54 protein-coding genes and 5 tRNA genes (2 of these 59 cut by a window edge) are annotated in these 56657 nt (G+C 59.9%); 17 read left to right on the top strand and 42 right to left on the bottom strand.

Going from position 1 to position 56657, the window contains the following annotated elements; translation table 11 throughout:
- Positions 1 to 365 carry the end of a molybdopterin molybdotransferase MoeA gene (locus L7A20_RS04660; protein ID WP_237222571.1) on the top strand. The gene continues 865 nt to the left of window position 1, outside the view, so only the last 365 of its 1230 coding nucleotides appear in the window; its start codon lies beyond the left edge, outside the window; the stop codon is at positions 363 to 365.
- Positions 366 to 503: 138 nt separating this feature from the next.
- On the top strand, positions 504 to 1514 hold the full coding sequence (locus tag L7A20_RS04655) for a LacI family DNA-binding transcriptional regulator (protein WP_237222570.1): 1011 nt from the start codon (positions 504 to 506) through the stop codon (positions 1512 to 1514).
- 89 nt (positions 1515 to 1603) lie between these two features.
- Here L7A20_RS04655 and L7A20_RS04650 read toward each other — a convergent pair whose 3' ends face one another.
- The 16 genes from L7A20_RS04650 to L7A20_RS04575 form a co-directional block, all read right to left on the bottom strand.
- Entirely contained in the window at positions 1604 to 2248 is a 645-nt protein-coding gene (locus L7A20_RS04650; protein WP_237222569.1) for a GNAT family N-acetyltransferase, read from the bottom strand.
- Between the two features lie 246 nt (positions 2249 to 2494).
- The gene (locus L7A20_RS04645) at positions 2495 to 4480 is read right to left on the bottom strand and encodes a sucrose-specific PTS transporter subunit IIBC (RefSeq protein ID WP_237222568.1); all 1986 of its coding nucleotides are present in this window, start codon (positions 4478 to 4480) and stop codon (positions 2495 to 2497) included.
- Positions 4481 to 4676: 196 nt separating this feature from the next.
- On the bottom strand, positions 4677 to 5243 hold the full coding sequence (locus L7A20_RS04640) for a PTS sugar transporter subunit IIA (RefSeq protein WP_185174253.1): 567 nt from the start codon (positions 5241 to 5243) through the stop codon (positions 4677 to 4679).
- Between the two features lie 164 nt (positions 5244 to 5407).
- Positions 5408 to 6889, bottom strand: a complete 1482-nt coding sequence (locus L7A20_RS04635; RefSeq protein ID WP_237211934.1) for a glycoside hydrolase family 32 protein — start codon at positions 6887 to 6889, stop codon at positions 5408 to 5410.
- A 150-nt stretch (positions 6890 to 7039) separates the two neighbouring features.
- Entirely contained in the window at positions 7040 to 8062 is a 1023-nt protein-coding gene (locus L7A20_RS04630; RefSeq protein ID WP_237222567.1) for an endonuclease/exonuclease/phosphatase family protein, read from the bottom strand.
- Between the two features lie 132 nt (positions 8063 to 8194).
- A complete protein-coding gene (rplL, locus tag L7A20_RS04625; RefSeq protein ID WP_185174250.1) occupies positions 8195 to 8572 on the bottom strand; it encodes a 50S ribosomal protein L7/L12 in 378 nt (125 codons plus the stop codon).
- Between the two features lie 119 nt (positions 8573 to 8691).
- Positions 8692 to 9201, bottom strand: a complete 510-nt coding sequence (rplJ, locus tag L7A20_RS04620) for a 50S ribosomal protein L10 (protein WP_237185947.1) — start codon at positions 9199 to 9201, stop codon at positions 8692 to 8694.
- Positions 9202 to 9523: 322 nt separating this feature from the next.
- Positions 9524 to 10591, bottom strand: a complete 1068-nt coding sequence (locus L7A20_RS04615; protein WP_237222566.1) for an ABC transporter ATP-binding protein — start codon at positions 10589 to 10591, stop codon at positions 9524 to 9526.
- Between the two features lie 155 nt (positions 10592 to 10746).
- Positions 10747 to 11658 (bottom strand): hypothetical protein, encoded by a 912-nt coding sequence (locus L7A20_RS04610; RefSeq protein WP_237222565.1) that lies wholly within the window; start codon positions 11656 to 11658, stop codon positions 10747 to 10749.
- Between the two features lie 259 nt (positions 11659 to 11917).
- Positions 11918 to 12394: a hypothetical protein gene (locus tag L7A20_RS04605; RefSeq protein WP_237222564.1), complete on the bottom strand. Its 477-nt coding sequence runs from the start codon at positions 12392 to 12394 to the stop codon at positions 11918 to 11920.
- Positions 12387 to 13130, bottom strand: a complete 744-nt coding sequence (locus L7A20_RS04600; RefSeq protein WP_237222563.1) for a DUF2599 domain-containing protein — start codon at positions 13128 to 13130, stop codon at positions 12387 to 12389. Before L7A20_RS04600 ends, L7A20_RS04605 begins: the two co-directional genes overlap by 8 nt.
- A gap of 182 nt (positions 13131 to 13312) precedes the next feature.
- Positions 13313 to 14005, bottom strand: coding sequence for a 50S ribosomal protein L1 (gene rplA, locus L7A20_RS04595; protein ID WP_185174246.1), 693 nt, complete (start codon positions 14003 to 14005; stop codon positions 13313 to 13315).
- Between the two features lie 140 nt (positions 14006 to 14145).
- A complete protein-coding gene (rplK, locus tag L7A20_RS04590) occupies positions 14146 to 14577 on the bottom strand; it encodes a 50S ribosomal protein L11 (protein ID WP_135012423.1) in 432 nt (143 codons plus the stop codon).
- Between the two features lie 427 nt (positions 14578 to 15004).
- Complete coding sequence (nusG, locus tag L7A20_RS04585; RefSeq protein WP_237204752.1) at positions 15005 to 15751, bottom strand: transcription termination/antitermination protein NusG; 747 nt, start codon at positions 15749 to 15751, stop codon at positions 15005 to 15007.
- A gap of 104 nt (positions 15752 to 15855) precedes the next feature.
- Entirely contained in the window at positions 15856 to 16119 is a 264-nt protein-coding gene (gene secE, locus L7A20_RS04580; protein WP_237194772.1) for a preprotein translocase subunit SecE, read from the bottom strand.
- Positions 16120 to 16194: 75 nt separating this feature from the next.
- Positions 16195 to 16267 (bottom strand) — tRNA-Trp (locus L7A20_RS04575).
- A 248-nt stretch (positions 16268 to 16515) separates the two neighbouring features.
- Here L7A20_RS04575 and L7A20_RS04570 point away from each other — a divergent pair.
- On the top strand, positions 16516 to 17718 hold the full coding sequence (locus L7A20_RS04570) for a pyridoxal phosphate-dependent aminotransferase (RefSeq protein WP_237222562.1): 1203 nt from the start codon (positions 16516 to 16518) through the stop codon (positions 17716 to 17718).
- A 403-nt stretch (positions 17719 to 18121) separates the two neighbouring features.
- Complete coding sequence (locus L7A20_RS04565) at positions 18122 to 19153, top strand: 6-phosphofructokinase (protein WP_237184882.1); 1032 nt, start codon at positions 18122 to 18124, stop codon at positions 19151 to 19153.
- A gap of 81 nt (positions 19154 to 19234) precedes the next feature.
- Here the strand turns inward: L7A20_RS04565 and L7A20_RS04560 are convergent, their stop codons facing one another.
- The 5 genes from L7A20_RS04560 to L7A20_RS04540 form a co-directional block, all read right to left on the bottom strand.
- A complete protein-coding gene (locus L7A20_RS04560; RefSeq protein WP_237194777.1) occupies positions 19235 to 19492 on the bottom strand; it encodes a hypothetical protein in 258 nt (85 codons plus the stop codon).
- 26 nt (positions 19493 to 19518) lie between these two features.
- Positions 19519 to 20073, bottom strand: coding sequence for a hypothetical protein (locus tag L7A20_RS04555; RefSeq protein ID WP_237194778.1), 555 nt, complete (start codon positions 20071 to 20073; stop codon positions 19519 to 19521).
- A gap of 276 nt (positions 20074 to 20349) precedes the next feature.
- The gene (locus L7A20_RS04550; RefSeq protein ID WP_237222561.1) at positions 20350 to 21492 is read right to left on the bottom strand and encodes a YgfZ/GcvT domain-containing protein; all 1143 of its coding nucleotides are present in this window, start codon (positions 21490 to 21492) and stop codon (positions 20350 to 20352) included.
- Entirely contained in the window at positions 21492 to 22157 is a 666-nt protein-coding gene (locus L7A20_RS04545; protein ID WP_237222560.1) for an FABP family protein, read from the bottom strand. Before L7A20_RS04545 ends, L7A20_RS04550 begins: the two co-directional genes overlap by 1 nt.
- Positions 22158 to 22582: 425 nt before the next feature.
- Positions 22583 to 23335, bottom strand: a complete 753-nt coding sequence (locus tag L7A20_RS04540) for a hypothetical protein (RefSeq protein ID WP_237206180.1) — start codon at positions 23333 to 23335, stop codon at positions 22583 to 22585.
- A 149-nt stretch (positions 23336 to 23484) separates the two neighbouring features.
- Between L7A20_RS04540 and L7A20_RS04535 the strand changes: the two genes are divergently transcribed.
- The 6 genes from L7A20_RS04535 to L7A20_RS04510 all read left to right on the top strand — a co-directional run bounded on the left by L7A20_RS04535 (position 23485) and on the right by L7A20_RS04510 (position 30041).
- Complete coding sequence (locus L7A20_RS04535; protein ID WP_237222646.1) at positions 23485 to 24171, top strand: winged helix-turn-helix transcriptional regulator; 687 nt, start codon at positions 23485 to 23487, stop codon at positions 24169 to 24171.
- A 35-nt stretch (positions 24172 to 24206) separates the two neighbouring features.
- A complete protein-coding gene (gene mshD, locus L7A20_RS04530) occupies positions 24207 to 25178 on the top strand; it encodes a mycothiol synthase (protein WP_237222559.1) in 972 nt (323 codons plus the stop codon).
- Positions 25179 to 25213: 35 nt separating this feature from the next.
- A complete protein-coding gene (locus tag L7A20_RS04525) occupies positions 25214 to 27442 on the top strand; it encodes an RNA degradosome polyphosphate kinase (protein WP_237222558.1) in 2229 nt (742 codons plus the stop codon).
- A 95-nt stretch (positions 27443 to 27537) separates the two neighbouring features.
- On the top strand, positions 27538 to 28569 hold the full coding sequence (locus L7A20_RS04520; protein ID WP_237222557.1) for an NUDIX hydrolase: 1032 nt from the start codon (positions 27538 to 27540) through the stop codon (positions 28567 to 28569).
- Between the two features lie 7 nt (positions 28570 to 28576).
- The gene (locus tag L7A20_RS04515; RefSeq protein WP_237184908.1) at positions 28577 to 29398 is read left to right on the top strand and encodes a thymidylate synthase; all 822 of its coding nucleotides are present in this window, start codon (positions 28577 to 28579) and stop codon (positions 29396 to 29398) included.
- A gap of 16 nt (positions 29399 to 29414) precedes the next feature.
- Positions 29415 to 30041 carry a dihydrofolate reductase gene (locus tag L7A20_RS04510; protein ID WP_237222556.1) on the top strand — a complete coding sequence of 209 codons (627 nt, stop codon included), beginning with the start codon at positions 29415 to 29417 and terminating at the stop codon, positions 30039 to 30041.
- Here L7A20_RS04510 and L7A20_RS04505 read toward each other — a convergent pair.
- Together L7A20_RS04505 and L7A20_RS04500 are read right to left on the bottom strand one after the other, a co-directional pair.
- The gene (locus tag L7A20_RS04505) at positions 30029 to 31315 is read right to left on the bottom strand and encodes a HipA domain-containing protein (RefSeq protein ID WP_237222555.1); all 1287 of its coding nucleotides are present in this window, start codon (positions 31313 to 31315) and stop codon (positions 30029 to 30031) included. The two genes, L7A20_RS04510 and L7A20_RS04505, sit on opposite strands and share 13 nt — an antisense overlap.
- The gene (locus L7A20_RS04500; protein WP_237184912.1) at positions 31312 to 31551 is read right to left on the bottom strand and encodes a helix-turn-helix domain-containing protein; all 240 of its coding nucleotides are present in this window, start codon (positions 31549 to 31551) and stop codon (positions 31312 to 31314) included. The genes L7A20_RS04505 and L7A20_RS04500 overlap by 4 nt, the downstream gene beginning before the upstream one ends.
- Positions 31552 to 31691: 140 nt before the next feature.
- Between L7A20_RS04500 and asd the strand changes: the two genes are divergently transcribed.
- Positions 31692 to 32831, top strand: coding sequence for an aspartate-semialdehyde dehydrogenase (gene asd, locus L7A20_RS04495; RefSeq protein ID WP_237222554.1), 1140 nt, complete (start codon positions 31692 to 31694; stop codon positions 32829 to 32831).
- Between the two features lie 9 nt (positions 32832 to 32840).
- A complete protein-coding gene (locus L7A20_RS04490; protein WP_237222553.1) occupies positions 32841 to 33266 on the top strand; it encodes a GntR family transcriptional regulator in 426 nt (141 codons plus the stop codon).
- Here the strand turns inward: L7A20_RS04490 and L7A20_RS04485 are convergent.
- The 12 genes from L7A20_RS04485 to L7A20_RS04430 form a co-directional block, all read right to left on the bottom strand.
- Complete coding sequence (locus L7A20_RS04485; protein ID WP_272879210.1) at positions 33263 to 33820, bottom strand: PIN domain-containing protein; 558 nt, start codon at positions 33818 to 33820, stop codon at positions 33263 to 33265. The two genes, L7A20_RS04490 and L7A20_RS04485, sit on opposite strands and share 4 nt — an antisense overlap.
- Complete coding sequence (locus L7A20_RS04480; RefSeq protein WP_237222552.1) at positions 33820 to 34329, bottom strand: helix-turn-helix domain-containing protein; 510 nt, start codon at positions 34327 to 34329, stop codon at positions 33820 to 33822. Before L7A20_RS04480 ends, L7A20_RS04485 begins: the two co-directional genes overlap by 1 nt.
- A gap of 36 nt (positions 34330 to 34365) precedes the next feature.
- Complete coding sequence (locus tag L7A20_RS04475; RefSeq protein WP_237222551.1) at positions 34366 to 34767, bottom strand: PGPGW domain-containing protein; 402 nt, start codon at positions 34765 to 34767, stop codon at positions 34366 to 34368.
- A 12-nt stretch (positions 34768 to 34779) separates the two neighbouring features.
- Positions 34780 to 35871 carry a UDP-N-acetylmuramate dehydrogenase gene (locus tag L7A20_RS04470; RefSeq protein WP_237222550.1) on the bottom strand — a complete coding sequence of 364 codons (1092 nt, stop codon included), beginning with the start codon at positions 35869 to 35871 and terminating at the stop codon, positions 34780 to 34782.
- Positions 35872 to 35967: 96 nt separating this feature from the next.
- A complete protein-coding gene (locus tag L7A20_RS04465) occupies positions 35968 to 37197 on the bottom strand; it encodes an MFS transporter (RefSeq protein ID WP_237222549.1) in 1230 nt (409 codons plus the stop codon).
- A gap of 146 nt (positions 37198 to 37343) precedes the next feature.
- Positions 37344 to 37805 carry a MaoC family dehydratase gene (locus L7A20_RS04460; RefSeq protein WP_237222548.1) on the bottom strand — a complete coding sequence of 154 codons (462 nt, stop codon included), beginning with the start codon at positions 37803 to 37805 and terminating at the stop codon, positions 37344 to 37346.
- 3 nt (positions 37806 to 37808) lie between these two features.
- Complete coding sequence (locus L7A20_RS04455; protein ID WP_237222547.1) at positions 37809 to 38255, bottom strand: MaoC family dehydratase N-terminal domain-containing protein; 447 nt, start codon at positions 38253 to 38255, stop codon at positions 37809 to 37811.
- Positions 38256 to 38310: 55 nt separating this feature from the next.
- Positions 38311 to 38382 (bottom strand) — tRNA-Thr (locus tag L7A20_RS04450).
- 1 nt (position 38383) lies between these two features.
- Positions 38384 to 38457 (bottom strand) — tRNA-Met (locus L7A20_RS04445).
- 26 nt (positions 38458 to 38483) lie between these two features.
- Positions 38484 to 38555: transfer RNA gene (locus tag L7A20_RS04440), tRNA-Thr, on the bottom strand.
- A gap of 314 nt (positions 38556 to 38869) precedes the next feature.
- Entirely contained in the window at positions 38870 to 40864 is a 1995-nt protein-coding gene (locus L7A20_RS04435; protein WP_237222546.1) for a DEAD/DEAH box helicase, read from the bottom strand.
- Positions 40865 to 41178: 314 nt separating this feature from the next.
- Positions 41179 to 42783: a DUF2079 domain-containing protein gene (locus tag L7A20_RS04430; protein ID WP_237222545.1), complete on the bottom strand. Its 1605-nt coding sequence runs from the start codon at positions 42781 to 42783 to the stop codon at positions 41179 to 41181.
- Between the two features lie 116 nt (positions 42784 to 42899).
- Between L7A20_RS04430 and L7A20_RS04425 the strand changes: the two genes are divergently transcribed.
- On the top strand, positions 42900 to 43898 hold the full coding sequence (locus L7A20_RS04425; protein ID WP_237222544.1) for a DNA-3-methyladenine glycosylase family protein: 999 nt from the start codon (positions 42900 to 42902) through the stop codon (positions 43896 to 43898).
- Positions 43899 to 43967: 69 nt separating this feature from the next.
- On the opposite strand, the gene trxA is transcribed toward L7A20_RS04425, so the two are convergent.
- The 3 genes from trxA to L7A20_RS04410 form a co-directional block, all read right to left on the bottom strand.
- Positions 43968 to 44348 carry a thioredoxin gene (gene trxA / locus L7A20_RS04420; protein ID WP_237222543.1) on the bottom strand — a complete coding sequence of 127 codons (381 nt, stop codon included), beginning with the start codon at positions 44346 to 44348 and terminating at the stop codon, positions 43968 to 43970.
- 123 nt (positions 44349 to 44471) lie between these two features.
- Positions 44472 to 44553 (bottom strand) — tRNA-Tyr (locus L7A20_RS04415).
- 154 nt (positions 44554 to 44707) lie between these two features.
- The gene (locus tag L7A20_RS04410) at positions 44708 to 45118 is read right to left on the bottom strand and encodes a hypothetical protein (protein WP_237222542.1); all 411 of its coding nucleotides are present in this window, start codon (positions 45116 to 45118) and stop codon (positions 44708 to 44710) included.
- Positions 45119 to 45300: 182 nt separating this feature from the next.
- On the opposite strand from L7A20_RS04410, the gene L7A20_RS04405 reads away from it, so the two are divergent.
- Entirely contained in the window at positions 45301 to 45792 is a 492-nt protein-coding gene (locus L7A20_RS04405) for a YajQ family cyclic di-GMP-binding protein (protein ID WP_237184942.1), read from the top strand.
- 125 nt (positions 45793 to 45917) lie between these two features.
- Here L7A20_RS04405 and htpX read toward each other — a convergent pair whose 3' ends face one another.
- Positions 45918 to 46811, bottom strand: coding sequence for a zinc metalloprotease HtpX (htpX, locus tag L7A20_RS04400; protein ID WP_237222541.1), 894 nt, complete (start codon positions 46809 to 46811; stop codon positions 45918 to 45920).
- Positions 46812 to 46942: 131 nt separating this feature from the next.
- The gene (locus L7A20_RS04395) at positions 46943 to 49336 is read right to left on the bottom strand and encodes an RNA polymerase sigma factor (RefSeq protein WP_237222540.1); all 2394 of its coding nucleotides are present in this window, start codon (positions 49334 to 49336) and stop codon (positions 46943 to 46945) included.
- Positions 49337 to 50299: 963 nt separating this feature from the next.
- Here L7A20_RS04395 and L7A20_RS04390 point away from each other — a divergent pair.
- Together L7A20_RS04390 and L7A20_RS04385 are read left to right on the top strand one after the other, a co-directional pair.
- Complete coding sequence (locus tag L7A20_RS04390; protein ID WP_423817427.1) at positions 50300 to 50848, top strand: Fur family transcriptional regulator; 549 nt, start codon at positions 50300 to 50302, stop codon at positions 50846 to 50848.
- A gap of 86 nt (positions 50849 to 50934) precedes the next feature.
- Entirely contained in the window at positions 50935 to 52437 is a 1503-nt protein-coding gene (locus tag L7A20_RS04385) for a catalase (protein ID WP_237222538.1), read from the top strand.
- Between the two features lie 133 nt (positions 52438 to 52570).
- Here the strand turns inward: L7A20_RS04385 and L7A20_RS04380 are convergent, their stop codons facing one another.
- Positions 52571 to 55027 (bottom strand): MMPL family transporter, encoded by a 2457-nt coding sequence (locus L7A20_RS04380; RefSeq protein ID WP_237194845.1) that lies wholly within the window; start codon positions 55025 to 55027, stop codon positions 52571 to 52573.
- 31 nt (positions 55028 to 55058) lie between these two features.
- Positions 55059 to 56366: an SseB family protein gene (locus L7A20_RS04375; protein ID WP_237222537.1), complete on the bottom strand. Its 1308-nt coding sequence runs from the start codon at positions 56364 to 56366 to the stop codon at positions 55059 to 55061.
- Between the two features lie 245 nt (positions 56367 to 56611).
- On the opposite strand from L7A20_RS04375, the gene L7A20_RS04370 reads away from it, so the two are divergent.
- Positions 56612 to 56657, top strand: partial view of a DUF6882 domain-containing protein gene (locus L7A20_RS04370; protein WP_237222536.1) — the 5' end (the start) only. The gene runs 1346 nt beyond the window's last position; only the first 46 of its 1392 coding nucleotides appear in the window; it begins with the start codon at positions 56612 to 56614; its stop codon lies off the right edge, out of view.

The raw sequence follows: 56657 nt of genomic DNA, 5'->3' as shown, positions 1-56657 counted from the left end.
CCCGCCTACCGGCCAGTAGCAACCCGGCGACCCCACTCGTCCTGGGCCTACCCGGCAACCCCCTGGCTGCCTACACCGCCCTCTACTCCTACCTACTCCCCTGGCTCGCAGGCACCACCGGTGAGCCCCTCACCGAACTGCCCACCGGCGTCCTGACCCACCCGGTACCCGGCTACCGCAAAGAGGATCTAAGGCTCATCCCCGCACGCCTTACCCCCACAGCCGAGGGAAAAGCGCTGATCCCCCTGCCCAAGACCCAGTCCCATATGCTCACCTCCTTTGCCACCGCCGACGCCCTTGCGCTCATCCCACCAGACGGAGCTGCTGCCGGTCAGGCTGTCTCCTACCTTCCTCTTCCCAGCTAGCCCCTTACCGGGGCGGCGCCGTCAGTCTCAGGGCACAGCTTAGCTTCCGTCACACAGCTCAACACTTCCCAGGGCCTGTTAGACAGGCCCTATAATTGAGAACAGCCCGAGCCCACCCCCAACAGACCGGAGCACCGCGTGCCCAAACCAAAACTTGGCGATGTCGCTGCGCTGGCAGGCGTCTCCCCCACCACCGTCTCCCGGGTACTCAACAACCGGGGCTACCTTTCCGAAGCCACCCGCGTCAAAGTTTTCGACGCCATGCAACAGCTGGGCTACCGGCCCAACGCCATCGCTCGATCCCTCCAGGGGCAAAAAAGCCAGCTCATCGGCCTGGTCTTCCCCTCCGTCGCCAACCCCTTCTACGGGGAGATGGCCTACCGCCTTGAATCCCATCTAGCCGATATCGGCTACAAGACCATTCTCTGCAACAGCAACGACCACCCCGAATCAGAGCAGCGCTACCTCGATATGCTCATAGCCAACCAGGTCGATGGCGTCATCACCGGTGCCCACTCCCAGGTTGTCGCCAACTTTCCCCACCTGGGTGCGCCCCTGATCACCATCGACCGGCAGCACACCGGCCGGGGCCCCAACATCAGCTGCGACAACTTCGACGGAGCCTACCGGGCCACCCGCCTACTCCTTGACGGCGGGGCCACCAATATCCTGCACATCACCTCAACCATCTCCCTCGATAACGCCCGCCAACGCGGCTACCAGCTAGCGGTCACCGAAGCCGGCTACACCCCGCATATCCTCGAACTGGGCTTCACCACCCCGCAGGCCACCAAACGCGAGCGCATCTTCACCTACCTCGACGAGCACCCGCAGGTTGATGCTGTCTTCGCCTCAAACGATGTCTACGCTGCCATGGTGCTGGGCTATGCCCGCTCTAGCGGCCGGCAGGTGCCCAATGACTTGCAGGTCATCGGCTTTGACGGCACCGAAACCAGCCGGGCTCTCCTGCCCGAGCTAACCACCGTCGTGCAGCCGATCGACGCAATGGCCCAGCGGGCCGTCGCCCAGCTCATGCACGCCATGAACGGCGAAGAAAAAGAGCTCACCGGCAGCGATACACTCCCGGTGAGCCTCCATGAGGGGGCAAGCACCCGCTCCCTGCTCTGGGCAGAGAGCGCGGTGGCGTAAGCTAACGCCCCCTGCCCGACCTCTCAATGATCTCTATTCTTTGACACATAGCGCACTCATGAGCGCCCCTGAACAGAGAAAAAAGAATATTACTTGCTTCTATGGTGGTCGTGAAGCGACACCTGGGTCACCGGCGCCGGGTGCAACATACCCAGGGCGGGCTTGCCGCCCTTGAAACGGAAGAGCTCAACAAACCCGTGGCGGGCATAGAGGGAGGCTGACCGGTAGGTAGAGGCCTCCAGGTAGGCGGGTACCTCGCCCAGGCGCTCGCGGCGGTAATCCAGCAGGTGGGAGCCGATACCGTGCCCGCGGGCGTCCTCGTGCACCCCAATGGTGTAGAGGTACCAGTGGTCGAACTTGGGGCGGGCTGCCAGCAGGCGCAGCTCGGTGACGGTGGCACGGGCCAGACCTTTCCCCAGCACCCGGTAGTAGTCGGGCAGGGCCTTAATGTCGGCTAGCAGGTTACCTTTCTGGGCCTCGGGCGAGAGCCAGAGGGCAGCACCCAGCACCTTGCCGTCGGCAGTGACGGCGATATCGATAGTGCCCTTCGGGGCGTAGGTGGTGCGCAGCTGGAACTCAAAGAGACTGCGGACGGTCTCGGTGCGGCCGTCCCCGCCCATGGCCTTGTTCATGACCGGGTCGTGCTCAAAGGCGTTGGTCAGCGCCTCGATGACGCCGGGGTAGTCAGCTTCGGTCGCTTCGCGCACGGTGAAGTCGTAGGTTTGCTCGGGCATGGAATCCTCCTGGGTACGGTGTTACCTTTCAAGGTTACTCTGTAGCTGAGGTGATCGGAGGAATCTGCGTCTTGGCTCGTGACCCTCTTGCTCCTCGCCCGGGGGCTCGTCGCAATTCACGCCAGCCCCGAGCCAACGAGCTGCGACGCAGATTCCTTCGCCCCCCCCTCGCACAAAGCAACCCGCCCCGTGCCCGTCCTTACTATCAGGACGGGCACGGGACGGGTGTTCTTCCCTGGGAGGGTTTTAGACGGCGGCAGTCTTAGCGGCTACGCTGACCAGCTGGTCGCGACCAGCTGCCACAGTTGAACCTGCGGCGGCAGCCAGAGCGGTTGAGTCAACAGTCTTCTTGGCGTTGGTGATCACCAGCGGGGTGGTCAGGGGGTAGCCTGCGGCCTTGATGGCGGCCATGTCGAACTCGACGAGGACGTCGCCGCGCTTGACCTCCTGGCCCTTTTCGACCTTGGGGGTGAAGTGCTTGCCGTCCAGCTCGACGGTGTCGAAGCCGATGTGCATGAGGACTTCTACGCCCTTGTCGGTGCGCATGCCGATGGCGTGGCCGGTGGGGAAGGCTACGGTGACCTTGCCGTCGGCGGGTGCGTAGAGCTTGCCTTCGGTGGGTTCTACGGCGGCGCCGGGGCCCAGGGCACCAGAGGCGAAGGTGGGATCTGATACCGCGGAGAGTTCAACGGCGGTGCCGTTGAGGTGGGCGGTCAGTTCGTAGCCTTCGGTGGCGGACGCGGGGGCGGACGCGGCGGGAGCAGCTACAGACGCAGCAGCAGTTGCGGGAGCGGCGGCTTCAACTTCTTCTTCGGCAACCTGGCCGGCGAAGACGCGCTTACCGTAGATGAAGGAAGCGCCGGTGGAGAGGACGGCCGATGTGAGGACTGCGATGATGAAGCCCATCCAACCCATGCCTTGGGCAGGGTCGATGGAAGGCAGACCCAGGAAGCCAGCAGCACCCAGGCCCGATGCCTTGACACCGAAGAGAGCAATCAGGGTTGATGCAACAGCTGATGCGCCCATTGCGATGTAGAAGGGCCAGCGCAGGCGGATGTTAACACCGAAGATGGCCGGTTCGGTAATACCGAGGAAGGCTGAAGGAGCGGTAGCACCCGCCAGGGCCTTCATCTTCTTGTCCTTGGTGGTCAGGTAGACGCCGAGGGCGGCACCACCCTGGGCGACGTTAGCCATGGAGGCGATAGCGAAGATGAAGGAACCGCCTGCTGCCAGTAGCTGCAGTTCGATGGGCGGGAAGGACTGGTGCAGGCCGGTGATAACGATCGGTGAGTAGACCAGACCGAAGAGGAAGCCGCCCACGGGGCCAGCTGCGGTGTAGAGCCAGTTGATACCTTCACCGAGCAGGGTGCCCAGCTTGAACATGGGCGGGCCGACCAGCATGAAGGTGGCAAAGCCAGTGATCAAGAGGGTGAGGGTAGGGGTGAACATGAAGTCAATGGTGCCCTTGAGAATCTTGTGGAAGAACTTCTCAACGTTGGCCAGGATGAAGGCGACCAGGATGACGGGCAGAACGGTGCCCTGGTAGCCAGCCTGCTGCACCTGAATACCGAAGACGTCCCAGTAGGTCATGGTGCCGTCTTCGAGGGCGGCAGCCACGTTGTAGCCGTTGACCAGGGAGGGGAAGACCATGGCAGCGCCCATGGTCATACCCAGGTAGGGGTTACCGCCGAAGACCTTGGTAGCGGTGAAGCCGACCAGGACGGGCAGGAAGGCGAAGGCGGCTGCGGAGAGCAGGTTGACAATGCCTGCGAAGCCTTCCCATGCGGGGTAAAGCTCAATCAGTGACTTGGTGGGGTCAAAAATCTTGGGTGCGGTCAGCACGTTGTTGAGTGCCATGAGCAGACCGGTACCAACCAGCACGGGGATGATCGGCAGGAAGATTTCTGAAACGACCTTGATGAAGCGGGTAAAGAGGTTACCCTGGTTCGCAGCGACGTTCTTGAGTTCGTCCTTGGAGACCTGCTTCATACCTGAAGCGGCCATGTGCTTGTAGACCTCGTCAACGTCGCCGGGGCCCACGATAATCTGGAACTGGCCGGAGTTGTTGAAGGTACCCTTGAGGTCCTCGTCGTTGTCCAGGGCGTCCTGGTTGATGACGTTCATGTCTTTGAGCACCAGTCGCAGGCGGGTGGCGCAGTGAGCGCCTGCTGCGATGTTGTCCGTTCCGCCAACGGCGGTGAGGACTCGCTCAGCCACGGATTTATGATCCATGTCTTCTCCTTGGTGTATGGGCCTGGCTCCCCTAAGTGGTTGGTTCAGCCTCGGCGCGAGTGTGTATGTTTTGCGTAAAAACAAACATGCCAATCGTTTGACATACTAGCACCAAAAAAGGGGCCAAAACAGCCCCTTACAGAAGGTCGGTGACCACCTGCGTTAGGTGACCACCGACCCTATCTCAAGCTTTGTTTTAGCCCTTGCGAGCTGCGGTGATGAAGTCAGCACCGGCTGCTACGTCGCTTCCTGCGTTGGCAACTGTCAGGTCGGCAACGGAGCTCTTGGCGTTGGTGATAACCAGCGGAGTAGTCACTGGGTAGCCTGCAGCCTTGACCTGCTCCAGGTCAAACTCCACCAGCACCTGGCCGCGGGTGACGGTATCACCCTTCTTGACCTTGGGTTCAAAGAACTTGCCGTCCAGCTCCACGGTATCGAAGCCTACGTGAATCAGGATTTCCAAGCCGTCTGCGGTACGGATGCCGAAGGCATGGCCGGTGGGGAAGGCGACAGTTACTTCGCCGTCTGCGGGAGCCACAACCACACCTGCGGTCGGCTCAATGGCGGCACCGGGGCCCAGGGCGCCTGAGGCGAACATCTGGTCGCTCACGCCGGCAAGCTCGACAACGGTACCGTTCATGTGGGCGGTCAGAGCGGACGCGCCAGCTGCGGACGGTGCTGCCGCGGGAGTAGCTGCGGGAGCGGGAGTCTGCGCTGCGGTGTCGTCGCTACCGCCGAAGAGCTTTTTGAAGAAGCCTGCCATGATTGTCACCTCATAGTGGTTGGGAGTGGTGGGGCCGCTGTGTGCGGCGTCTCCACCAGCCTACCATCGTCGCTAACCTGTGAGACAGGTCTTACTGTTTCCTGCCGGTGCCAGGTCACGGAAAATTTTTCGCCCCGTGCACTAAGGCACCGGCGCCATTTACCCTAGTCTTCTACAAGTCGGGCAGCTTCGAGGCTCAGCACGGCCGCTTTGTCTGCTACCAGGCGGACGGTGCGCTTAGCTCCGGTGAAGTAGGTTCGGGACGAGAAGACGGAGGCTCCCCCATCGAGGAAGAGTTCAGTTCCGGAGGCATCGACCAGCAGGTCGAAGGTGCGGGTAGCGCTGTGCTCTAGGGTGCGGTGGCGTTCTGCCCCGCCCACGGTGTAGCGGCTGCCGGTGCGGTCCAGGTGGGCGCCGTCCTCGCTCAGGGTCAGCACCAGGGCCTGCCCCGCGGCGTCCTCCACGATAATCTGCACGGGTTCAGCTACCGCTACCTCACCGCGCAGGCGCCAGACGCGGGCGTCCGCCAGTTCTGCAATCTCGCCGTGAGCTGCGGGCACAACAGGGGCGGGCGCCAGGGCGCTATCAAGCTGCTCCACGGGGTTCTGGTAGACGCGGCCAGCACGCAGGGTGAGGCGGCGGGGGTAGGTCTGCATGTGCACCCAGTGGTTGTCCCAGGAGGGCTGGTCGTCCTGGTCGGCATTGCCGAACCAGCCCTGGAGCACCGCGTGGGAGCCGTCCTTCCCCACTCCGTGGAAGCACTGGGGGGCGTAGAACTCGGTACCGGCGTCCAGCTCGGTGAAGGGGGTGGTGACCTCAAAGTGGGTGCCGGTGAGGGTGCCCACGATGTAGCCGGTCTGGAAGATGTTGTTGTATTTCTCCCCGTCGGCCTCCATACCCTGGGGGCTGAAAATCAGCACGTCCTTGAGCTCGCCGGTTTCTTCGTCGCGCAGCTGAATCAGGCCGGGGCACTCGTACATGTAGCCCAGGTTGGCCAGGGCGGGGTCTGAGAAGGTGAGCTCCCCGTCGAATGTCCAGGTGCGGCGGTCAGGTGAGGAGTAGAGAACCACGGCCCCGGTTTCGTCCTCGCGCTGGGCGCCAATGACGGCGTAGAAGGTGCCCTCGCGTTCAATCACATGGGGGTCACGGTAGTGGGCGGTGTAGCCCTCTTCGGGGCCGTTGATAAAGACCTCCTGCTTAGTGAAGGTCTTGCCCTGGTCGGGTGAGGTGAAGAGTACCTGGTAGGCTTCCCGGTTGCCGTCGGCGTCCTTGACGTTGCCGGTATAGAAGAACTCAAAGGTGCCGTCCTCGCCCACGAAACCCGAGCCCGAGTAGCAGCCGTTCTTATCGAACCAGTCGGTGGGGGCGATGGCGGTGCCGCGGTCCTGCCAGTGGGTGAGGTCGTCGCTGGTGGCATAGCGCCAGAAGACGGCGCGGGTGGGGTGCACCGGGGAGTACTGGTAGAAGGCGTGGTAGGTGCCTTCATGATAGATCAGCCCGTTGGGGTCATTGAGGCGACCCACGGGCGGTGCTAGGTGCAGGGCCGGGTAGTCGGGGTCGGTGCGCACCCGCTCGTGGTAGGTGGCATAGGCTTGCTCTGCGGCTGCGAGCAGTTCGGCGGCGTCCGGACGTCCGGGCTTAGTCACGCGGGGCTCCTTGAGTGGGTGCGGTAACGGGTTCTGTCAATCGTTGATCATATCCAGCTTACCCCCTGTCCTCTCCCCAGGTCTTAGGTCAGCAGCGTGCAGGGCAGACCGGCAAATATTCCAGTTTGTGATAGGGGCTAGCCCACGCGCCTAGCTGCAAAGGTCTACGACGGCACTCACTGCCAGGTGGTCAGAATTGCCCACCTGCTGGTAGGTCACTTCTTCACCACCAGCAGGTGGCCCCTGCATCACCATGATGTGGTCAATGGGTGCTTTCATTCCTAGCACTCCACCTACCGGCCAGGTGCCCCCAATCCGGTGGGTGGCCAGGGCAGCATCCGCACCCAGGTGTGAGCCTACCCCCGCGTAACTGGCCAGGCCGCCGTGGAGCAGGGTCGCGTTGAAGTCGCCAGCGATTAGGTCAGGGCGGTTCTCATCGCGGGCCAGGCGGTCGATGGTGGCTAGGTCATCGCGCCACTGCTGCATGTAGGAGGGCACGGGCGGGGCCGTGTGCACCGCAAGCAGTGAGGGGTGACCACTATCGTCATTTTCAGGAGCCAGAATGAGGGCGCCGAAGGTCATGGGCACTTCCTGCGCGGTGTAGGTGCCCAGCCGGTCGCTCACCAGGGTCAGTGTCGGGGCGATGTGGGCCTTTCCGCTGGTGGAGGCGAACAGCTGGTAGCCCGAAACGCCGCCAGCAAGGGCGGGTGTATCGGGTGAGACTTCAGGGAGCACCAGGAAATCCGGCTCATCGGCCAGCAACCGAGCCAGGGACTGGTCGGTCAGGGTATCGAGGGCGTTGTAGGTAGTGACCCGGTAGGTCTGCATATTAACGCACCCAATGGCAGGCACCCCGCGCGCATGGTAGCGCGCAGCCCCGTAGGGGTCGGTGACAGCCAGCAGACTAGAGACGGCACAGGCTACCGCCGTCAGCCCGGCAAGGACGCGGGTAGCTCCGCTGGTGGAACGGCGTAGCGTCACCGGCAGGGCCACTATCAGGACGCCCGCCCCGGCCACCGCAAGCAGGGTGGGGAAGGCGACGGCCTGGGCTATAACCAGGCGGGTAGTCAGCCAGGCGGTGACCGGGTGCCCCGGCCACACCAGGATAGCCAGCCAGGCCAGAGCACCTGCCAGCAACAGACACCAGAATGCACGAATCAGAGTCTTACCCATGACCCCAGCCTAACTAAAACCAGCAGGCAGGGGAAGAGGTGAGGGTGGCGTCCGTCCTTAAACAAAAAGCCGCAGGGGCGGCAACCCGTAACGGGTGCCGCCCCTGCGCCAAAGATAAGAAAAGTAAGAAACTTACTTGAGGGTGACGGTTGCGCCAGCGCCTTCGAGAGCTTCCTTAGCCTTCTCTGCGTCTTCCTTGGAAACGCCTTCGAGAACGGGCTTGGGAGCGCCGTCAACGAGGTCCTTAGCTTCCTTCAGACCCAGTGAGGTGAGGGCGCGAACTTCCTTAATAACGCCGATCTTCTTGTCGCCAGCTGATTCGAGGATAACGTCGAATTCTGACTGCTCTTCAGCAGCACCAGCGTCGCCACCGGCAGCACCAGCAACAGCAACGGGAGCAGCTGCGGTTACGTCGAATTCTTCTTCGAATGCCTTAACGAATTCGGAAACCTCAACGAGTGACAGTTCCTTGAATGCTTCAATGAGTTCTTCGATTGAAAGCTTAGCCATGAGATTGGCTCCTTCTTTGATTCAGTTGCAAGCCTCAGTATTTCAGCCTGCGAGCTTGAAAATTGTGGGGTGGCCCGGGCAAGTGGGCCAAAGTCTGTGCGGTGGGCAGTTCGAGGCGATTACTCGGCCTCGGGTGCTGCGCCTTCCTGCTCTTCGAGCTTGATACGCAGAGCGTCAACGGTGCGAGCAACCTTTGCGATTGCGCCCTTTGCGCCGCCTGCGACCTTTGCAAGAAGTACCTCGCGTGATTCGAGGCTTGCAAACTTGTTGATGCCAGCTTCGTCGAGAGCTTCGCCCTCGAAGTAACCGCTCTTAACGATCAGCTGGGGGTTAGCCTTGGCAAAGTCACGCAGACCCTTCGCAGCATCAATGAAGTCGCCCTTGATGAATGCGATTGCGCTGGGGCCGTGGAGCTGACCATCGAATGCGTCGATGCCAACTTCCTTAGCCGCGATAGCGGTCAGAGTGTTCTTTACCACGGCGTACTCGGTCTCAGCACCCAGTGCACGACGAAGTTCCTTCATCTGTGCAACGGTGAGACCACGGTACTCGGTGAGAATTACGCCGTTTGAGGATTCAAGGAGTTCCTTGATCTCAGAGACGGCAGCAATCTTATCCTGTGTTGCCATGGTGTTCCTTCCAGTTCTTATCCCGCCAGGCCAACAAAAAATGCCCCGACGCGTAGGCATCGAGGCATAATACAAGCCCAGCTAAAACTGGTTTGTATTCTGTTATCGGCACCTACGCAGGTGGGCTGGTTAGCCCTTATCGTACCTGTAAAAGGCACAGACCGGCGGTCTTTGGTTACTTCATCTAACCACGGTTAGCGGGGCCCTGGCAAGTTAAAACCGGGTTTAAGGGTGCTTAATCACTTAAACCGCCGCTTCTATCCACCTTTGTACCGTATACAGACCAGATGAGGCAGGTTTTTTGGTCAGCACATGGTACAAACTAGCTTTGCCCTGAGAAACAGTGCAGAGCATCTTGTCGGAGTTTCAGGTAGAGCCCCTGCTCCGCGCCTACCGGGGTTTCTGGCAGCACAGCGGTGAGCGGGCTACCTTCGGGAATGGTCACGGCACCGTCTGGGTACGGCAGCTCTACCGCCCGAGTGGTTTCAAGGCTAAAACGACTCCCTGCCGTATGGGCGAGCACGCCCAGCACCCGTACGGGCAGGGCCCCCGGGGTGCCTGCGTCCGTCCGCTCAAAACCGTGGGCGGAAATACCGGCCGCTACAGACTGCCCCGCAACCTTCACACACAGCTCGTTGTAGAGCGGGTGCAGCAGGCGAGCAACATGGGCGGACGCCGGTGCGGCCAGCACCTGCCCCGGGGCGGCGACCTGGGCCAGGCGTCCGCCCTCTAGCACCGCAAGCTGCTGGCCCATGGCCAGGGCTTCATCGGGGGTGTGGGTGACGTAGATACCCGTAAACCCCAACTGGCCGTGCAGGGTCAGCAGATCGGTGCGGATAGCCTCGCTCAGATGCTCATCGACGCTGGAGAGCGGCTCATCGAAGAGAACCAGGGTGGGCTTACGCACCAGGGCCCGGGCGATACCGGCCCGCTGGGCCTGGCCGCCCGATAGTTGCGCTGGCCTCTTGCGCAGGTGCTCCCCCAGGCCCAGGGTATCGACGAGGGAAAGGTAGTGGTCACGGTCCAGCTGCTCCTGGGCGCGCAGACGCTGGGCGAAGAGGATGTTCTCTTCCAGGCTCAGGTGGGGGTAGAGCACGGGCTTTTGAAAAACGAACCCCACCGGCACGGCCCCTGCCTGCCGGGTCTTGGCCGAGCCCTTAATGCGGGTGCCTCCCCCAACGCCTACCGGCCGGTGGCCGAACAGCACACGGCCGGCGTCCGCCTGTTCCAGCCCGGCAATAATGCGCAGCAGGGTGGACTTGCCCGACCCCGACTCCCCCACCAGGGAGAGCAGGCTGCCACCGGGCACGGTCAGGTTAATTCCGCTAAGCACGGCGGACGCACCAAACCGCTTGGTCAGGCCGGTGATGGTAAGGGCGGGGCTGGTCATGACCTCTATTATGCCCGACGGTTGCGCGGCAAGCCCTAACCGTAGCCTTCTCACCACAGCGCAACCCTGATTCGACCGAGCGTACGTTATATCGCTGAGCGTGCACCTATCTGCGGCACGCTCGGCGATAAGGCGCACGCTCGTTAGGGAGGCAGTTAGCCTCGTGCCTGCTCAATGCGGTCATCGGGGTAGATAATCTCCCCCTGCTCTACCAAATCTCGAATTGAACCGGGCAGGTTCTCACCGCTCAGCCCGGGAAGTAGCCCTGCATCAGCCTCTCTGCCCCACACCGTGGGCGCCAAGTCTCGGCCCCATTTGAGGACGCCACCCCCTCTATGAATCTTCGCGGTATAGCCGATGCTAGGGGCAGACGCCCCAGGGTGGGCTGGCCTGTCGCTTACTGTATCGGGGTGGACGACCTGTACTAGACGGTTAAGGAGTGGCAGGGGCTCCTCGTCATCAGTGTGCTGTGCGAGCTGCTCTGTGTACCAGGTGCAATCTTCGCTGTGCTCTACTGCGAACCAGTGGGGCAGGTGGCGCTCGAAGTTATGTTCGTTGATGGTCAGCTCGTCGCTCAGAAGCTGCGGGAGGTCCCAGGTGATAACCTGCCCTTCTTCGATGGTCTCAGGGGCTTTGGCCGGAGCCTGGGCCAGGTACTCAATTAGGGTTTTCACATGCGGGTGTAGCCAGTGGCCGGGGTCTTGTTCGTCCCAGCGGATTTCTCCGGTGCGGGTCAGTAGCCCCTGTGAGATAAGCTTTCCAGCGCGGTCTTCGAAACGGGAGTAGGCTTCAAACTGATACATCGGCTCCCCGTCCCCGCGTTCTTCTGCAGGCCCCAGGGCGGAGATATTAATGCGCATTTCGCTCTCAAGGGGTCCACCAGCATAGTTATAGATGGTGTAGTCGGTGGGAAAGTCCCCCTCGTACAGGGTTTCTAGGCGGTAGAGAAAGACGGTTTGACTCACCGGTTCTTGCAGGGCAAGCAGGCCGGGGTAGAGCAACTTTTCATCGCGATAGACGGGCAGATCGGACGGACGCGGGTAAGGGAAGTAGGCGACGCGGTACACGGGGTTGAACCTCCAGACATCATTGAAAGGGGTGTGCTCTTGACCACAAGAATAGCTGGCTGAGCCCGCGAAAGCTAGACCCAATCGTCCCTGTACCCCCCCTCCTTTCCCCGCCTCCCCGCCACAACAAAAAGCAGGCTCCCCGCGACACATGCGGGGAGCCTGCCTTGTTTAACCGTTAGGGTCTAAGAAACTTAGGCTACGGTGGTGGGGCCTATCAGGGAGGAGTGCTCTACACGCTAAATCAGGCGTTCAATGCTTATAGAGGATATCCAGCTTTGCCAGCCGCTATCGAAACCACAAATTTTCCTGCACCGTTGGGAGTTTCCCAGGTTCCATTTGAAACATAGATTTCATGAGTGGTTGCTTTCCCCTCACAGATATAAGGAATTGCAACTGAAATCGTGCCATCTAACTTCCTACTTTTTACGTCTTCTACTTCCTGTGTCGCTAAATCGCATGTATCCGGTAAACCTACTGCTTTCTTAAGGTCATCAATAGTTGCTATTGAAACTGTTGAATCAGCGAAGACATCGTACAGAGAGGTAGAACTATCGAAATCTTCTTTATCTAGCGTGTATGCGAAAGCTAAAGCAACTTCTTCTGGAGTAGATTCGTAGGGGCTTGCAGCAATTTTAGAATAAGTCACTATAGCGCAAAAACTGCTGCAGATAAAAATGAGGAAACCAAGGGTTACTATACTGAGTACACCTACGAGATACTTATACTTATGCATAACGGCTACCTCCCGGGTTATATTGGTCAACCAAGTTCAGTTGCTGCCACCAGGGCCTATAGGGCAACCAGGATTCCATATTATAATCTTCTCTCTCGAAAAGGTTACCAGCGACATGGCAGAGATACTGTTCTCGGATAGTTGGTGTTATCCGCCCCCGTGCGGTCTTCGAGACAAGTTCATCAACATGTGCCTTATGTGTCGCGACTCCACTAAAAGCCCTGCCCCAACTAGTGGCTACAACATTTACCTTGTAGCCTTCACGATGGTTAGTTACCCAGACGCGGCTAATCAAATCCCGTCCTAGCCAAGGGTCAGCTGTCACAGGATACGCTACGCTCTCCTGCCCCCGATGCTCTACAACCTGAACCAAAGTAGATCCCCGAATCTCATAATGAGTCGGTACGTCCACTCCCTCGGCGTCCTTAGCCCAAGGAGCAGCAACACCAGCCATAAAATTCCCCTCAGCATCTTCTACAAGAACAAGACCGCCCTCAAGAATCTCCATGCTGGCGCCTTCCGGCAAATCAAAATCATAAACGTATTCCTTAAAGGCAGAGGAATCAGCAATCATAGTTACCATCTGCACAGAGCTATCTTGGCTCCTTGGAACTGAACTATCAGCTGAAGCAGGTGCAAGACCTACTCCACCAATCAACACAGCGCCAACCGCACAGATACTAAAAGCAGAACGGGGGGGGGTAAAAGGGACATCTTTATCTCTTTTCTCTAACATGCCAGACTCCTTGATGGGGCTGGTTGATAAGTAGCCTATAGCCAGGGTGCAGGAAAAACCAGAGTTATTCTGTCACTAGACCAAAGAGAGTACTTAAGTACTTTTCTTTAATCTGAAAAAGCAAGCTCCCCGCACGTATGCGCGGAGAGCCTGCCTTGTTTAACCGTTAGGGTCTAAGAAACTTAGGCTACGGTTGAGGGGTCAACGGGAACGCCAGGACCGAAGGTGGTGGCGATGGTTGCCTTTGAGATGTAACGGCCCTTAGCTGATGAGGGCTTGAGGCGGTTAACCTCTTCGAGAGCTGCTTCGAAGTTCTCGGTCAGCTGCTCAGCGGTGAAGGAAGCCTTACCGATGATGAAGTGCAGGTTTGAGTTGCGGTCAACGCGGAAGTCAATCTTACCGCCCTTGATGTCTGCAACTGCCTTAGCAACGTCCATGGTGACGGTGCCGGTCTTGGGGTTGGGCATGAGGTTACGGGGACCCAGAACCTTACCCAGACGGCCAACCTTGCCCATCATGTCGGGGGTTGCAACTGCTGCGTCGAAGTCGGTCCAGCCGCCAGCGATCTTTGCGATCAGGTCATCTGAGCCAACGAAGTCAGCGCCAGCTGCTTCTGCTGCTTCAGCCTTTTCACCGGCTGCGATAACTACAACGCGGGCGGTCTTACCGGTGCCGTTGGGCAGGTTGACGGTACCGCGTACCATCTGGTCTGCCTTACGGGGGTCAACACCGAGTCGCAGTGCGACCTCAACGGTTGAGTTGGGCTTGTCTGCCGCGATGTCCTTTGCTACTGCAATAGCCTCGGCGGGTGCGTAGAGCTTGTCCGCTTCGATCTTGGCTACAGCTGCCTGGTACGCCTTGCTGCGCTTTGCCATCTGCTTTTCTCCTTTGCAGGTGTGGTCTTTGGTGAGCCGCGCTCGGCTCTGCCACATGCCTCCCGGGTGGGAGACTCTAACAATTGTCTTTGGGTGAGGTGCGAACCTCGGTTCCCCGCGGTGGGCGGGGTGGAAGGGTTTTAGCCTTCGACGGTGATGCCCATGGAGCGGGCGGTGCCGGCGATAATCTTCGCTGCGGCGTCGATGTCGTTAGCGTTGAGGTCTTCCATCTTGGTCTGGGCGATTTCCTTGACCTGGTCCAGGGTCAGTGAGCCGACCTTCTGGGTGTGGGGTACGCCGGAGCCCTTAGCAACGCCAGCTGCCTTCTTGATGAGCTGTGCTGCGGGAGGAGTCTTGGTGATGAAGGTGAAGGAGCGGTCCTCGTAGACGGTGATTTCTACGGGGATGATGTTGCCGCGCTGGGATTCGGTGGCTGCGTTGTAGGCCTTGCAGAATTCCATGATGTTGACGCCGTGTGCACCGAGTGCGGGGCCAACGGGGGGCGCGGGGTTAGCGGCGCCTGCCTGGATCTGCAGCTTGATGAGGCCTGCGACCTTCTTCTTGGGAGCCATTTGTGTTTGGTCCTTTTCTTAGCTGGTGGACCGGCGCACAGGAGTATGCACCGGGCGGTGGTGCTGCCATGGCGGCGGCGGCACCGTGTAGGGGCGCACCGGCGTGGGTGCGCACATACAGTCTTCTATCTTAGTACGGTCTGGGCTTTAAAGCTATTGCGGGGCGGACGCCTGCCCCTGGGTGCTTGCTCACAGGCGCGGGTAAGTGCGGGGTTAGGTCACGTCCGCGTGCGTCCTCCCCTAGATTCCCCATAAGCAGACGTTCCCCCCTAGACTCCCCGCATTTATTCTGGTTTACCCGCACCTAGTTGCGGGTAAACCAGAATAAATGCGGGTAACCCTAGGTGCACACACCGTGTTTTTTCACCTAGACATAAAAAGGCCGCCCCACATCAAGCGGGGCGGCCTGTAACCGGTCTGACCGGTGTTACATCTTGGTGACCTGTGAGAAGTTCAGGGTCACGGGGGTCTCGCGTTCGAAGACGGAAATCAGCACAACCATGGATGAAGCTGCTGCGTTAATCTCTGAGATGGTTGCGGGCATGCCCTCGAAGGGGCCTTCCTTAACGGTGACGGCCTCACCAATCTCAAAGCCGGTCTCGACGGCGGGTGCAGCCTTGGGAGCAGCACCTGCTTCTGCCTGCTCAGCCTCAAAGACGGGAGCCAGCATGTCGACAACCTCATCAAGACGCAGGGGAACCGGGTTGTAGGCGTCCTGACCCACGAAGCCGGTCACACCGGGGGTATGGCGCACAACGCCCCAGCTCTCGTCGGTCAGGTTCATGCGCACCAGAGCGTAGCCGGGCACGCGCACGCGACGAACCAGCTTCTTAGTGGTGTTCTTGACCTCCATGACCTCTTCCATGGGAACCTGAACCTCAAAGATGTCGTCTTCAGCGTTCATGGTCTGGGCACGGGATTCGAGGTTGGCCTTAACCTTATTCTCGTAGCCGGCATAGGTGTGAATGACGAACCATTCACCTTCCTGGCGGCGCAGCTTAGCCTTGAATTCTTCGAGCGGGTCAACGGCGGGCTCACCGGCTTCTTCAGCTTCGGTGACTTCTTCAACGACCTCAGCGGCTGCTACTTCAACAGCCTCGTGGCCCTCGTCGGTTGCCTGCTCTGCAGGTTCTACGACCTCTTCGGTTTCAGGTGCAACTTCCTGCTCGGACACGCTTTCCTGCTTTCGTCATTGGGGTTTACTTGAGGGCACATAGACCCTTACATTCACAAAAGATTCTACGGGCTAGGCCGCCATCGGCCTAGCTGTCGGAGCTACTAGTTGATGCCGTTACCAAAAATCCAGAAGGCTCCCTGACCGAAAACGTAATCTAGGCCCGAGATGAAGAGCATCATAAAAGCAACAAAGAAAAGAACAATAATCACGTACTGCACCAGTTCTTTACCGGTGGGAGTGGTGACTTTTTTGAGTTCTGCGATAACTTCGCGCAAGAACTGGAAAATACGGCCGAAGAAGCCCAGCTTCTTCTCTGCGCCTGGCTCTTCAGAATCGGCGGTCCTGGCGGCGATTGATTTAGCCATGGTAGGCCCGCCCCTTTCTAGACTCATCATGAACATCAACTGTTCGATTGACAAATAAACCTGTGAGGCTTGAAGCAGGGCGGACAGGACTCGAACCTGCAACCTGCGGTTTTGGAGACCGCTGCTCTACCAATTGAGCCACCGCCCTTTGAAGGTTACCCCTTCAAGGAGGCTTGAGACCCTTGCGGGCACAAACCTAAAGCTGTTCGGTTGCGAACAACGTTATCTACTGTAGAACATATTTTTTGCTTTGGCAATTTGGTGCGCGCCAGCCCCTCTTCAGGCACCCGCCCACCCTATGATTTAAGGGGTAGATGCCAGCCGCCGCGCTGGCGTCCGCACCCTTTTGCCATAACCCAACGGTCCTGCCCGCAGGACGGAAGCGAGAACCTCCCCATGACTGCCCGCGTATCACACCGCATTGGCGCTATCGCCCCCTCGGCCACCCTCGTCGTTGACGCTAAAGCTAAGGCCCTCAAGGCGCAAGGACGCCCGGTTATCGGCTTCGGTGCGGGCGAGCCCGACTTCCCCACCCCCGACTACATCGTGGACGCCGCCCGCAAGGCTCTCGATGATCCCGCTAACTTCCGCTACACCCAGGCCGCAGGCCTGCCCGCCCTCAAGCAGGCAATCGTTGAGAAGACCAAGCGCGATTCCGGTATCGATATCGATGCCTCACAGGTGATCGTGACCAACGGTGGCAAGCAGGCCGTCTACCAGGCCTTTGCCACCGTCATTGACGAAGGCGACGACGTGCTGCTACCCGCCCCCTATTGGACCACCTACCCCGAGGCTATCCGCCTGGCCGGTGGCAACCCCATTGAAGTCTTCGCCGGCGCCGACAAGGAATACAAGGTCACCCCCGACATGCTGGAGGAAGCCTACACCCCCGCCACCAAGGCCCTGATTTTCGTATCCCCCTCTAACCCCACCGGCGCGGTCTACACCCCCGAAGAAACCAAGGCCATTGGTGAGTGGGCTCTGGAGAAGGGCATCATCGTGCTCACCGACGAAATCTATGAGCACCTGACCTATGACGGGGTGCCCTTCACTTCCATCGTTAAAGCCGTGCCTGCCCTGGCTGAGAACACCGTCATTCTCAACGGTGTTGCCAAGACCTACGCCATGACCGGCTGGCGCGTGGGCTGGATGATTGCTCCCGCCGACATCACCAAGGCTGCAACCAACCTGCAGTCTCACATGACCTCTAACGTCAACAACATTGCCCAGCTGGCGGCACTTGAAGCTGTTTCGGGATCCCTCGACGCCGTCAACGAGATGCACAAGGCCTTCGACCGCCGCCGCAAGACCATCGTTGAGGGTCTCAACGCTATTGAGGGCGTCCACTGCCCCATCCCCAAGGGCGCCTTCTACGCCTACGCCGACGTCACCGGCCTGCTGGGCAAGACCATTGCGGGTAAGACCCCGCAGACCTCCGCTGAGCTTGCCGAAATCATTCTGGAAGAAGCCGAGGTAGCGGTTGTTCCCGGTGAGGCCTTCGGCCCCTCCGGCTACCTGCGTCTGTCCTACGCCCTGGGCGATGAGGACCTCGCCGAAGGCCTGGCTCGTATGCAGAAGCTGCTGGCAACCGCAGAGTAGTTTGCCTGATTCGGGCACACCCCAGCGGTACGCAGGACGCCCCTGGAGGCACCAAGTAAGCGCGGCATATGAACCGAAAGCAAGCTGGCTCGGCGGCTGGCGTGAATCGCACCTGAGCGAAGCGAAGCTGCGAGAGGGTCGCTTGCGAAGGTTCATATGCCGCGCTATCTGTAATATCCGGAGTGCCAGAAACTAGAATCCCTCCCGCCCCTAAAGTCGCATTTGACTCTTACTCAGCGACCCAAAACATACAGCGCAACCTACCCCACAGCTACCCAACGCAACCCCTCTTTACTACAATAGAAACCAACAAAGACCCACACTTTGGACTGCCTAAACGGGCAGAAACCCAACAGGGTCACCACCATCATTCCCCACCAGGAATAACACAAGGAGTTTCTCCATGAAGATTGGTCTGCTCACCTCCGGCGGCGACTGCCCCGGCCTGAACGCTGTTATCCGTGGCGCTGTGCTCAATGGCGTCAAGACCTACGGCGACGAGTTCGTTGGCTTCCGCGACGGCTGGCGCGGTGTTGTTGAGGGCGACTTCATGGATCTGCCCCGCACCAAGGTTCGCGGTCTGGCTCGTACCGGTGGCACCATTCTAGGTACGTCCCGTACTAACCCCTTCGATGGCCCTAAGGGTGGCCCCGAGAACATCGAGATCATGATGGAGCGCAACGGTATCGACGCTATTGTCGCTATCGGCGGCGAGGGCACTCTGGCGGGTGCTAAGCGCCTGGCTGACGCGGGTCTGCCCGTGGTTGGTGTTCCCAAGACCATTGATAACGATCTGCAGGCAACCGACTACACCTTCGGTTTCGACACCGCCGTTTCCATCGCAACCGACGCCCTGGACCGCCTACGCACCACCGGCGAGTCCCACCACCGCGCCATGGTTGCTGAGGTCATGGGCCGTCACGTTGGTTGGATTGCCCTGCACTCCGGTATGTCCGGCGGCGCTCACGCTATTCTGATTCCCGAGGTTAAGGTCTCGATGGAAGAGGTTTCTGGCTGGGTCAAGGAAGTTCACGACCGCGGCCGCTCCCCCCTGATTGTTGTTGCTGAGGGCTTCATCCCCGAGGGCTTCGACGATGTGATGGCTGGTAAGGGCCAGGAGAAGGACGGCCGCCCCCGCCTGGGCGGTATCGGCGACTGGGTTGCGCAGGAGATTGAGCGCATCACCGGCATTGAAACCCGTAACACCACCCTGGGTCATATCCAGCGCGGTGGCGCCCCCACCGGCTTTGACCGCGTGCTCTCAACCCGCCTGGGCATCCAGGTTGTCGATATGATTCACGACAAGGAATGGGGCAAGATGGTTGCCCTGCAGGGTACCGAGATTAAGCGCGTTGACTTCGCTGAGGCCCTCAACGGCCTGAAGACCGTTCCGGTCCACCGCTACGAAGAGGCTAAGGTCCTCTTCGGCCGCTAGGCCCTAGAGGCATAAGAAGTGGCCCTCCTCCCCTGGCGGGGAGGAGAGCCACTTCTTTAGTATCGGTTGGTTTTATGCGCCTTATACGCCCTGTAGGGCGATGACTGCTGGGAGGGTTAGGATTAGCAGGGAGAAGGCCACTGCCCAGCCCCAGGTGCGGGCCAAGAGACTTAGCCCAAGGCCAAGAAGACCCAGCAGGGGTGCAAGAGCCCAGCTATAGCTGGTGGTAAGCCCTCCATAGGTAAAGGCAAGAGCACCTGCCAGAAATATAAAGGCAGCAAGCAGATTGAATTTTTGCCAGCGCGGGGAAGAGAATGTTCCCCACTGATTACCAGTCACGTAAGATACCATCTCTACCACCTTTTCTAAAAAATCGCATTAGGAGCAAAAACTTGCCTAATAGCAATTGCCTTAGCCTTCACCCAGCCTGAGTACTTATTCATCTGTAAGTCAACTGTAATCAAAGCAACTAGCTGACGGTCACAGGTTTTATTGAAATAACCCTTCTCTGCATAACACAGGTCATGAGTGCGACACCGCGTGTCGAGCAAATCAATCGGAGCGCCAGGGCCACTCACCCCTGGGCCGCACCAATTCCCATGAACTGGAAAGCCAATTTGAGGATCATGCCCAGCAAGAGCAGGAAAAGCTCCCCCTCCAAGACGATTTGATACCCCCTGATTGTACGAAATGGCTGACAGCAAAACAACTTCGCTTACATCGTCTGCCCGGGCTCCATCGACATCGAAGTAGTCAATATTGCCAGCTGAATCAAGGACAGCATACTCTAAAAGCTTCTCTGCCAGAATCTCGCTATTATGCGAGCCTCCAGGGGAAGTAATAGCATTTGCTGGCACCATTAGGCCAAACGAAATAGCAATTACTAGAGATACAAGAAAAACATAAAATCGCTTAAACATCGCGACTCCCTAAATTGAAAATTTTTCATTACAAATTGTGAACCTGTGAGCCGTATTACAAATACTTACATGATGAACATCACTTGTCAAGAATCTGTGAAAAATATTTTGGCAACAGAACCAAACCAGTTCCACCTACTACCAACGCTTGGTTCTACCGTCTAAGACCCAAGCAAGAATCCCCCCCCCCTGCCTCCTTCAACTGACGACCAAGGCCCCTGCGCCCCAGAGAGCAACCCGTGATACACAGCGGAGGTCACAGCAAAACAGCACTGCCTACCGCAGGAAGTCTCCCATGTTCCGGCGTCCTGCCACCTGACCGGCGTCCGGAGCAACAATGACGGTCTGGGCGGCAGCATACTGGCTAGTTGCGGGGTTGCCGTCGGCGTCCGCATCTCCCCCGTCTACCACGCGCAAGGTGGCGGTGGGCTCAACCGAGCGCTTGAGGACGGCCAGGGCAATAGGCCCAGCCTCGTGGTGCAGGGCCACCGAGGTCACGGTGCCCACCTTCTTCTCGCCGTTCATCACGGCAGAACCGGCAGCGGGCAGGGTGTGCTCGGAGCCGTCCAGGTCGAGGAAGGCCAGGCGGCGGGGCGGGTGCCCCAGGTTGTGCACGCGGGCCACGGTCTCCTGGCCCTTGTAGCAGCCCTTCTCCAGGTGCACGGCGGTACGGAGCAGGTCGAGCTCGTGGGGGATGGTCTTCTCATCGGAGTCCACGCCCACGCGCGGCCGCCAGGCCTCAATACGCAGGGCCTCAGCCGCCCATACCCCGGCTAGCTGGGCTCCTTCGACCGCATCGAGCAGGCGGTGGGCGGGCACGATGGTCAGGTAGCGGCGGTAGGCGGACGCCGGGTGCTCGTCTTCCCCAGCGGACGCGTAGGTGTAGCCCCCGGGGGCAATGCCGGCGCCCCAGGGGTCAGTCCAGACGATGCCGCCTGCCAGCACGGCATCCGCGCCCTCAGCCTCGCGCGGGTCAAGGGTGGACCCCAGCACCGCGTGGGTTTCGGTGCGGTCGGTAATCTCAACGCGCAGCATGAACTTCATGCGGTTCAAATACTCGGCCAGGGGCGCGGCCTGGTCCCGTTCGGTGATCAGCCAGACCGCGCCGTCCTTCTCAACAGCGAAAGCAGAGAACTCGATACGGCCCTGCGGGGTCAGCAGAAGAAGCTCGGTGGAGCTCCCCTCCCCCAGCCCGGCTAGGACCTGGCTTGAGAGGGTGGTCAGCCAGCTCAGGCGGTCCTCGCCCGCAACCGTCACCACGCCCAGGTTGGAGTGGTCAACCAGGGCAAGCCGGGTACGGCGGGCCAGAGCCCGCTGCTCAGCAACCGGGTCGCCGTAGTGGGCAGCGACCCCAGCGTCCGCCCCGGACGCCGCAAAAGCACCCGGGCGAGACAGCAGGGGGCTACGGTAGGCAGTCACTACTGGTCACCTGCAAGGTTTTCGCCGCCGAACATGGTGGTACCCAGGTCCTCGCCGGTCATTGAGGAGGTCTTGCGCAGTTCAGCCGAGGCATGCTTCTCAAGCTTGCGGGTTTCGGGGTTTGCGGTTTCCCAGTCCCACATGAGATTGCCGTTGACCAGGCCCCAGAGGCGCACAGAACCGGCGTAGTCCTTGGTGATGTCGTCTTTGAGCATGTTGCCGGTCTGCATCCGCACCACCGGGCCCTTAATCATGCCCACATAGTTTTCGGTCAAGCCGCCGGGGTGGGCGATGGTAGCCAGCAGGTTAAAGCCGCCGTCCTCATTACGCAGGGACTCAACGGACTCAGCGTCCTGGTGGACGGGAACCACATCGGCGGGCACCAGGCCGGGGCCGACGTCGCCGTCTAGCTGGGGGCGGTCAATCTGCCAGAAGCCGGTCTCAACGGTGATGGTGCGCAGCTTCTGACCCTGATCATCGAGCAGGAAGCTCTCAGCACGGTATTCGATGAAGGGCAGGCCGTCCTGACTGAAGGTAATAATCTGCCCGAAGGGGGTTGATTCTGAGCCCTCATACCAGAGGGAGCCGGTACCCTCCCAGGTGCCCAGCAGCCAGGAGAAGGGCACGAGTTCGGGGGTGAGGTTGGTGGGAATTTCAATAGCCATACATACCAGTGTAATCGGCAAACCAGTCCGAGGAGAGGGGCAGGTATAAGCAGCGAGGGGCGCCCCTCTGACGACTAACCTTCTTGCTGGTTCGCTCTGGCTCGCAAGCTCGCCAGATTCGCGCCGAGATTATTTTCCTCGCACGCTCGGAATCTCGACGCTCATCGACTGCAATTCATGCCAGCCCCAGCCAGTCGTCTGCCGGGGCGCCCCCGCTGCTCCCTTCACCTTAGGTGCCCGAAATATAAAGAAAACCGGCCCTCGCGCTACAGTGCGCGGGGCCGGTGTTGATAAGCCCGTGGGTTGCTTACTTCTGGCCGCGGAAGAGGCCGGTGAGTACGAAACCGATGCAGGTGAAGATAGCCAGACCTGCCAGGCCCAGAAGGACGAGGAAGAAAATTTCAAGTGCAAGAATACTCATACCGCTACCCTACCACGCGAGTGAGGAAAGTCGCACACACATAGGCGATGACGCCGATAAATGCTACGGGTGTTACGCCCAGGGTGACAGCGCCGCGGCGGGGTCCTTCTTTGGGGCCTGCTGAGACAACCCGGATGCCGATAAGCCCCAGCAGCAGGCCGACGGCCAGGCCGATGGTGATGACGGGGTAGGCGGTTTCAACGTCCCTGGCTAGGATGGCTAGCCCCACCCAGCCTGCTACCGATACCGAGGCGAGCACACCCGAGACGCAGCTAATGACCGACTCCAGGCGCCCCACAGCGCCTTCGCCGCGGGCTAGTTCTGCCATGAAGCTTGCGACCACGCCCACCGCTGCGATAGCGGGCAGGAAGGCCAGGGGGGAACTGCCGGGGTTGAGCCAGGAGTAGAGCAAGGAGGCTACGCCCGATATCAGCACGATGACGGAGTGGGAGGTGATGCGGCGGCGTCCACGCAGTTCGGCGATGCCGGTGGCTGCGGGCCAGCCGCCGGCGATGAGAAGGACGGCGCCCAACCCGGCGAGTGCTGCGAGGTCGGGTGAGGTAGCTGCGGTGATGACCAAGGCTATGAGGGTGATGAGGGCTGAGAGTGCCACCAGTGTGTAGCGAGAACGGCGGGTTGCGCCGATACGCCCGATGGGCCCTTCGTAGACGGTTTTCTGCCGGGCTCGGCGGAGCTTGGTGAGCTCGGGGACGAAGGTGCGGATAGCTCGGGTGTGGGTGGGATCTTTAGTAGTCACTCTGGGGTTTCATCTCGGTGTGTGGTGGGCCGGTGGTGTGGGTGCCGGCGTCCTTCTTATCTTCCCGTATTACGAACCTGTTTATCAACGTCTGTGGCGTGCGTTTTATACTGGTGCTTGAGTTGACCTGTTCAAGGGAGTGTATGAGCGTGCTGCATATTGTCGTATTGAGTGATTCTGCGACCGATGGCGCTGATGTCACTCAGTCGCTGGGGTTGTTGGCTCATCAGCTGTCTATTCTGCCGTTGGGGGCTTCTGCTTCGATGGTGCAAGCTGCGGGGCCCGATGTGGTCTTGGTTGATGCCCGTGAGCAGTTGGTTGCGGCCCGTAACTGTGCCCAGTTGTTGAAGGGGTCTGGTTTTACTACGCCGCTGTTGATGGTGCTTACCGAGGGCGGTATGGCTGCGGTGGCGCCGCACTGGATGGTGGACGATATCGTGCTTGAGTCGGTGGGTCCGGCTGAGCTTGAGGCCCGTTTGAGGTTGTTGACGGCGCATGTGGCTGATGAGGCTGAGCCCGAGAGCACGGTCATTCGGGCCGGTGGTATCACGGTGGATGAGGCCTCGTATTCGGCGCGTTTGCAGGGTTCTCCTCTGAACCTGACCTATAAAGAGTTTGAGTTGCTGAAGTTTTTGGTGCAGCACCCCGGGCGGGTTTTTACGCGTGCCCAGCTTCTCTCTGAGGTGTGGGGTTATGACTACTACGGTGGTACGCGCACGGTTGATGTGCATATTCGTCGTCTGCGGTCGAAGCTGGGCCCTGACAATGAGCAGTTGATTACGACGGTTCGCAATGTGGGGTATAGCTTTAACTCGGCACGGTCGGATTCTAGGTAGGCTTAGAGGAGCTGCGATGTGTGTAGGAGGCGCGTGTGGTCTATGAAATTATTTCACCCAAGGTTTCGGGTGTTGTGCTAGCTGATTTTGAGCGGTTGGCTGAGCTGGCCCGGCGGCAGGACGGCGCCTCCCCCTTTTCTGAGCAGACCTTTGTTGAGCTGCGCAAGACAGCTGCGGGGGCGGACGCCGGTGTGCGGCTTTTTGAGGCCCGGCAGGCTGGTGCGCCCCTAGGTTTTGCGGCCCTGGTGAGAGAAGGTGAGCTCTGGGTGTTGGAGGCCGCTGTTGCCCCCGAGGCCCGTGGCCAGGGCCTTGGCTCGGCCCTAATAGGCGCAGCAGTTGAGGCTGCCGGTGATGAGCCGATTCGGGCCTGGGTGCACGGTGGGTCTGATGATTCTAGCCCTGCCCTGCAGGCGGCAACCCACCTGGCCGATAAGCTGGGCTGGCGCCCTACTCGCGAACTCTACAAGCTGGGTCTGACCCTGACCGACGAGGCGCGGGCGGGCGTCCGCACCGATGCCCAGGCCCGCCCCCTCCCCGCTGACCTAGCGCTGACCACCTACACCCCCGACCGGGCTGAGGCCTGGGTGCAGGTCAATGCCCAGGCCTTTGCCCACCACCCCGAGCAGGGGCGGCTAACCCTCGATGACCTTGCGGCCCGCACCGACTCTGACTGGTTCCGGGCAGAAGGGTTCTTCCTGGCTGTAGAAAAGGACGGGCAGCTGGCAGGCTTCCATTGGACCAAGATTCCTACCGGCCAGGGCGAGCGCCCCGAAGGGGAAGTCTATGCGGTGGGCATCGCGCCCACCTGGCAGGGTAAGGGGCTGGGGAAGGCTCTGACCCTAGCCGGCATGGCCTATCTAGCCGGGGCTACCGACGAGTCCGGCACTCCCCTTGACCGCATCGTCCTCTATGTCGATGCCGACAACACCGCCGCTGTAGCCCTCTACCGCTCCCTCGGCTTTACCCCCCTCACCATCGACCGACAGTACGCACCTGCCCACCCCTAATCTTTACCACCGCCCCTCGCATTGAAAGGCACACCATGACCACTACACCGGCAGAAACCCCGGCCCACCCCCATATCAACGGCGATATTAACAAGCTCGAACGCGCCGAAACCCGCGTAGACCGTATCGACGTGGGCGAAAAAATCAAGCAGCCCAACCTCGAAGGCGATTTCGGCAGCGACCGCTTCCTTGACCGCGAAATCAGCTGGCTCGAGTTCAATACCCGAGTGCTCGAACTGGCCGAAGACCCCAACCTCTACCTGCTAGAGCGCCTCAACTTCCTCTCCATCGTCACCAGCAACCTGGACGAATTCTTCATGGTGCGCGTAGCCGGTCTCAAGCGCCGTATCGCCACCGGTATCGCTGTGCCTTCGGCTGCTGGGCTCTCCCCCGAAGAGCAGATGGAAGAAATCTCCGAAGCCGCCCACGCCCTGCAGGAGCGCCAGGCTAAAGTCTTCCACGAGCAGGTCTACCCCGAGCTCGAAAAAGAGAACATCCGTATCGTGGGCTGGGCTGATCTCTCAGACGCCGAACAAGACCGACTCTCCCGTTTCTTCCGAGCCGAGCTCTTCCCCGTCCTCACCCCGCTAGCGGTGGATCCGGCCCACCCCTTCCCCTACATCTCGGGTCTATCCCTGAACCTGGCCGTCATCGTCCGTAATCCCCAGACCGGCAAGGAACTCTTCGCCCGCCTGAAGATGCCCGAAACCATCGAACGCATGGTTGCTGTGGACGGGGCTCGATCGGTTAAGTCTTCCTCCGGTGAGGTGCGCTTCATCCCCCTTGAAGTCATCATCGCCGAGCACCTCGATATGCTCTTCCCCGGCATGGAGGTCGTTGAGCACCACGCCTTCCGTGTGACCCGCAACGAAGACCTCGAAGTTGAAGAGGACGACGCCGAAAACCTGCTCAAGGCCCTCGAAACCGAGCTGCTGCGCCGTCGCTTTGGCCCCCCGGTGCGCCTGGAGGTTGAAGACACCATCAACCCCACCATCCTTGACCTGCTGGTGTCGGAGCTCCGCATCGACGAGCACGAGGTCTACAAGCTCCCTGCTCCTCTTGACCTGCGCGGTCTATCCGACATCGCCAAGACCAACCGCCCGGCCCTGCACTACCCCAAGCACATCGCCCACACCTCCCGCTGGCTCAACGCCAACGAGACCTCCAAGGCAGCCGATGTCTTTACCGCAACCCGCGACCACGATGTGCTCCTGCACCACCCCTATGACTCCTTTGCCACCAGTGTGCAGGCCTTCCTGGAGCAGGCAGCTGCCGATCCCTCCGTCCTGGCTATTAAGCAGACCCTCTACCGCACCTCCGGCGATTCCCCCATCGTGGACGCCCTCATCGAGGCAGCAGAAGCCGGTAAGCAGGTGCTAGCCCTGGTTGAGATTAAGGCCCGTTTCGACGAGGCCGCCAACATCAACTGGGCCCGTAAGCTCGAACGCGCGGGCGTGCACGTGGTCTACGGTATCGTGGGCCTCAAGACCCACTGCAAGCTCTCCCTGGTCGTGCGTAAAGAGGCGGACGGACTGCGCCGCTACTGCCACATCGGCACCGGCAACTACCACCCCTCCACCGCCCGCTTCTACGAGGATCTCGGTCTCATCACCTGCGACCCGCAAATCGGTGAGGACGTCTCCCGTCTCTTCAACCAGCTCTCCGGCTACGCCCCGAAGACCACCTACAAGCAGCTACTGGTTGCCCCCCGCTCCCTGCGCTCGGGCCTGATTGACAACATCAACAAGGAAATCGAGCACAAGCGCGCGGGCCACGCCGCCAAGATTCAGATCAAGTGCAACTCCATGGTCGATGAGGCTATCATCGACTCCCTCTACCGCGCCTCCCAGGCAGGGGTTGAGGTCAACGTGGTCGTTCGCGGTATCTGTGCCCTGCGCCCCGGCGTCCCCGGTCTCTCCGAGAACATCAAGGTGCGTTCAGTCCTGGGCCGCTTCCTCGAGCACTCCCGCGTCTTCACCTTCGAAAACGCCGGGACCCCCAAGGTCTACATCGGTTCAGCAGACATGATGCACCGCAACCTCGACCGCCGTGTTGAAGCCCTGGTGCATGTGAAGGCAGAAGCCCATATCAAGTACCTGCTAGAGATGTTCGACAACTACCTCTCAGAGAAAACCAGCAACTGGCACCTGGGGTCAGACGGCACCTGGGAACGCCACCACCTGGCAGCCGACGGCTCACCCCTGCGCGATGTGCAGGCCTACTACCTGGCTAGCCGTGACCAGAAACGCAACAAGCGAGCCTAAGCCGGGCGCAGACGTCCGCGCCTTGTCCACCGCTCACAGCTAAGGGGCATAGAATGTCCTTGGGTTAACATTCGGTTAACTCAAGGACATTCTCAATGCCCGCCCACCCCCACGGAGCTTCCCACATGCCGCACACCGAGACCTTCTACGCCGCCCACACCCACGACGGAGCGCTCTCGCTCAGCCGGGGCCCCCACAACCGGGCAGCTGTCAACGCAGCAGGCGCCATCATCTGGCGCTGGCACCACGACCAGGTGCAGGTCCTCATCATCCACCGCCCCCGCTACGATGACTGGTCCTGGCCCAAGGGCAAGCAGGACCCCGGCGAAACCCTGCCCGAAACCGCCATCCGGGAAATCCGCGAAGAGGTCGGGCTCAACGTCACCCTCGGCGCCCCTCTAGCGGTGACCGCCTACGAGGTCAAGGGCAAGCCCAAGGAGGTCTACTACTGGGCAGCCGAAGCACCCGCCGGGCAAAAAGCCGTTGCTGACGAGGGCGAAGTGGACGAGCTGCGCTGGGTCACCCCCAAACAGGCCCGCACCATGCTCACCAACGCCACCGACAAAGAGCCCCTCGACGCCCTGCTGGCCCTGGCCCACGCGCAGAACCTGCGCACCCGCCCGGTGATTATCGTCCGCCACGCCAAGGCCAAACCGCGCGCCAGCTGGGCCGGGGCCGAAGGCGAGCGCTCGCTTGCCGCTACCGGCAAGCGCCAGGCCCTGGCGGTAGGACGCCTGCTGGAGGCCTGGCAGCCCGAACGCATCATTTCCTCCCCCTGGGTGCGCTGCATGCAGACGGTCTACCCCTATTCGAAGGCCTCTGGCATTTCGATCAAGGAGAAGCGGGCCCTGACCGAAGCCCACCATGCCCGGGCGCCAAAGCACGCCCGTAAGGTGGTCGAGTCCCTCTTTGAGAAGCGGGATAAGTCGGTCATGCTCTGCACCCACCGCCCGGTGCTGCCCACTGTCCTTGAGGTTCTGGGCGAGCACCTGAATAAGCAGCTACGCTCCCATCTGCCCGTGCATGACCCCTACCTCAAGCCCGGGGAAATGTGGGTCTTGCAGGTGTCTGTTGCCCACCCCAAGACCGTGGTGTCGCTGGAACAAATTAAGCCTTTTGACGATTAAAGAAGATATGACTGTTATTCCTACCCCCTACGAAGACCTGCTGCGCGAGATTATGGCAACCGGCGACGAGAAAGCCGACCGTACCGGCACCGGCACCAGAAGCGTCTTCGGCCGTCAGATGCGCTTTGACCTATCTGAGAGTTTTCCGCTGATTACCACCAAGAAGGTGCACTTCAAGTCGGTGGTTATTGAGCTGCTCTGGTTCCTGCGCGGGGAGTCCAACGTACGCTGGTTGCAGGAGCGCGGCGTGACGATCTGGGATGAGTGGGCGGACGAGGACGGCGAACTGGGCCCGGTCTACGGGGTGCAGTGGCGCTCCTGGCCGGCCGGTGACGGGCAGACCATCGACCAGATTGCCAAGGTGCTTGACTCGCTCAAGAACAACCCCGATTCTCGCCGCCATATTGTCTCTGCCTGGAACCCGGCTGAGGTTGACGATATGGCGCTACCGCCCTGCCATGCCCTCTTCCAGTTCTATGTGAAGACCCGGGAGGACGGCCAGAAGGAGCTCTCCTGCCAGCTCTACCAGCGGTCTGCCGATATGTTCCTGGGCGTGCCCTTCAACATTGCCTCCTATGCCCTGCTGACCCAGCTGATTGCTGAAGAGGTGGGTATGGTGCCCGGTGAGTTTGTCTGGACCGGCGGGGATTGCCACATCTACTCTAACCACTACGAGCAGGTTACCGAGCAGCTGTCGCGCGAGCCCTACCCCTACCCGCGCCTGCGCATTAAGAATAAGAAGCCCTCAATTTTTGACTACGAGTTTGAGGACTTTGAGCTGGTAGATTACCGCCACCACCCCCTCATTAAGGCTCCGATTGCAGTCTAGGGCCAAGGAGTTGAGCATGAACGGTGAGCGGGTAAGCGACTCGGGTACCCTGCCCGAGCTAGCAGCTATCTGGGCGCAGGCGGGCAACGGAGTGATTGGCCGTAACGGCGATATGCCCTGGTATGCCCCCGAGGACCTAGCCCATTTCAAGACCTTGACCCTGGGCGCTCCGGTTATTATGGGCCGCGTGACCTGGGATTCCTACCCTCCCCGCTTCCGCCCCCTGCCGGGGCGGCTCAATCTTGTGATTACACGTTCTGTCTCGCAGGTTGAAGAAAAGGACGGCGCCATCTGGGCGCCTTCTCTCAATGCGGCTTTGGGGGCGGCACAGAGTTTGGCTCCGGATGCCCCCACCTACTGGGTCCTTGGCGGCGGCTCCCTCTACGCCGAGGCCCTGAGCCGCACCGACCTACCCGGAGTAGCGGGTGGGCAGGTTGCCCGGGTGGAACGCACGCTCTTTGAGGCTGAGATTCCCGGGGACACCTACGCCCCCGAGCTGGGAACCGACTGGACGCTGGTGGCCGAGGGCGCACCCGTCCGCTCTGAAAAAGGCTATGCGCTGACCGCCACCGGCGAGAAGCTCCCTCTCACCATGCGGTTCCAGACCCTGCGCAAGACAAAGGCAGCAGGTCAGCGCCAATAGTTTGAAATAAAACGGGCAGGGGAAAGCCGCCCCAGACCGTCCACAATTTTGGCGGTTGCATCTTCCAAACCGTGCTCTTTACCTGTTTCCTCAAAAGCCTCTGGCAGGTAGCTAAGAATCTCTTCTACGAGCTCTTGGGCCCGTTGCCTCGGCAAGCCTAAACGCTGTCCCTCAAACACTAAACCTTCGTCAGAAATCTGAGTAAATCTATAGTTTTTCTTAATTCCCATAGGAAAATAAGCCAAGCTTTCATCCCCGATATGTGCAGCAGCAGAAATCAAATCGTACAACGGGGCAAGCTCACTCCCGCTCTCCCGATGCACCAAAGAATAGTTCTTGGCATGAGCATCTGTACCAACTACGCCTACGTTGAACACCAAGCCTTTAAAGAAGTCCTCTTGAAGACGTAAGCGATCCCCCGGCTTAGTTTTTTGGCGGAACAGTTGGCCTATCTCCCCAGCTCCAGGGCCACCATCACGATGCTGATACTTCTTCTCAGGCGGTATACCCAGTGCTTGCAACAGGTCTTCCTGGTGTACCCGGCGAACAGCATCGTCAAGAATATACCGGTCGTAGCGGGGAATAATGACCGCTGTTAAGCTACTTTTTCTACTCCGCCATAGTTCAGGATCAACAGCATTAAGCCCGCATTTAACGGCTACCTTCATTGTCAAGAACTCAGCAATATCGATATTCTCAACAAAATAATTATCTTCTGTTTTAACAGGCTTAATGATGTGGGTAGTGGCGATACCTGTTCCCGGCTGGACCCATTTACCCTCATGATTTCTGGTCAGTGATAGCTTTGGCTGGGCTCCTGCCACGCTAAATCGAAAAGCTTCAGAAGCAATCAGCGTTTTCCCGCGATAAAGCTCTCTACTTTCTTCTAGTAGTTGTTCAAAATCTGTTTCATTCAGCACGGGTTGCTGAGAAAGGTTAGCTCTCTGTGCGTCGCTACTGCCCTTGCCCGGCGGTAAAAGCTGAAGAGCGCCTGCAACGTCTTGCCCGTAGCGCTCAAGTAAACCAAAAATGGATCCTGCTGATACCCCTGCCGCACGCGCCATATTTTCTAAAGCTTGAGCATTATCGGGTAAAAGGCCTTTAAGGAACGGTAGCGCTACTTTATTTTTATGCGTCCGGTTTCGTTCAGGCATAGACAGGGAAAGGGGCACCGAACTTTCATATCCTGGGGAATAGGCAAAAGTGATTTGCCCATTTTTCTCCATGAATGTGCCACACAGTTCACCATCTAGGTAGGCATTGAGTTCGCTCATGATGCGGCCTTTACTTGAAGCTCTAGGTTTAAAGCCCAAAAAGCATCTAGTACCTTATAGAGCTCAACCGTTGGCTTACCTTGTTCAAGGTCAATGTACCATTTGCGGGATACGCCAATCTTGGCGGCCACTTCTTTTTGAGTAAGACCGAGCTCTTCTCGGCGGAGACGGACGACTTCCCCCACTTCTCCAGTGATGTGCAGGGTTCGTATACCGGTGGCATCTTGCTGTGTCATACCGCAAGTGTAACCGAACGACCACTTTTCCTAAAGTAATCATACGGTTACTTTAAGTAAAGTCACCGTACGATTACACTTTCTCTCACCATACGGTTCCAGACCCTGCGCCGGGAGCTCGTAAAAGCTAGACTGAAACCATGACTTTTACATCTGGTGATTCCGTAGGCTTTGTTGGTTACCGTGGCATGGTCGGCTCCGTGCTCATGAAGCGCATGCTCGAAGAAGGTGACTTCGAGGGTATCAACCCGGTCTTCTTCTCCACTTCCCAGGCCGGTTCAGCAGCCCCCACCTTCGGCGGGGCGCTGGAAGAGTCCACTCTCAAGGACGCCCACGATATCGACGAGCTCGCCAAGCTGCCCGTCATCGTGACCGCCCAGGGTGGCGACTACACCAAGGCAGTACACACCCAGCTGCGTGAGCGCGGCTGGAGCGGTCTCTGGATTGACGCCGCCTCAACCCTGCGCATGAACGATGACGCCGTCATCGTGCTTGACCCCATCAACCGCGACGTCATTGACCGCGGTCTGGAGTCAGGGGTTAAGGACTTCATCGGCGGTAACTGCACGGTCTCCTGCCTGCTCATGGGCCTGGGCGGCCTGTGGAAGCAGGGCCTGGTTGAGTGGGGCACCTCCATGACCTACCAGGCAGCCTCCGGTGGCGGCGCCCGCCACATGCGTGAGGTACTCAAGCAGTTCGGCGATATCAACGGCTATGTAGCAACCGAGCTGGACGACCCCGCGTCCGCCATCCTTGAGATCGACCGCAAGGTGCTGGAACTCCAGCGCTCCGGCGACCTCGACACCTCCCAGTTCGGCGTTCCCCTGGCCGGTTCGCTGATTCCCTGGATTGACTCTGATCTGGGTAATGGCCAGTCCCGCGAAGAGTGGAAGGCCGAGGCTGAGTCCAACAAGATTCTGGGCCTTAAGGGTGATGACCGCGTGGTCCTGGACGGCCTGTGCGTGCGTATTGCAACCATGCGCTCCCACTCCCAGGCTCTGACCTTGAAGCTCAAGGAAGACCTGACCGTTGAGGAAATCGAGAAGATTATCGATGAGGACAACGAGTGGTCAAAGGTTATCCCCAACACTAAGGATGCCACCGTCGAGGGTCTGACCCCCGTTGCTGCGTCCGGTACCCTGGATATCCCGGTGGGCCGCATCCGCAAGCTCAACATGGGCCCCCAGTACATTTCTGCTTTCACCGTGGGTGACCAGCTGCTGTGGGGCGCCGCAGAACCTGTGCGTCGCATGCTGAAGATTGCGACCGGCACCCTTTAGACTGGTGCTATGACCAAGAACGAGATGCCCCCGATTCACGACTCCCATGAGGAGCTGTGCGGGGGCATTCGTGCTTTAAATTTTAGGGTTGATAAGGGGTCGGACGTCCCGCCCTACTCCCAGCTACGGCGGGCTATTATTGCGGCGCGGGCCTCAGGGGTATTAGCTGCCGGGGACAGGCTGCCGCCCATGCGGGCGCTGGCTGCCGAAACAGGACTGGCAGTAAACACGGTGGCTAAGGCCTACAAGGAGCTGGAAGCCGCCGGTGCCATTGAAACGCACGGCCGGGCCGGGTCCTTTATTACGGCCCTCGACTCAACCGCGCACAAGGCACAGACCCTAACCGAAAAGTACATTACAGCCATGCGCAAACTGGGCTTTGAGGACCAGCAGATCCACGAGACTCTGGACCATATGCTGGGGTTCGAAAGCTAGAATCCATTAGACTCAAGAGTCTCTGCAAACCTCACCAGTCCAATTTTTCTCAACCCCACCAGATACTCCGTGTGAGTTACCTCTGGGTTCTTCATGTCTCGCACAATGTCTTCAGCAATTTGTTTGACTCTCTGCGGGTTCAGTGCAAACCGGTCGCACAGAAAATCATCTGGGTGAACGGCCCTCACATCAAATGGAGCTAAAGTCTCTTCAGGGAAGTCTTTCAGATTAAAAGTAACGATAAAGTCAGCACGAGCTCGAACTGCTGCTGCTAAAACATGGCGATCTTTAGGGTCGTTACCCATCTGATGTATCAGCGATTCATACTCACAAACTTCTGCATCTGGGAAGTATTTCTGCATATTTCTCACGCGCTTCTCAGCCTGCCCAGGCGTTCGCATGAACGCTGTCTGCAAGTTGCGTTCTACTTCCTCTAGAATCCCATGCGACCAGAGGGGCCTGTACTCTTTTGCATCTGCTAGGCGCAGAAGTAAGTCGCACGTTGGCATCGGTAGCAGTACACATGCATCGAGAACAGCAGATAGCCCAGACATTAAGATTTTCCTGACGGAATGCGAGTCTGCGCAAAGCTTGGAGGTAGGTCAAAGTAGCTACCGTCTGCTGATGATTCTTGCGTTTGTTCTTGGAGGAAAGCTTTACGCTCTCTTCGCTCTTTCTCTTCATACTGAATCAAGTCTGCGAGAAGCACACGGCGATGGCGGCCAACAGTAGTAAAGGGAATATCACCAGATTCGAGAATTTTTACGAGTGTTGGACGAGATATTTGGAGATAATCAGCAGCTTGCTGAGTGGTGAGCTTGGTATCGGTAGGCGTAATCGAAACAGCCTTGTTATGGGCTAAGGCATCAACGATGGTTGTTAGTGTGTCATATAAGAGGAAGGGAATGACCTGTTTTTTACCGTCTGGCGATAGCAGCGCAGGCTGAGCCCCCTCATCCTCACTAGAAGCGCTGTGCAAAAAAGAAAAAAGTAGTTCTAAGTCTGCTTCATGAAAGGTGGAGGGTTCAAGAATAGAACGCTGATTATTCTGAGTGACGGTCATGCCACCACTATAGCACTATTCGAAATATTCGAAATGTTATAGTGTTTGCCTGTAGTGGCAGCCCGTTGGGCAGTAGTGGCTGCGGTTGCTGCGGCTGGCCCAGCGGGCGGCGGTACGACGGCGGTGGGCCCGATGCCGCTTAGCCTCTAACTGCCGCCAGATATTCAGCACCTTAGCTTTCGCCCACACATTCAGGCGGTGGGCCCAGTGGAATTCAGTACCCCACAGGCTCATGCCCATGAAGATGAAAAGCCAGCCGGGGCCGGGCGTCACCAGCATGATAATACCGGCGACGATGCACAAAAAACCTAGCCCGATAATGAGCAGGCGGTAGAGCAGAAGCAGGGCGGCGTGCCGCCCCATGAAGGCGCGGAAGCGCTCCATACGCCGGTGTAGGCGGCCGCCCTGCCCGCTCTCAATTTCTTTCTCTAGGCTCATAACGCCCCTGGGTTAGAGGGTAAACCCAACGACCACGGGCTCAGGGACCAGGCGTACCCCGAAGCTTTCCTCAACACCGGCTCGCACAGCGCGGGCGATGGCCGCGATATCGGTGGTCGAGGCGCCACCGCGGTTGGTGATAGCCAGGGTGTGCTTGGTGGAGAGCGACGCTCTGCCACCGGCAAGCTCCGCCGCCTCGCTCTCAAGGCCGAAGCCCTTATCGAACCCGGCGTGCTGAATCAGCCAGGCAGCAGAAAGCTTGACCATGCCGTCCAGGGGTTCACCGGCGGGGGTCGTTGCCGGGTAGCGGGGGGCGTCCTCGGGGAGCTGGGCGGCAACGTCCTGCCCCACAATCGGGTTGGTGAAGAAGGAGCCGGTGGAGTAGGTGTCGCGGTCGGCGGCATCTAGCACCATGCCCTTACCGGCGCGCAGGCGCAGCACGGTTTCACGCACCAGGCGGGAGTCGGCCCGCTCCCCCACCTCAACGCCCAGTTGGCGGGCCAGCTCAGCATAACGGACGGGGGCAGACTGGGAGCCGTGCGGCAGCTGGAAGTCTACGGTCAGTACCACATAGCGGGGGGATCCGTTGACGGTGGACTGCTTGAGAATCGAGTCCCGGTAGGCGAACTTGAGGTCGGCGTTAGCGAAGGTCTTGTAGCCGCCGGTTTGGCGGTCCCAGGTGCGCACCGAGGCGATGGTGTGGGCGACTTCAGAGCCGTAGGCTCCCACGTTCTGTACGGGGGTGGCGCCCACGGTGCCGGGAATACCGGAGAGGGCCTCGATACCGGAGAGCTCGTTCTCTACGGCGTAGGCTACCAGGTCGTCCCAGGTGTGGCCTGCCTGCACGCGCAGGGTGGTGCCGCCGCAGGCGTAGTCGCTCACGGTTTCAATACCGGTTGAAGCTATGTGCACCACTGCCCCGTCAAAGCCCTCATCGGCTACCAGCAGGTTTGAGCCCCCGCCCACCACCAGCAGGTCTTCCCCTGCACGATCGGCGGCGGTTACGGCATCAATAATCTCCTGCTCGCTGGTGGCCTCAACGAAGAGACGGGCGGGGCCGCCCACAGCGGCAGTGGTCAGTTCACTTAAAAGCTTGTCAGTCACGGTGCCCATTCTACCGGTTTAGACCGGTTGCCGCCTGCCTGCCCCCTGAGCTGTCGCTGGGAGCCGGGCAGGGGCGTCCTGACCGATCTTCCCTACCTAGATTTTTTCGATATGGACGGTGCGGCTGGGCTTCTTAGGTTCTAGCTGACCGGTCAGAGCCAGGGAAACCACCACAAAGACCAGGACAGCCAGCAGGCCGTTGCGGATGCCGAAGTGCTCCCCCAGCAGGCCCAGCAGGGGCGGGCCGCCTAGGAAGGCCGCGTAGCCGATAGTTGAGACAACGGAGACGCGGACGGCGGCCTTGAGCGGGTCGTCCGAGGCAGCTGACATGCCGGTCGGGAAGCCGAGGGAGGCGCCCAGGCCCCAGACCAGCAGGCCGACAAAGCCCAGGGGCACGGTAGGGGCGAAGATGAAGAGGGCCAGGCCGATAATGGCGAGCGAGCAGGTGGTGCGGAGCACCGGCACCCGGCCAAAGCGGTTGAGCAGGGCGGTGCCGCCAAAACGCCCTACCATCATGGCCACTACAAAGGTGAAGTAGCCGAGGGACCCGATGGTGTTGCTGGTGCCGTAGTCGTGGGTGAGGGCGAGCGCAACCCAGTCGTTGGCGGAGCCTTCGGCCAGTGCCATGCCCAGTACGAAGAGGCCGATGAGGATGGTGTGTTTGTCGCGCCAGGCGTCGCGCACCCGGTAGGAGCCGACGGCGGCGATGGCCTGGGTGTCGTCCTGGCCGTAGTTTTCGCTGTGGCAGAACTTGAAGGAGATGAGGACGAGGGCAGCAACCGCTAACGCAAAGTAGGCCATGTGAACGGCGAAGGGCACGCCCAGGCGGGTGTCGAGTGTGCCGATGGCGGCACCTGCTACGGTGCCGATCGAGAAGAAGCCGTGCATGATGGGGGTGACGTAGCGCCCCAGTGCCCGCTCGTTGGCTACGCCCTGCACGTTGGAGGCCACGTTGGAGACAGCGCTGCCCAGGCCCTGAAGCATGAGGCCGAGCAGGGTCACGGGAACGCTGGCAAGGTGCACGCCCAGGCCGATTAGGAGCATGCCGGTGACGGTGGTGGTGTAGGCTGCCGCGATACAGCGGATAGCGCCGTGGCGGGCGACGAGGGCACCTGAGAAGCTCACGGCGCAGAAGGAACCGATGGTCATACCCAGCAGCAGCAAGCCCATGGGACCGGAGCTCAGCCCCAGCCCGTTAGCCACATCGGGCAGGCGGGTCAGCAGGGCAGAAACCACTAAACCGCTGGCAAAGAAAAGACCCAGCACAGCCCTGTACCAGGTCTTAATCTGCCGGTCGGAAAGCTGGGTGCGGGGGTTATGTGCCATGGTGGGTAAGGTCGATTCTCTCGTAGTAAAGCTAAGAGGGCGCGTCAGTGTGTTTGTGTCCTGCTGTCTATTCTAGTGGTCGTGCACAACAAGGCGCCCGCTCAATCTCTGAACGGGCGCCTTTAGTGCGCAAGGTGGGGGCTATACTAGGCAAGCTTCACGAGTGCCTGGGCCTTCATCAGCACCTTCTGCTCTTTGCCCTCGGTGTCGGGGGCGGTGACGGTCAGGTCGATGCGGGCGGTGCGGGCATCCGCATCCAGGGCGCCGACCTTACCAGCAACCGAGATAACGTTTCCGCCGGTAGCCGGGGAGGCCGCGTCATCAGCATCAGGTACCGGAACCGGCTTGGAGAAGCGGGTCTGGTAGTCCACAATGGCACCGGCGTCGCCTACCCAGTCGGTCACCAGCTGCACGGCAGCGCCCATGGTGAACATGCCGTGGGCGATGACGCCGGGCAGACCCACAGCGGTTGCGAAGCGCTCGTTCCAGTGGATGGGATTGAAGTCGCCGGACGCACCCGCGTAGGCCACCAGGTCAGCGCGGGTGACAGGGATTTGACGGGTACCAATCTCGGTACCCTTTTCAAGGGAGTCAAAAGAGATAGTCATGGGTTAGTCCTCCGCCCGAACCAGCAGTGATGAGATGCAGGTGGCGACCTTTTCGCCCTCTACGGTGGTAATTTCTTCGCGGGTGGTCAGCATAGCGCCGGCTCCCATGACGCGCACGCTATCGACGTGCACCTCGGTCAGCAGCTCGTCCCCGGCCACAATCGGGCGGTGGTGGGTAAAGCGCTGGTCAGCATGGACCACGCGGGAGAAGTCGATACCGGCTTCGGGGTCAGTAATCAGGGCGGCGTCTGCCTTCTGGGCCAGAATGATGGCGAATGTGGGCGGGGCGATCAGGTCGCTGTAGCCTGCGCTCTGGGCTGCCTGCACATCAAAGTGCAGGGGGCTGGTGGCCTTCACGGCTGTAGCGAATTCACGGATTTTTTCTCGCCCGACCGCATAGGGTTCTGTGGCCGGGTAGGTGCGGCCTACGATCTCTTGGTTAATAGCCATAGAAACCACTCTACAAACAAAAAACCTGCCAAGCTAATGCTTGACAGGTTATCTGAGCCCCGACCGGGAATCGATCCCGGGACCTCCATCTTACCAAGATGGCGCTCTACCACTGAGCTATCGGGGCGTAGCGGTGGACGGGCTCGATCCGTCGACCTCACGATTATGAGTCGTGCGCTCTAACCAGCTGAGCTACACCGCCACGTATGAACTTTTGGGCTCATACAGAGCCCCGACCGGGAATCGATCCCGGGACCTCCATCTTACCAAGATGGCGCTCTACCACTGAGCTATCGGGGCAACAGATACTAGCTTACGGTACAACCTTTGGAAGACGCAAATCTAGAACCTGTTTTTTGGGGTGTTCTAGGGCACAAGTTGAAATGGTGCCCCATGGGTAAGGTGGCGCAGGCTCGCAGCGAAGCTGCTGGCTCGGATGAAGTGAGCAAGTGCGAGCGCGCGAGCACACAAGAGCGAACGGAATCCGCCGTCAGGCGGGGCGTGAGGGTCAGGCTTGCGCCTATTCCGCCCGCAGATTTATTTCCTCGCGCGCTCGGAATCTGCTGGGCTCCATCGAGCGCGAGCCTGCAAAACCTTACTCCGGGGCACAGCCCTTAGAACTTCTTGCGGCCCTTCTTCTTGCCGCCGAAGTCCTTCTTGCCGAAACGGTCGTCACGGTCAAACTTCTTCTTGCCACCGAAGCCACGGTCGTCACGGTCAAATTTCTTGCCGTCGAACTTCTTCTTGCCGCCGAAGTCCTTCTTACCGAAGCCGCGGTCGTCGCGGTCGAACTTGCGTCCGCCTCCGCCGCCCTTGGGGCCGCGGTCGCGCTTGATGTTGATGAATTCGCCAGCTACCTGGGTGTCGCGCAGGCGGTCGAAGAAGTCACCGGGCAGTTCTGCTTCGGGCAGGGAGACGATGGTGAAGTGCTGGCGGATGTCGATTGCGCCGACCTGCTTGCCCTTGAGGCCGCCTTCGTTGGTGAGGGCACCGACGATAGCTGCGGGTGAGACGTGGGAGGAGCGGCCTACGTTGAGCTTGAAGTCGACCATGCCTTCTTCGGAGTGGCGGCGGCCGCCGCGGGGCTTGTCATCGCGGTCGAAGTCGCGGTCACGGTCGCGCTTCTTGCTCTTGGGTTCGGGCATTTCTTCGGCCAGGAAGGGGCGACCCTGCTGGGCGATGACGGCCAGGGCTGCTGCGATTTCTTCGCCTTCAACGTCGTGTTCGTTGGCGTAGGCGTCGATGAGTTCGCGGAAGAAGCTGAGATCTTCGGTTTCGATGGTGTCGGTGATCTGCTGGGCGAACTTCTGCTTGCGGTTGGCGTTGACGTCTTCGACGGTGGGCATGTGCATCTGTTCGACCTGCTGGCGGGTTGCCTTTTCGATCTGACGCAGCATGTACTTTTCGCGCGGGGTCATGAAGAGGATGGCTTCGCCGGCGCGGCCTGCGCGGCCGGTTCGTCCGATGCGGTGCACGTAGGATTCGGTGTCGTGGGGGATGTCGAAGTTGACGACCAGGGAGATACGCTCGACGTCGAGGCCGCGGGCGGCGACGTCGGTGGCGACCAGGATGTCGATGCGGCCATCGCGCAGGGCTTCGACGGTGCGTTCGCGCTGGTTCTGGGGGATGTCGCCGTTGATGGCGGCAGCCTGGTAGCCGCGGGCCTTGAGCTTGTCGGCGACTTCTTCGGTTTCTTTCTTGGTGCGGACGAAGGCGATGATGCCGTCGTAGTCTTCGACCTCAAGCACGCGGGTCATGGCTTCGAGCTTGTGGGAGTGCATGACCTGCATGTAGCGCTGGCGGATGTTGGCGCTGGTGGTGGTCTTTGACTTGACGCGTACCTCTGCGGGGTCGTTGAGGTACTGCTCAGCGATTTTGCGGATGGTCTTGGGCATGGTTGCTGAGAAGAGGGCAACCTGCTTGGAGTCGGGGGTATCTGCCAGGATCTGCTCTACATCTTCGGCGAAGCCCATGCGGAGCATTTCGTCGGCTTCATCGAGTACCAGGTACTGCAGGTTGGAGAGATCCAGGGAGCCCTTTTTCAGGTGGTCGATGACGCGGCCGGGGGTACCGACAACAACCTGGGCGCCGCGCTTGAGGCCTGCCAGCTGGGGGCCGTAGGGTGAGCCGCCGTAGATGGGGAGCACGGTGAAGTCGGGCATTTCGGTTGCGTAGGACGAGAAGGCTTCGGCAACCTGCAGGGCCAGTTCGCGGGTGGGGGCTAGGACGAGCACCTGGGTGTCTTTGGAGATGCCGTTGATATCGGCCAGTTCTGCCAGGGTTGAGAGCGCGGGCAGGGCGAAAGCTGCGGTCTTGCCGGTGCCGGTCTGGGCTAGGCCCACGACGTCGCGGCCTTCAAGCAGCAGGGGGATGGTTTCAGCCTGGATGGGTGAGGGCTTTTCGTAGCCGACCTTTTCGAGGGCTGCCAGGACGCGGGCATCCAGGCCCAGGTCGGTGAAGCGGGTACCGCCGTCCTCGTCCTTTTCTACCTGCTGAGCGGGGGTGTCTACAACCGGTTCCTGGAAGATAGCGTCGGTTGCGGTGTCTGCGTTAACGGCAGTATTTTCAGTCAATGTTGTCCTCATCGAGTGGGGTTTCAGCACTCTCATCGTGGGAGGTGCTGTACGGGGTGTCCCCGTGGAATGCTCGCGAGGGGCCTCAAGGATCAGAGGTCTTCGGTTCGTGGGCGCTGGCTAACGAAGGGTGCGCGCTTGGGCGAGCTGATTACACATCAGGTTCTCTAGTCGAAGGTTCAACGGTCTGCTTAGCCTAAGTATGTTCGTTGAACGCGCGTGGCCCTGTGGTTGTGTGCCAGTAGCGGGCGTGGGCGCTGAAGAGAAATGGTCGGGGGTTCCCGAGTCTTACGTTTTCAACTCTACCCTAGTTTGGGCGTTTTGGGCCCGGGTGGTGATAGAGGGTACAGCTAGCGGGTGCGGACGGCGATGTCGATGGTGCCGATGGTGCGGTAGTGAACGTAGGTAGCGTCGCCGTAGCGGTCGGTAGCGTAGGCGACGGCGCTGGTGGGCGGGTTGCCGCCCCAGGCGCTGCCAAGTTTGTCGACGAGCACGTAGTCGGGGCCGGGTTCCCCGGAGTGGCCGATCCAGTAGGCGGTGTGGTTGGGCACCAGGTAGGTGAGGACGGAGAGGTCGGCAGCTACGGTGGCGCCTTCTGGGATAGCGGCAATAGCTTCGGCCTTCATCTGGTCACCGGTGGAAAGCTCTGTGGTGGCAAAGTCCGGGTCAGTCAGCTGGGCTAGGGGCTGGTTGGGCAGGAGTCCTAGGCTGACGATGAGGGCAAGCGCGGGTAGGGCTACCGGGGCGCGGTGGCGCAGGGTTGCAAGGATTGTGCGGACGGTGCGCCCGGCGGGTGTTGCCCCGAGCCGGTAGGCGGGGACGCTGGTGCGGGCGGTGGCGCGGGCAAGCACGTCGAGCAGGGCGGTGAAGACGATGGGCATGAGTACCAGGTTGTAGTGCCAGGTAGGTTCCCAGTAGCCCTCTTGGGGTGAAAGGAAACGCCAGATGAGGGTGGGGGCGGCGATCAGGGCAAGAGGGCTGGTGGTCCAGGCCAGGACGCCGATCAGCAGCAGTAGGCCGAGGGTGGCGGTTTTTTGCCAGGGGTAAAAAAGCTGGGCTAGGGCGCCGAGGGGGTCACCGATAGCTGCTGCGATGTCGAGCTTATCGGAGTAGTCGAAGACACCACCGGTGTTGAAGAAGGGCAGGATAAGGCCGATGGCCAGCAGGGGCCAGACTATGCCCCAGAGCATGAGTAGGCTGGCTTCGGCAACCGCGGGGGTGTTGACCCAGGAATGCAGCAGGGTACGGTAGCGTTCGCGGCGGGGGCGTACCGGGGCGGACGCCGACGGGAAGGCTATACTGCTGGCGGTTGAGAGCCAGCCGGTGCGGGCCAGGGCGACGAGCCCGATGACGAAAACCGTGATGCCGACGTCCTCTTTGACGAAGACCAGGGGGGCCGCCCAGTAGATGGCGCGGCGCAGCAGGGGGGCGGGGGCGCCCGTCAAGCGGGTCATGGCCAGGTAGCCCAGGCTCATGACGAGCAGGGGCAGGGCGAAGGCAACCTCGTGGAATTGAACAGCTACAGCCTGCTGGATGCCGAAGCTCAGGGCGTAGGCAGCTCCCAGGGCTAGGGCTGCCCAGGGGGCCAGAATCCGCTGGGCGAAGCGCACCAGCAGGTAGACAGACAGGGCAACCAGCCCGTTTTGCACATAGAGCAGGGTGGCGGGCGTAGGCCAGAGCCAGTAGAAGGGAGTTAGCAGCACGGTGACGGGGTGGAAGTGATCCCCCAGCAGGTTGAACCCCTCCCCCTTAATCGGCACAATCGGGGCCTGGCCCGAGGCGTAGGCCTTAGCCAGCTGCGAGAAGATACCCAGATCCCAGGAGGGCACCACGTAGTGCCGCCACTGCAGCCAGGAGTAGACGCTGTACAGAGCGAATACAGCCAGGGCAAGAGCCGCTGCGCTGGTGCGGGCTCTACGGGGGTGGGCTTCTGCGGGCAGTAGGGAGGAGCTCATGCGCCTTCTTTATCGGGGACGGGGCCTGCCACGGGCTGTGTGGCTCTTGTACGAGTATAGACAAGTGCAGGGCGGTTCTGCGGGGTGGGCCGGGCGGGTATGAGACGATGGGGAGCATGTTGCGAGCGCATTTTGTTCTGGAGCCGACCCACCGGGTTCACCTGGGCCAGACCTTTGCCACCCTGCAACGAGGTACTTTTGATCCCCTGTTTCGGCAGGTTCAGGGCCCTGCGGGCCCGGTTTTTTGGGCAACGGCTCGCGAAGCCGGGGTAGGGCTGGTAGTTCGTTTTGCCAGGACTCACCCCACCGATTTGCGTGCCCCGGTGGAGGTGACTCTGTGGGCGGGTGATAGTTCTGCTGGCAGAGGTTCACCTGCCTCCGCCCTAGAGGCTTTTGCCGCCCGGGTACCGGGCTGGCTGGGTGAGTGGGACAGCTGGGCCAGCTTCTACACGTCACCGGCCTGGGAGCAGCTCCCGCCCCGACTGGTGAGGGCACGGGCTGAAGCTCCGGGTCTACGGTTGCCCTCCATCGGCCTGCTCTCGCAGAATCTGCTCCTGGCCATTACCGAACAGAGGGTGACCGGTATCGAAGCTATGGGCGGCATGAGGGCCCTGCTCCGCCAGTATGGAGATCCGGCCCCTGCCACTGGCCACCCCGATCAGCCGCCGGGGCTGATTATCTTTCCCCAGGCGTCCGTCTTTGCCCACATTCCCGATTGGGCCTACCACCGCGCAGGTTTTGATCGCTCCCGCTCGTCCGCCATGGTGAACTACGCCCGCCGCGCTGACTCCTTCGAGAGGTTTGCTGATCACAAGGGAGTCGGTGAGCTCGCCCGAGCCCTGCACTCCGTACCCGGCATCGGCCCCTGGACTATCGCCGAAACCCTACAGCGCTACTGCGGCCACCCCGATGCCATCAGCGTGGGCGACTATCACCTAGCCCACCACGTTACCTATGCCTTCGATGGCACCCGCGGTGATGACGCCCGCATGGTTGAGCTCCTAACCCCGTTCGCTGGCAATCGCCAGCGAGTGGTTGCCCTCATCAAGGCAGCCGGGATCAGCGAACCGCGCCGCGGCCCCCGCTACTCCCCGCAGGATATCCGCTCTCTCTAACATGACTTTTCACAAGAAAAATGCCCTCCCCGGTGATGGGGAGGGCACGTAAAGTAAAAATCGGGAGAACTAGGCCTGTTCAGCCTGGGCAGCTTCGGCCTCGGCAACCTGCTTGTGAACCTCAGCCATGTCCAGGCCCTTCACAGCGTCGATAATCTGATCGAACTGCTGGGCATTCAGGGCACCGGGCTGGGAGAAAACAAGGACGCCCTCGCGGAAGCCCATGATGGTGGGGATAGAGGTGATACCCGCGGCAGCGGCCAGCTGCTGCTGGTCTTCGGTGTCGACCTTGCCGAAGGTGATGTCGGTGTGCTTTTCAGAAGCGGCTTCGAAGATGGGGCCGAACTGCTTGCAGGGGCCGCACCAGTCTGCCCAAAAGTCGAGGAAGAGAATGTCTGAGTTTTCGACGTTCTGGGTCAGGTTTTCCTGGGTAATTTCAATGGTTGCCATGAGAAACACGCTACCGGGTTTAGCGAATCTTGTCTAAAGACTGTGGCCGGTTTCTCTGATAATGAAGTCAGTTCGGTGGAGGGAATAAAAAATCCCGCCTCGTGTGAGGCGGGATTTTCGCTGTGGCAGATGAGGGATTTGAACCCCCGTAGGCAATGCCAGCTGATTTACAGTCAGCCCCCTTTGGCCGCTCGGGTAATCTGCCGTATTCAATTTCTTGAATCTGTTCGTTTGAGCGAACAGTAGAATACTCTACACACTTTTACGGAGCTTGCCAAGCTGAGAGGGGTATTTGTTGCCAAGGCCACTTAAGTGGGCCGACCGGCACGCTTAAGGAGCGGACGCCGGTCGGGACTAGATTAGTTGGCAGCAGAGCTTGCTGCTAAAGCCTCCTGCTCGAGTAGGAGCGATATTTCAAGGTTTTCCAGGTAGGCATAGGCCTGGTCAGGGGTGCACATACCACCGCGAATTTCACGGGAAAGGTTTTCTTTCACACCCTCGAATCTGGCGACCAAACCCGAATCGTGAAGGGTCTGGCCGAGGCCGCGAGCGAAATCAAAGGACTGATCTCCCTGAGGCCCCTCATCAGTCATGGGTTCCGCTGCCTGAGCGGAGGCAAAACCGTCCGCCGCCAAATCTGCAAGGAGAGCTTCGTAAGCTCGCTGCATGGTTTCATCAGTTACAGCTAGTACCTGGTTCGCTACCGGAGTGGTTCCTGAGCCGGGCTGTACACCGGCTGCAGCGTGGGCAGCTGTTTTCTTTTCAGCCATAACTTCATCTTTCCAAACCAAGATGAACTTTAGCTGAGAATGGTGTCACAGTTTCATAACGATTGGGATAACCTGCACAATCTAGGCGCAACAGGGTACCTTTGTAGGTAAGCTCCCCTCCCCCGCTCCGGGGCGCTGGGGCATGGTCACCTAATCAAGATAAGCAAAAGAGGTAAATACCCGTGGCAAGCGATTCATCATTCGACGTTGTTTCTAAGGTCGATAAGCAGGAAGTTTCTAACGCCCTCAACCAGGCCCAGAAGGAAGTAGCCCAGCGCTACGACTTCCGCGGAGTCGGCGCAGAGATTGATTTCTCCGGCGAGAAGATCCTGATCAAAGCCAATTCTGAGGAGCGCGCCCTGGCTGTGCTCGATGTCTTCCAGTCCAAGCTGGTCAAGCGAGGAATCTCGCTCAAGTCCCTGGATTCAGGCGACCCCTACGCCTCCGGCAAGGAGTACCGCATCGAATCCTCCATCAAGGAGGGCATCGCCCAGGACCAGGCTAAGAAGATCTCCAAGCTTATCCGCGAGGAAGGCCCTAAGTCCGTCAAGGCTACCATCCAGGGTGACGAACTCCGCGTGACCTCCAAGTCTCGCGACGACCTTCAGGACGTCATCGCCCTGCTCAAGGGCGCCGACCTTGAGGTTGACCTACAGTTCGTTAACTACCGTTAGGCACAGCCCCGGTAGCGGGCGTCCGCTCCCATAAAAACCGCTCCCCACCTGCATCGCAGATGGGGAGCGGTTCTTTAACCTGTTCAGATTTGTACGGTCAACTAAAGGTTGCTGTGACCTTTTGTCTAGAGCTGGCCGTTCTGGCGGGCCATGTTCTCCAGGCGAGCAATACGGTCTGCCATGGGTGGATGGGTGGCCATCAGGTTTTTGATGGAGCCGCCGCCACGGAAGGGGTTAGCAATCATCATGGAAGCAGCACCGGCCGTCTGACGGTTTTCGGGGTTCATGGGGTAGCGGGAGACCCCGTTTTCCAGTTTGTGCAGGGCGGACGCCAGCGCTAGCGGGTCGCCGGTGAGGCGGGCACCGTCCTCATCGGCGTCATATTCGCGGGTACGGCTAATGGCCATTTGCATGACGGCTGAGGCCAGGGGTGCGAGGAAGGCGATGAGCAGAGTAAAGACGAGGCCACCGCCGCGGTTCTCTTCGCGGTTACCTCCAAACATGGCGCCGAAGGTAGCAAACTGGGCGATAGTACCGATGACGGAGGCGATAGCGGCAGCAATTGAACCGGTCAGAATATCGCGGTTGTAGACGTGCATGAGCTCATGACCAATCACACCGCGCATCTCGCGCTCGTCGAGCAGCTGCAGAATACCCTCGGTGCAGCAGACCGCGGCGTTCTGGGGGTTACGGCCGGTAGCGAAGGCGTTAGGGGTCATGGTCGGGGCAACGTAGAGTTTGGGCATGGGCTGGTTGGCCTTAGCTGAGAGCTCTTCAACGATGGCGTAGAGGCCGGGAATCTGCTCGCGGGTAACCGGGTAGGCGTTCATGGAGCGGATGGCGAGCTTGTCAGAATTCCAGTAGGTGTAGGCGACGGTGCCGACGCCAATTAGGCCAAATATCAGGATGAAGATTGAGCTTCGGGTGAAGTAGGCCAGCCCCGCGCCGATAAGGAGTAGGAAACCTACCATCGACCCCAAGAGCAGGGCTGTTTTGAGGCCGTTGTTATGGCTGTGCATGAAAGTCCTTTCGTCGGGGTCTTGATTTCTAGGTTAGATGCCCAAGCTGAGATAGTGCCCGGTGTTCCGCTAGAGGCTTTAGAAAAACGCCCACCGAGTCCCCTTGTGCGGGGCCGGTAGGCGTTTCTTACCTAGTAGCAGGTGATGTCTTGAATTCGGCTGATGCCAAAGTAGCTCTCAAGCACGTAGGTGGCATAGGGCGATTCGATGATGATGGGGGGCAGGTAGGTTCCAAATCCTGAGGGGAATTCAGCACCTTCAGAGTCAGTGACCAGGAAGGTGATGATGCACATACGGTTGTCACCAACGGGGTGCCCAATGGTATCCCAGGGAGTATTAGCGATGAACTCGTAGTACTCCGGAGTGCCCACCCAGTCCAGGGGCCCCAGAATCTCAGGGATTCCAGTATCGGGATCCACCGGATCGACAGGCTCAACCGGGTCGACAGGCTCAACAGGAACTTCTGGCTCAACAGGGTCTACGGGGACCTCAGGATCGACAGGTTCAACGGGAACTTCCGGGTCCACAGGCTCGACCGGAACTTCCGGGTCAACGGGCTCGACCGGAACTTCCGGATCGACAGGCTCAACGGGAACCTCCGGATCGACAGGCTCAACAGGGTCGACAGGATCAGTAGGATCAACCGGGTCCACGGGAACTTCTGGCTCAACCGGGTCCACGGGAACTTCTGGCTCAACCGGGTCCACGGGAACTTCTGGCTCAACCGGGTCCACGGGAACCTCAGGGTCGACCGGTTCAACGGGAACTTCGGGCTCAACCGGGTCCACAGGCTCGACCGGAACTTCCGGGTCAACGGGCTCAACGGGAACCTCAGGATCCACAGGTTCAACAGGAACTTCCGGGTCAACCGGGTCAACGGGAACTTCCGGATCGACAGGCTCAACAGGAACCTCGGGGTCAACTGGCTCGACCGGAACTTCCGGGTCCACGGGCTCAACAGGAACCTCAGGGTCCACAGGCTGCTCGGGAGCAATCGGGGTCTCAGGTTCTGCCGGAGGGGCTGGCTCAGAGGGAGTGACCGGCTCGGCAGGAGCTTCCGGCTGCGAGGGAACAGCAGGGGCTTCGGGAGCAGCAGGTAGCTCAGGGGTGACCGGGGCAGCCGAAGACTCAGGGGCAGGAGCCAGAGGAACCTGCGCAGAAACAGGCTCAGTCAGAGACGCTGTAGCATTTTCAGAAGTGGCAGGAGCACTCGCACTAGATGCAGCAGACTCAGCGGTCTTGTTCGTTGAAGCAGAGCTACCGTCGGACGAGGCAGCAGCAAGCGGCTGCGCAACAGGAGCTTCCGGCGCCACCGCATTGGCCAGAGAACTTGAAGAGGCAGCACTGCTAGAGCTGCTGCTGCCCTGGCCAGCTGAGGGCCCGTTAACGGCTACGGACGAGCGCAAGGTTTCGGCGGTCATGCCGCTAGAGACGCTCTGGGGCTCGTTCACCAGGCTATCGGTAACGCCTGAAGTATCGTCGCTCGGCTGGGCTTTAGGGGTCTGCAGCTGGGAGTCTGCGCTGATAACCGCTGAACCGGCCGAAGAATTATTGACCAGGGCCATACCACCGGCCACAGCACCGATAGCGGTCACGACCGCAGCGGCACCTGCCAGGGCCTGGCTGCCGGGCGTCCAGCGTCCGCCCCCAAAACCTGAGAAAAGGCCACCCTGGGCGCCGGCACCAGCGGCGGCGCTACCAGCCACACCACCGGCCAGGAAGGGCAGAAGCACCTTGGAACCGTCGGTGATAACGGGCACCAGGCCCGCCAGCACGGGGAAAACCCAAACACGCATGGACTTGTTGATACCGGCCAGGGTCAGGTATTCAGAGGTGCAGTAGGAGCACACCGACAGGTGCAGTCGCAGGGCTTCGCTACGCTTCTTGGTCAGCGATCCACGCACCATAGAACTCAGGTGGGGTGAGTACTGGGCGCATTCGTCAGTCTTGGGCGCATTTTGGTGGGCCCTCAGGAATCCTTCTCGCAGGCTTTCTCGGGCACGAGTCGCTAGAGCCGAAACAGCGTTTGCAGACAAGTTCATGGTTTGGGCAACTTCACGAGGCTTTTTGTCTTCAACCTCGGTCATCCAAAGAACAGTCTGCCAGCGCTCCGGCAGACCGGTGAAAGCGCTGATGAGCTCATCTGATTCATGTAATTTCAAGACGGTCTCATCGAGCGAACCCATCGATTCCAGGTGCTCTTGCTCGCTGGGCACTTCTTTTTGGGCAATCAGACCATTTTCTGCTGCCAGATGAGCAATAGTGGTGGCCAGATAACCACCCATAAAGGTTCGGGGGCCCTTACCGTTCTTGAGAGCCTGAAGCACACGCACAAAGGCTTCGGAGACAATGTCTTCTGAAAGGGTGTTGTTAGAGGTGTGCTTATAAGCGATGGCGCGAGCCATCGACACGTAACGTTCATACAGAACGCCGAACGAATCAAGCTTGCCTTCGCGGACGTCCGAGAGCAGCAGCTCGTCGGTGGGGCCGCCAGTAGCTGGTTGCGCGGTGTTGTGTGATTGCATGAAAATCCCTGGGTTTATGCGAGTTACCCCTAGTTAGAGTGGTGGGGCATTCTATTAGTCTATCGGGATTATGCCCTGTGTGCAGTAGTTTGTGGAAAGAACAACAACGGCCCGACCCCTATGCGGTGACAGGGGCCGGGCCGTTGTTGTCCCTAGCGGTAAAGCGGTGCGAGCCTCTCTACCCTCTGTTGGTGGCAGCAGCTCCCCCTTCCCTGGAGGTGCCGCCTGCCGGTGGTGAGTGTGTAGCTTGTGTGCCACCACCCACGAACAGCGTTGGCACTTTGCGTTTCAGTGCCTGCGAAAGCATCTGAAGTGTATTGGGTTGTATGTATTTGCCCTGGCACAGAACCCGCGAACGGCCCTGTGCGGTGGCTATTTTCTGTGTGTGGTGGGCAGAGCCGCTCGATAAGTTCCAGCAGCGGCGGCTCTGCACCTTAACACATCACAGTGTTGGCTCCTTGGGCGCCGGGGTGTTTTCCCCTAGTCCCGGCGAGGTGCCGTTGTGCTCGTCGAATCCCCACGATTGACGGGCACGATTTATTCCCTTGTTCCCCGCCCTGCTTCCCATAGCAGTTTGGGGGTGGTGTGCCACCGAGCCGATCATGAAAACCGGTAGGCACACCCGACAGTTTTGCGCTGTCATAGATAAAGAGCCGTTTGAGCCCGTTTCATGACGCGAAAACGGGAAGTTTTTTAAAAAACTTTTTCAGACCCCCTTAAATGCACATCTGACAAGCATTTTTGCTTCTCAAAGTTTTTTAAAAGTTTGAAGCTCTGCGCCCGGCAAAGCCGCCGCATCGCTCGCAACAGGTAGGCGCGGACGTCCGCCCTCCTTTCCACGCAGGGCCAACTGGGTGCTCCTACTGGACTACCTTACCCAAGGTTCAACCCAGGCATTCTTGAGGGGCTACCCAGCCTTACCTTATTGTGAAAGATTCAAAATAAGGATATTATGGTGGCATGATGTCAACAACAAGCACCCTCGGAGCAAACGGCTGCAGCCACATCCCCGGCAGCACCGAAACCCCCGCCAGCGCTCACCAAGAAGCCTGGTCAGCCCAGCTCCGAGCCAAGGGCCGCCGCGTCACCAAGCAGCGCCTCGCCGTGCTTGCCGCTGTACACGATAACCCCCATTCCACCGCAGACGCCGTGGTCACGGCCGTCCGCCAGGAGCTGCCGGGCATCACCGTACAGTCGGTCTACGTCGTCCTTGCCGACCTCACCGACATCAACATGCTCCGCAAGTTTGAACCACCGGGGTCAGCAGGGCTCTACGAGACCCGCACCGGCGACAACCACCACCACGCCTACTGCATCCGCTGCGGCAAGGTCGAAGACGTGGACTGCGCCATCGGGGCCGCCCCCTGCCTCACCCCCAGCGATTTTCACGGCATGGCACTTCTCAGCGCCGATGTGCTCTACCGAGGCATCTGCTCCGACTGCCAAAACGCCGACGAAAAAGAAGTGGCCCTCGCCCAGCAGGCAGCTGCCAACCAGGCACTGGCCAGCTAGGGCAGAGCGTCATCACCCTCTGCCTGCCTACTAGAACCGCCCCTAGAGACAAGCAGAAAGCAACCCCACACAGGAAAGTAGGAAAAATGAACAACCCGATTAAGCCCGGTTCATTTACCACCACCACCCAGGGTGCCCCCGTTGCCTCAGACAACGACTCCCTGACCGTAGGTGCCGACGGCCCCATCGTCCTGCACGACGCTTACACCGTCGAAAAGCTCGCCCAGTTCAACCGCGAGCGCGTCCCCGAGCGTGTCGTACACGCTAAGGGCACTGGCGCCTTCGGTGTCTTTGAGACCACCGAAGATGTCTCCAAGTACACCCGCGCAGCTCTCTTCCAGCCCGGTGTATCCACCGAGATGCTGATTCGTTTCTCCACCGTTGCCGGTGAGCAGGGTTCACCCGACACCTGGCGCGATCCCCGCGGTTTTGCGGTCAAGTTCTACACCACCGAGGGTAACTACGACCTGGTCGGTAACAACACCCCCATCTTCTTCATCCGCGACGCCATCAAGTTCCCCGACTTCATCCACTCCCAGAAGCGTCTGCCCGGCAACGGCCTGCGCAACAACGACATGCAGTGGGACTTCTGGAGCCTTCGCACCGAGTCAGCCCACCAGGTAACCTGGCTCATGGGTGACCGCGGCATCCCCGCTACCCTGCGCCACATGGACGGCTTCGGTTCACACACCTACCAGTGGATCAACGCCGAAGGTGAGCGTTTCTGGGTCAAGTACCACTTCAAGACCGACCAGGGCAACGACTTCCTGACCGGTGCTGACGCTGAGCGTATCGCTGGCGAAAACGCTGACTACCACCGTCAGGACCTCTACGAGGCTATCGAGCGCGGCGAGTTCCCCTCATGGACTCTCTACGTTCAGGTCATGCCCTACGAGGACGCCAAGACCTACCGCTTCAACCCCTTCGACCTGACCAAGGTCTGGCCCCACGCTGACTACCCCCTGATCAAGGTGGGTAAGATGACCCTGAACAAGAACCCCGAGAACTTCTTCGCTCAGATTGAGCAGGCTACCTTCTCACCCTCCAACTTCGTTCCGGGTATCGCAGCCTCCCCCGACAAGATGCTGCTGGGCCGTATCTTCTCCTACCCCGATGCACACCGCTACCGTGTGGGCACCAACTTCGCTGACCTGCCCGTCAACTACGCGAAGAACGCTGAAGTGAACAACTACAGCCAGGACGGCGCTATGCGCTACACCTTCAACAGCCCCGATACCCCCGTCTATGCCCCCAACACCTTCGGTGGCCCCCACGCTAACGCTGCCCGCGCCGGTGAGGGTTCTTGGGAAGCTGATGGCGCCCTGGTTCGCGCTGCTGCCACCCTGCACGCTGAAGACGATGACTTCGGCCAGGCCCGCACCCTCTACGCCGATGTCATGGACGATGCCGCTAAGGCCCGTCTGGTTGAGAACATCGCGGGTCACGTTGGCGCTGTTGTCTCTGACGAGATTCGTGAGCGTGCCTTCAAGTACTGGGATTCAGTCCACGAAGAGCTCGGTGCCCGCGTCCGTGAAGCCTACAAGCACAACAACGAGAAGAACGACGAGCCTACTCCCCAGACCACCTAAGGTCTGCGGCCGAGCCTAGCTTGTCGTGAAGAAGCCGCCCCCGGCGTCCTTTTGGGTAAGGACGTCGGGGGCGGCTTTTCATGTCCGGCACACGGCAGGGAACTTACTCGCCTCCGGGTGAGAATGTGTGGTGTTAGACGGCGATATGTTTGGGGGTATCTTCTTCGTCGCGTTCCTTCTTCTCAAAGGGCCACCACCAGGCAGCGTCACCCAGCATATACATGGTGGCTGGGATAAAGGTGGTGCGGATCAGGAAGGCATCCATGGCGACGCCCAGGGCCAGGGCGAAGCCGATGGGGCGCACTGCGGTGAGGTGGGAGAAGATGAATCCGGCGAAAACAGCGACCATGATGACGCCGCAGGCGGTGACAACGGCGCCACCTTGCTTGTAGCCCAGTACGACGGCATCGCCTGCCGAGTGGCCCTTGTGGTGGGCGTCGCGCATGCCCGAGACGATGAAGATTTGGTAGTCGACCGAGAGGCCAAACAGGATGCCGATGAGCAGGATGGGCAGGAAGGCCAGGATAGGCCCGGGCTGGGTAACACCGAAGATGTCAGCTAGCCAGCCCCACTGGTAAACAGCGACGACGGCTCCGAACGATGCCAGGGTAGACAGCAGGAAGCCGATAGTGGCCATGACCGGCACGATGATGGAGCGGAATACAAAGGCCATCAGGACCAGGCAAAGGGCAATCACGACCCCGAGGTAGAGCGGGATAGAGCTTGAGATACGTTCTGAAATCTCGATGTTGGCTACGGTGGAGCCGGTCAGGCCGATGGTGGTTGCGGTAGCTTTTTCGGTGGCCTCCAGTTTGTCGTTCATGGCATGAACGGTGGCGAGGGTGCTGTCTGCCGAGGGCCCTTCACTGGGGAAGAAGGCCAAAATGGCGGTGGCGTTGTCGTCACTGGTAGCGACGATAGCGACGCTTTCGATTTTATTGTTTTTGAGGCGGTCTGCCACGTCGAGGGCGACATCGCGCAGGCGGGCTTCGTCGCCGGGGACGGTGAGGGTAAGTCCCGCGATGATAGGCCCGTTGACGCCTTCACCGAACTTTTCGGAGATGGTCTGGTAGGCCTGGTAGGAGGTTGAGTCGGTGGCCTGGTAGGAGCCGTCGGGCAGGCCCAGTCGGAGGGAGGTGGTGGGGATAATCGCCAGTACCAGCACAGCTACCGAAACGAGGGTCATAGCAATGGGGTGGCGGGTCACGAAGCCTCCCCAGCCCTTGTAGGCGGCTTCGATTTCGGCGAAGGCTTCACGGCGGTTACGGGGTACCTGGATTTCCTGGGTGCGGGCCAGGTTGAGCTGCTTCAGTTCCTCTCGTTGAGCGCGGGTGAGGACGCGGGTGCCCAGCAGGCTCAGGACGGCCGGTACCAGGGTGAGCGAGGAAGCCACGACGAGGGCTACGGCAAAGGCACCGGCGAAGCCCATGATGGCGAGGAAGGGTAGGCCTGTCAGACAAAGGGCAGACAGCGCGATGATGTTAGTCATTCCGGCAAAGAGCACGGAGTGACCTGCTGTTGAGTTAGCGGTGCCTACTGCGTCCAGCACGTCTTCTCCGTCGCGTAGTTCTTCGCGGAAGCGGTAGAGAATCAGCAGGGCGTAGTCGATACCGACGCCAAGACCCAGCATGAGGGCGAGGACGGGGTCGGTGGCAGTCATACCGATGAAGGCAGTACTGGTGTAGACCAGGGCAACGGCGGTTCCGGCTCCGATGAGGGCAAGCACCAGGGGTAGACCGGCAGCTACGACCGCCCCCAGAGTAATCAGCAGGACGATAAAGGCTACAACCAGGCCAATAATTTCTGAGATACCAAAGACGTCGCTGACGTCCTGGTCGAGTTCGTAGCTGTAGTTGACGGTCAGGCCTGTGTCTTTGAGCGTGTCAAAGGTGCTAAAGACTTCTTCCCGCACCGAGGTAGACAGGGAGTTGGTGTCCTGGTTAAAGGCGATATTGACGATTGCAGCGGTACCGTCTTCGCTCACCATGTTCGCGTCCGCCGCCGCATCAAGTTCGCGCTGGGCAGCATCGACCTTATCCTGGTTCGATCGCAGGGTGGTGCGGGCTTGCGCCAGGGCGGTTTCTTGAGCCGCCAGGTCGGGGGCTAGTGCCGCAATTTCTTCTGAGCTCAGCCCCTGAGGTAGGGCTGCTTTAGCGGCATCTAGCTGGGCCTGTCCCTCATCAATTTGCGCCTTGGCTTGGGCCAGCTGGGCTTTAGCGTCCTCAAGTTGTACGGACGCCTGGGTCACCGCATCTGCTGCCACGAAGGGGTCAAGGGAACCAGCAACCTCGGGCAGCTGGTCGATCGTAGTAACAGCCTGGGCGATTGCCTGCTTCTGGGTGTCATCGAAACCGTTGTCGGCTTCAAGAACCACGTAGCCGCTAGAGATACCGTTGTCGGGAATCTTGGCTTGAAGGTCTTCCCGCACAGCTTCAAAAGAAGCCCCCGGCATGGTGTAGTTAGCCGTTGCACCGCGTGCTAGGGTCAGTGCCCCAACGGCTGCAAGAATCAGAAGTACCAGCCATATCACGATGGTGGCTCGGGCATGACGAGCCGCGGTGAGGCCGAGCGTGCGCAGGGCGCCTGTCATGGGGGAACTCCTGAAGTAAGGGGGTGGGGGTTTACTGAGATTCTACTACTGAAATGAGCTGGCGCACCTGTTCCATAGGGAGAGTGGCGTGGGGTGCCAGGGCATTGATGCGTACAGCGCTACTTTCACCGGCGGCAAAGAGTTTGAGGGCCTCGAGTGCCGGGGCGCTACGTACCACCAGGGTCGGGTCAAGAGCGGCAACTTCGGCAGCTGTTGTAAAGACTAAGGCGACGTTTTCTTCGCTGTCATCGTCTTTCTTAAGCATGACAGGGTGGCCTACCGGGTCATCTGCACGCACACCCAGCAGGAGCACAGACGCAGGGGCTGTGAGAGCCATCAGCAGATCATGCATATTTTCTTCAACGAGAGCTCGCTGGGCAGGCATGTTATGCGGGGACCCAATCACCCACTGGATCTGGGCTTTTTCAATAAAGCACTCGTGCTCGCTACCGGGGTCCAGCACCAGCACATCTATTGTTTCGTCGTGGGCTACCTGTAGGAAAACCTTCATGGCGTGTTCTACCACCAGGCGGGGGTGAGGGGCGTTCAGCACCTGAGCTGAGTAGGTTTTAGCAGGTTCAGTTGCTGAGTAGGCGGTCAGTGCCCTCATTCCGTTAGCGAGGCGCAGCACCTGGTAGTTGAGCTGAGGGGTACCCTCAGGAGTCACCGTGCTCTGGGAGATATCCATGATGAGATTGCCGCCCTGGGCGGTGCGGACGACGTTCGCTAAGGACTGCTCGCTCCTGGCGGTTGCGAAGCCCGCCAGGGCCTCAGTCAGATAGCGGTTGACGGGGCCTACAGGCAGGGCACCTTCCCCACCGGTTTCAGCGAAACCTGCGCCCCGGCGTCCTGCCAGACGCACGGCAGCCCAGTCAGGCACGTGCTCGGGGTCGCGGGGGAAAAGTTCAAAGTGGGCGCGAATGTCGCGGGCACTCAGGCGGCCCTCGCCGTTCCAGTCCACCGGCTCGTGGGCACGGTCGTAGGACGCCCCAACCTGGTACTGGGGCTCAGGCCAATTGCTGGCGGTAATCACCACAGATGCGGTGAACCAGGTGCCCTCCCCCTCAACGAAAGAGGCGTGCTGCAGCTGTTCGATAGCGGGCAGTACCGGGCTATCTGACTTCACCGGGCCCACGGTACCCACATAGTCCTGCTCATCGCGTGATTCGGTAATACGCACAAAAACGGTCTCAGACAGGGGCTTGATATCGAGCACCAGCTCATTCCAGCCAGGTTCAACCTTGACCGTACCCAGCATCCAGCTACCGATAGCGTTCAGGGCATCTTGCACCATAGCGGGGCGTTCAATCTCGGTGTAACGGGGCGAAGAGGGCGACATACTGTTCCTGAAGGTTTGGGCGAAGCAAAACCCTGCGCGGCGCTACACACTTAGCAGGGCCACAGGGTGCGAGTTATCTCCCCTATTAAACCAAGAAACTACCCGCCCCGGGGCAGAGTACACCGCCCTTCTCACTGAGTGATTCACCCCCAGTTGCAGGAAGGTAGCTGAATATGTCAGAAATTCAAGCTCTTACCGCGGCAAAAAGGTGCGGGAGCCCCATAAGAGTTGCTAGCCTTGACCGTATGACTACTACACTGCAGGATCTGATTGACGATTCAATCTTTATCT

Source organism: Rothia nasimurium, assembly GCF_928381415.1.
Taxonomy (GTDB): domain Bacteria; phylum Actinomycetota; class Actinomycetes; order Actinomycetales; family Micrococcaceae; genus Rothia; species Rothia nasimurium_H.
The sequence above is the reverse complement of the archived record's forward strand: the minus strand, read 5'-3'. Positions and strand labels throughout refer to the sequence as shown.

What these genes read in the sequence shown, in the direction of transcription:
- L7A20_RS04650 (WP_237222569.1), bottom strand. Translation starts at nt 2,248, where the DNA reads ATGCCCGAGCAAACCTACGACTTCACCGTGCGCGAAGCGACCGAAGCT.
- L7A20_RS04645 (WP_237222568.1), bottom strand. Translation starts at nt 4,480, where the DNA reads ATGGATCATAAATCCGTGGCTGAGCGAGTCCTCACCGCCGTTGGCGGA.
- L7A20_RS04640 (WP_185174253.1), bottom strand. Translation starts at nt 5,243, where the DNA reads ATGGCAGGCTTCTTCAAAAAGCTCTTCGGCGGTAGCGACGACACCGCA.
- L7A20_RS04630 (WP_237222567.1), bottom strand. Translation starts at nt 8,062, where the DNA reads ATGGGTAAGACTCTGATTCGTGCATTCTGGTGTCTGTTGCTGGCAGGT.
- rplL (WP_185174250.1), bottom strand. Translation starts at nt 8,572, where the DNA reads ATGGCTAAGCTTTCAATCGAAGAACTCATTGAAGCATTCAAGGAACTG.
- rplJ (WP_237185947.1), bottom strand. Translation starts at nt 9,201, where the DNA reads ATGGCAACACAGGATAAGATTGCTGCCGTCTCTGAGATCAAGGAACTC.
- L7A20_RS04615 (WP_237222566.1), bottom strand. Translation starts at nt 10,591, where the DNA reads ATGACCAGCCCCGCCCTTACCATCACCGGCCTGACCAAGCGGTTTGGT.
- L7A20_RS04605 (WP_237222564.1), bottom strand. Translation starts at nt 12,394, where the DNA reads ATGCATAAGTATAAGTATCTCGTAGGTGTACTCAGTATAGTAACCCTT.
- L7A20_RS04600 (WP_237222563.1), bottom strand. Translation starts at nt 13,130, where the DNA reads ATGTTAGAGAAAAGAGATAAAGATGTCCCTTTTACCCCCCCCCGTTCT.
- rplA (WP_185174246.1), bottom strand. Translation starts at nt 14,005, where the DNA reads ATGGCAAAGCGCAGCAAGGCGTACCAGGCAGCTGTAGCCAAGATCGAA.
- rplK (WP_135012423.1), bottom strand. Translation starts at nt 14,577, where the DNA reads ATGGCTCCCAAGAAGAAGGTCGCAGGCCTCATCAAGCTGCAGATCCAG.
- secE (WP_237194772.1), bottom strand. Translation starts at nt 16,119, where the DNA reads ATGGCTAAATCAATCGCCGCCAGGACCGCCGATTCTGAAGAGCCAGGC.
- L7A20_RS04570 (WP_237222562.1), top strand. Translation starts at nt 16,516, where the DNA reads ATGACTGCCCGCGTATCACACCGCATTGGCGCTATCGCCCCCTCGGCC.
- L7A20_RS04565 (WP_237184882.1), top strand. Translation starts at nt 18,122, where the DNA reads ATGAAGATTGGTCTGCTCACCTCCGGCGGCGACTGCCCCGGCCTGAAC.
- L7A20_RS04555 (WP_237194778.1), bottom strand. Translation starts at nt 20,073, where the DNA reads ATGTTTAAGCGATTTTATGTTTTTCTTGTATCTCTAGTAATTGCTATT.
- L7A20_RS04545 (WP_237222560.1), bottom strand. Translation starts at nt 22,157, where the DNA reads ATGGCTATTGAAATTCCCACCAACCTCACCCCCGAACTCGTGCCCTTC.
- L7A20_RS04525 (WP_237222558.1), top strand. Translation starts at nt 25,214, where the DNA reads ATGACCACTACACCGGCAGAAACCCCGGCCCACCCCCATATCAACGGC.
- L7A20_RS04520 (WP_237222557.1), top strand. Translation starts at nt 27,538, where the DNA reads ATGCCCGCCCACCCCCACGGAGCTTCCCACATGCCGCACACCGAGACC.
- L7A20_RS04515 (WP_237184908.1), top strand. Translation starts at nt 28,577, where the DNA reads ATGACTGTTATTCCTACCCCCTACGAAGACCTGCTGCGCGAGATTATG.
- L7A20_RS04510 (WP_237222556.1), top strand. Translation starts at nt 29,415, where the DNA reads ATGAACGGTGAGCGGGTAAGCGACTCGGGTACCCTGCCCGAGCTAGCA.
- L7A20_RS04505 (WP_237222555.1), bottom strand. Translation starts at nt 31,315, where the DNA reads ATGAGCGAACTCAATGCCTACCTAGATGGTGAACTGTGTGGCACATTC.
- L7A20_RS04500 (WP_237184912.1), bottom strand. Translation starts at nt 31,551, where the DNA reads ATGACACAGCAAGATGCCACCGGTATACGAACCCTGCACATCACTGGA.
- asd (WP_237222554.1), top strand. Translation starts at nt 31,692, where the DNA reads ATGACTTTTACATCTGGTGATTCCGTAGGCTTTGTTGGTTACCGTGGC.
- L7A20_RS04490 (WP_237222553.1), top strand. Translation starts at nt 32,841, where the DNA reads ATGACCAAGAACGAGATGCCCCCGATTCACGACTCCCATGAGGAGCTG.
- L7A20_RS04485 (WP_272879210.1), bottom strand. Translation starts at nt 33,820, where the DNA reads ATGTCTGGGCTATCTGCTGTTCTCGATGCATGTGTACTGCTACCGATG.
- L7A20_RS04480 (WP_237222552.1), bottom strand. Translation starts at nt 34,329, where the DNA reads ATGACCGTCACTCAGAATAATCAGCGTTCTATTCTTGAACCCTCCACC.
- L7A20_RS04475 (WP_237222551.1), bottom strand. Translation starts at nt 34,767, where the DNA reads ATGAGCCTAGAGAAAGAAATTGAGAGCGGGCAGGGCGGCCGCCTACAC.
- L7A20_RS04465 (WP_237222549.1), bottom strand. Translation starts at nt 37,197, where the DNA reads ATGGCACATAACCCCCGCACCCAGCTTTCCGACCGGCAGATTAAGACC.
- L7A20_RS04460 (WP_237222548.1), bottom strand. Translation starts at nt 37,805, where the DNA reads ATGACTATCTCTTTTGACTCCCTTGAAAAGGGTACCGAGATTGGTACC.
- L7A20_RS04455 (WP_237222547.1), bottom strand. Translation starts at nt 38,255, where the DNA reads ATGGCTATTAACCAAGAGATCGTAGGCCGCACCTACCCGGCCACAGAA.
- L7A20_RS04435 (WP_237222546.1), bottom strand. Translation starts at nt 40,864, where the DNA reads ATGAGAGTGCTGAAACCCCACTCGATGAGGACAACATTGACTGAAAAT.
- L7A20_RS04430 (WP_237222545.1), bottom strand. Translation starts at nt 42,783, where the DNA reads ATGAGCTCCTCCCTACTGCCCGCAGAAGCCCACCCCCGTAGAGCCCGC.
- L7A20_RS04425 (WP_237222544.1), top strand. Translation starts at nt 42,900, where the DNA reads ATGTTGCGAGCGCATTTTGTTCTGGAGCCGACCCACCGGGTTCACCTG.
- trxA (WP_237222543.1), bottom strand. Translation starts at nt 44,348, where the DNA reads ATGGCAACCATTGAAATTACCCAGGAAAACCTGACCCAGAACGTCGAA.
- L7A20_RS04410 (WP_237222542.1), bottom strand. Translation starts at nt 45,118, where the DNA reads ATGGCTGAAAAGAAAACAGCTGCCCACGCTGCAGCCGGTGTACAGCCC.
- htpX (WP_237222541.1), bottom strand. Translation starts at nt 46,811, where the DNA reads ATGCACAGCCATAACAACGGCCTCAAAACAGCCCTGCTCTTGGGGTCG.
- L7A20_RS04395 (WP_237222540.1), bottom strand. Translation starts at nt 49,336, where the DNA reads ATGCAATCACACAACACCGCGCAACCAGCTACTGGCGGCCCCACCGAC.
- L7A20_RS04390 (WP_423817427.1), top strand. Translation starts at nt 50,300, where the DNA reads ATGTCAACAACAAGCACCCTCGGAGCAAACGGCTGCAGCCACATCCCC.
- L7A20_RS04385 (WP_237222538.1), top strand. Translation starts at nt 50,935, where the DNA reads ATGAACAACCCGATTAAGCCCGGTTCATTTACCACCACCACCCAGGGT.
- L7A20_RS04380 (WP_237194845.1), bottom strand. Translation starts at nt 55,027, where the DNA reads ATGACAGGCGCCCTGCGCACGCTCGGCCTCACCGCGGCTCGTCATGCC.
- L7A20_RS04375 (WP_237222537.1), bottom strand. Translation starts at nt 56,366, where the DNA reads ATGTCGCCCTCTTCGCCCCGTTACACCGAGATTGAACGCCCCGCTATG.